Raw genomic sequence first — 57671 nt, 5'->3', positions numbered from 1 at the left:
TGCGCAATGATGAAGTTCAGCAATACGGCGCCAAGCACCGAAAACAGCAGGACCGGCCCGCTGATAAAGCTCAAGGACGCCACCAGCACGCAGATATCCACTGCCATCTGCGACCAGCCCGCCTTGAAGCCATAACGGTCCTGAATATACAGGGCAAGGATGTTAACACCACCCAGACTGGCCTTGTGCCGGAACATCATCAGGAAACCGACGCCCAGCAGCGCGTTGCCGATCAGGGCGGCATACAGCGGCTGCAACTGGTCGATATGGATGAACTGGCCATGGAAATCGGAGAAGAACGACACCAGCCCCACCGCACAAAAGGTCTTGAGCGTGAAGGCCAGACCCATGCGCCGCAGGGCCAGGTAATAGAACGGCAGGTTGAGCGCAAAGAACGCCATGCCGAACGGCACGGCGTAGCTGTAATGCAGAAACAGCGCGATGCCTGCCGTGCCGCCGGTCATCACCCCGGCCTGGCGCAGCAGCAACAAGGCGAAAGAGATCATCGCCGTGGCGATGACGATCGCGAGGATGTCTTCCTGGAGCGAGTGCCGGGTGTTCAGGCGTTTGTCAGAGGCAACGGTCGTGGTCATGGTGCAGCTCGGGAGGGATCGGGGGTCAGGAGCGTCAGCGTCTTCGATCCCTGAACAACGCTTCGCTCACACAATGAGCGCCAATATTAACCAATAAGACCGTTACCCGCGAATACATGTTTATAGACGCACGGAATAATCACCAAATAAAAACAGGGTGCATCTTTTACGCGCTCCAATAATCTTTAATGCATCAAGACAGTGCAGCCTTTGCCTCTTCGGCCACAATCACCACGCTGTTTTCTTTTAAACGTTCCAGCACCACAGCCGTCTTGATATGCGCGACGCTGTCGCTGGCGGTGATCAACTCCATAAGCCGGTTAAGGCTGTCCAGGTCCGCCACGGCGACCTTGAGTGTGTAGTCCGCATCGCCGGTGGTTTTATAGGCATCGATGATCGAATGCAGGCTCGCCACCAGCGACTGAAAGCGCTCGCGGTGCTCGGTACGGTGGCTGATCAGGCGCACCTCGATCATCGCCAGCACCTCGCGGCCCAAGGCTTGCGGGGCAATACGGGCGTGGTAACCGAGGATCAGGTGGTTGTGCTCCAGACCGATGCGGCGTCGAGAACACTGCGAAGCCGAAAGGCCGACCAGATCACTGAGTTCCTGATTTGTCAGTCGGCCATTGGCTTGCAACAGCGTCAGAATTTTCAGATCGAAGTCGTCGATTTCATTTATTTTCATTAAGACGTTCGTCCAGGCTTGATATAGATCCAGGTCGCAAAGCCTATCAGCTTAATTGAACTATCCGTGAGCCGGCGCAGGGTGCAGAATCACGCCCCTGCAAAATGGCACCTGCCTTGCTATATCCATTTCGTTACAAGAGCCCAGCCATTAACTACTGGGCCAATCCGTCATTCACTCACGGGGATTCCAATGACCCAACCTGCACAGCCTGAACCGCTAAAGCGCGGCTTGAAGAACAGGCACATTCAGTTGATTGCTCTGGGCGGCGCCATCGGCACCGGCTTGTTCCTGGGCGTCGCGCACACCGTCAGCATGGCCGGTCCTTCAGTGATCCTGGGCTATGCGGTGGCCGGCCTGATCGCGTTTTTCATCATGCGCCAGCTCGGCGAAATGGCCGTCGAAGAGCCGGTGGCCGGCACCTTCAGCCACTTCGCCAACCGCTACTGGGGCCCGAAGGCGGGCTTTATGTCGGGCTGGAACTACTGGGTGCTGTATGTACTGGTGGGCATGGCCGAACTGACCGCCGTGGGCGTGTACGTGCAGTACTGGTGGCCGGATATGCCGACCTGGGCATCGGCGGCGATCTTTTTCGTGATCATCAACCTGATCAACCTGACCAGCGTGAAGATCTTCGGCGAGATGGAGTTCTGGTTCTCGATCATCAAGGTGCTGGCCATCGTCAGCATGATCGTGTTCGGCGCCTGGCTGCTGGCCAGCGGCACCGGCGGCCCGCAGGCCTCGATTGCCAACCTGTGGCAGCACGACGGCTTCTTCCCGCACGGCGTCAAAGGCCTGCTGATGGCCATGGCCTTCATCATGTTCTCGTTCGGTGGCCTGGAGCTGATCGGCATCACCGCCGCCGAGGCCCAGGACCCGCAGCGCAGCATCCCGAAAGCCACCAACCAGGTGATCTACCGCATCCTGATTTTCTATGTGGGCGCCCTGACCGTGCTGCTGAGCCTGTACCCGTGGCAGAACGTGGTCACCGGCGGCAGCCCGTTCGTGCTGATCTTCCATGACCTGAACAGCAACTTCGTGGCCACGCTGCTTAACGTCGTGGTGCTGACCGCCGCGCTGTCGGTCTACAACAGCTGCGTGTACAGCAACAGCCGCATGATGTTCGGCCTGGCTGCCCAGGGCAACGCGCCCAAGGCCATGCTCAAGGTCAACGCCCGCGGCGTGCCGATCAATGCGCTGCTGGTCTCGGCCTTCGCCACCGGCCTGTGCGTGCTGATCAACTACGTGATGCCCGGCGAAGCCTTCAAACTGTTGATGGCGCTGGTGGTTGCCTCGCTGGTGATCAACTGGGTGCTGATCACCCTCACCCACCTGAAGTTTCGCGCGGCCAAGCGCCAGGCCGGCCAGGTCACGCGCTTTCAGAGCTGGGGTTATCCGGCCACCAACTACATCTGCCTGGCGTTCTTGCTGGGGATTCTGGTGATCATGTACCTGACGCCGGGCATCAGCAGCTCGGTGATCGCGATGCCGCTCTGGCTGGCGGTGCTGGCCGTGGCCTACCAGCTCAAGAGCAAGGCAGCCAAGGTGATCTGACCTTTGTACCGCCCATGAAAAAAGCGCCTGCGAAGGCGCTTTTTTCATTTGGCTATACCGAACCCTGTAGGACCGACTTTAGTCGGGAAGCAGACTCCGCCGACTTCCAGCATCTGCGTCATTCGCGGCTAAAGCCGCTCCTACGACGCCCCTCCAATAGCGGTGGGGCGCCCGACGGTCAGTTAAACAGCACCGCCGTCTTCTGCAAGGTCACCCACACGCCCCACGCCAGCGGGATGCCCACCGCCAGCCAGGCAGCGATCACGAACGGCGCACTGCCAGCAGCGGCTTTCCATTCCAGTACCGCAGCGGTGCCGGTGCTCTTGTCGTGGCCAATGGCGCGCTCGGCGGCCAGTTCGGCGTCGGTCATGAAGTACTTGTCGGCCACCGGACGAATCAGCAGGTTGCAGACAAAGCCCAGCACCAGCAGACCCGCGAGGATGTACAGGGTGATGTCATAGGCATCGGCCCGTGCCACGCCATGGCTCAGCTGGTATTCGCGCAGGTAGTTGACCAGCACCGGACCCAGCACGCCGGCCGCAGCCCAGGCGGTCAGCAGGCGACCGTGAATCGCACCGACCATTTGCGTACCGAACAGGTCAGCCAGGTAAGCCGGCACGGTGGCGAAACCGCCGCCGTACATCGACAGCACCACACAGAAGGCGCCCACGAACAGCGCGATGCTGCCCAGGTGACCCAGCGTCGGTACCGAGGCGTACAGCACAAAGCCCAGGGCGAAGAACACAAAGTAGGTGGCCTTGCGACCGATGTAGTCCGAGCACGAGGCCCAGAAGAAGCGTCCACCGATGTTGAACAGGCTCAACAGGCCGGTGAAGCCCGCCGCGATGGCGGCGATGGCCTTGAGCTGGTCGGCGTTCAGTTCACTGAAGGTCAGCGTGTTGCCCAGCAACTTGCCGGCAAACACTTCCTGCAGCAGCGGCGAAGCCATGCCGAGAATACCGATACCCGCCGAAACGTTCAGGCACAGCACCAGCCACACCAGACGGAACTGCGGGGTTTTCCAGGCCACGCTGACGTGCACATGGCGGTCGGTGATCATCTGGTTGTTGGCTTTCTTGGCCGGCGCCGTCCAGCCTTCAGGTTTCCAGCCGGTCGGCGGCACGCGGTAGCCCAGGGCACCGCCCATCATGAACACGAAGTAGATCAGGGCCATGACCACGAAGCTCTGCCACACACCGACGCTGTCAGCGGTCGCGAAGTGGTTCATCAGTGCAGTCGCCAGCGGCGCACCGACCATCGCACCACCCCCGAAGCCCATGATCGCCATACCGGTAGCCATGCCGCGCTTGTCCGGGAACCACTTGATCAGGGTCGACACCGGCGAGATATAGCCCAGGCCCAGGCCGATACCGCCGATCACGCCGGAGCCGAGCCACATCAGCCAGATCTGGTGGGTATGAATACCCAGCGCCGAAATCAGCAGACCGCCACACCAGCACAGTGCCGAGACGACACCGGCCTTGCGTGGGCCGGCGTGTTCCAGCCAGCCGCCCCAGATGGCTGCCGAGCAGCCCAGGAAGATGAAGAACAGCGTGTAGATCCAGCCCAGCATCGAGATCTGCCAGTCGCAGGTCGAGGCAAACATCTGGGCAAAAAAGCCCATGTCGGGGGTGCAGGCAACCGGCTTGGAAATGCCGATGGCCTTGGACAACGGCAACCAGAACACCGAAAAGCCATACGCCATGCCGATGCACAGGTGAATGGCCAGGGCGGCCGGTGGAACCAGCCAGCGGTTAAAACCGGGCTTGGCAATAATGCGCTCTTTCGACAAGAACGCAGACGGGGCGGAGTGGCCACCCAACGCTGTGCTTGTACTCATTGTTATAACCCCAATGTAAGGAATGCTCGCAAGGACGACGCCGCCGATAACCCCTGACTTTCCCTTGAACGGAAGTCCATGACGTTGTTATTCAATGGGTTACGGTGATATGGCAAAAAGCCGCATCTGGTCGGCGATGGCGCAAGATTAGCACTTACCGAGGCAATTAAAGTGTTTTGTTACATGTTTTTTATTAAGTGATCAATACGATCTATCTATCACTTAATAGATATAACCGATAAGCAGTAGTTGCCAAATGGCAAAGCGTTTTAATGCTGAAACATGGACAAAGAGCATAGAGGGCTATAGCAGTTTGCGCCTGCCCTTTTCCACCGGGCCGGCCATTCCCGCACCTGCGCCCGCCGCCGCGACGAGATCGGTATACTCTCTGACCTAATTTCAACTGATCGACCACAAGGATCCCCGCCCATGAAAGCGTTCGGCAAAATCCTGGGGCTCTTCGTCCTCGGGTTGTTGCTGATCATCGTGGCTCTCGGCTTTGCCTTGACCCATCTGTTTGATCCCAACGACTACAAAGACGAAATCCGCCAGCTGGCCCGCGACAAGGCCAATATCGAACTGACCCTCAACGGCGATATCGGCTGGAGCCTGTTTCCGTGGCTGGGCCTGGAGCTGCATGACGCACAGGTCGCGACCCTGAAAGCACCGACCCAGCCGTTTGCCGACCTGCAGATGCTCGGCCTGTCGGTGCGCGTGCTGCCGTTGCTGCGCCGTGAAGTGCAGATGAGCGATATTCGCGTCGAAGGCCTGAACCTGATTCTGCTGCGCGACAAGAACGGCCATGGCAACTGGGAAGACATCGGCAAGCCGGCCAGCAGCCCCGAGCAGGCGGCAGCACAACCCGCCGACGGCACGCCAGCGGCGCCCAGCGCGCCGGAAAAACCTTCGCGGCCGCTCAAGCTCGACATCGACAGCCTGACCGTCAACAACGCCCGCGTGCAGTACACCGACGAAGCCGCCGGCAAGACCTACAGCGCCGAGAGCATTCAGCTCAGCACCGGCTCGGTACGCGAAGGCGCGGACATCGCCCTCAAGCTCACCGCCTTCCTGAACGCCAACCAGCCCGCAGTGCGTGCGCGCACCGAACTGGTCGGCAACCTGCGCCTGGATCGCGCGCTCAAGCGTTATCAGTTCGAAGACATGCGCTTGTCGGGCGAACTGGCCGGCGAGCCGCTGCAAGGCAAGACCGTCACCTTCGTCGCCCAAGGCCAGTTACTGGCCGATCTGGCGGCCAACGTCGCCGAATGGACCAGCCTGAAGGTATCCGCCAATCAGCTGCGCGCCCTGGGCGAACTGCACGTCCGCGAGCTGGACAAGACCCCGCAGATCAGCGGCGGCCTGTCGATTGCGCAGTTTGACCTGCGCACCTTCATGGACGGCATCGGCCAGCCGCTGCCAGCCATGGGCGACGGCGCGCTGAGCAAGATCGAGATGGTCACCCGCCTGAGCGGCACACCGAACAGCCTGATTCTCGATCAGCTCAACCTCAAGCTCGACGACAGCACCTTCACCGGGCGCATCGCCGTCGAAGACTTCGCCCGCCAGGCGCTGCGCCTGCAACTGAAGGCCGACACCTTCAACGCCGACCGCTATCGCCCGGCCGAAAGCGAAACTACCAAGGGCAACAAGGCTGCGCGCCAGGCCGAAGTGCAAGGCAGCGAAGCCGCCGCCATAGCCGGTGCCGGCACCACGCCGCTGCCTGAACAGCCGAGCAAGGCCGCCTGGAGCACTGACAAGCTGCTGCCGCTGGAGCGCCTGCGCAGCCTGGACGTGGAAGCCGACCTGAGCTTCGGCAAGCTGATCGCCAACAAACTGCCGATCGACAACGCCGCGCTCAAGACCCAGGCCGCCGGCGGTTTGATCCGCATCGACAGCCTGCGCGGCGACCTCTACAACGGCAACTTCGAGGTCAAGGGCAACCTGGATGCACGTCAGGACATTCCGACCTTGAGCGTACAGACCCGCACCGCCAAAGTGCCGGTCGAGCGCGTGCTGGAAAGCCAGGGCCAGACCCCGCCGGTGCGCGGCCAGTTGACCCTCAACAGCGACCTGAGCGGCAAGGGCAACAGTCAAAAGGCCCTGATCGACAACCTCAACGGCACCGCCAGCTTCACCGTGAACAACGGTGTGCTGGTCAACGCCAACCTCGAACAGCAACTGTGCCAGGGCATCGCCTTCCTCAACCGCAAACCGCTGACCGGCGAACCGCGCGGCAAGGACACCCCGTTCCAGCAACTGGGCGGCAGCCTGGTGATCCGCAACGGCATGGCCAGCAACCCAGACCTCAAGGCGCGCATTCCCGGCCTGACCGTCAACGGCCGTGGCGACATCGACCTGCGCGTGCTGGGCATGGACTACCGCGTGGGCATCATCATCGAAGGCGACAAGAGCGAGATGCCCGACCCGGGTTGCCAGGTCAACGAGCGCTATGTCGGCCTGGAATGGCCAATGCGCTGCCGTGGCCCGCTGGAGCTGGGCGCCAAGGCCTGCCGTGTGGAGAAAGAAGGCCTGGGCCAGATCGCCGCCAAGTTGCTCGGCGACGAAGCGCGCAACAAGCTGAACGACAAGATTGACGAAAAACTGGGCGACAAGGTCAGCCCGGAACTCAAAGACGCACTCAAAGGGCTGTTCAATCGATGAATGCTGCACACGCTCTGCCACCTGAGCAGTTCTCCCAGGCGGTGCTGGACTGGTTCGATGTCCACGGCCGCCACGACCTGCCCTGGCAGCAGAACATCAACCCGTATCGGGTATGGGTCTCGGAAATCATGCTGCAACAGACCCAGGTCAGCACGGTGCTCAACTACTTCGACCGGTTCATGGCCGCCCTGCCCGACGTGCAGGCACTGGCCGAGGCACCGGAAGATGAAGTGCTGCACCTGTGGACCGGGCTGGGTTACTACACCCGCGCGCGTAACCTGCAAAAGACCGCAAAGATCGTCGTCGCCGAACACGGCGGAGAGTTTCCGCGCAGCGTCGAGCAATTGACCGAGCTGCCGGGCATCGGCCTGTCGACCGCCGGCGCCATTGCCAGCATCAGCATGGGCATCCGGGCGCCGATTCTGGACGGCAACGTAAAACGCGTTCTGGCGCGTTATGTGGCGCAAGAGGGTTATCCGGGTGAACCTGCGGTCGCACGCCAGCTGTGGGCGGTTGCAGAGCGTTTTACGCCCCATGCCCGGGCCAACCACTACACCCAGGCGATGATGGACCTGGGCGCCACGTTGTGTACCCGCAGCAAACCCAGTTGCCTGCTGTGCCCGCTGGAGCGCAGTTGCGAAGCGCACTTTCTGGGCCTGGAGACCCGCTACCCGATCCCCAAGCCGCGCAAGAGCATTCCGCAAAAACGCACGTTGATGCCGCTGCTGGCCAACGCCCAGGGCGAAATTCTGCTGTACCGCCGCCCGTCGACCGGGCTGTGGGGCGGCCTGTGGAGCCTGCCGGAACTCGACGCCTTCGACGACCTGCAACACCTGGCCGACCAGCACGCGCTGGCACTGGGCAACCACCAGCAACTGCCCGGCGTGCTGCACACCTTCAGCCACTTTCAGCTCAGCATCGAGCCGTGGCTGGTTCAGGTTCAGGCATCTGCCACCTACGTGGCCGAGGCCGACTGGCTCTGGTATAACCTCGCCACCCCGCCGCGCCTGGGCCTTGCCGCCCCGGTGAAGAAGCTGCTCAAACACGCAGCCGACGTATTGAATGCAGGAGAGTCGTCATGACCCGCACCGTAATGTGCCGCAAGTACAAACAAGAACTGCCAGGCCTTGAGCGCCCGCCCTACCCTGGCGCCAAGGGCACCGACATCTACGAGCACGTCTCGCAGCAAGCCTGGGCCGACTGGCAGAAGCACCAGACCCTGCTGATCAACGAACGCCGCCTGAACATGATGAACGCCGAGGACCGCAAATTCCTCCAGGCTGAAATGGACAAATACTTCTCCGGCGAGGAATACGCGCAGGCAGAAGGCTACGTCGCCCCCGAGAAATAAAGGGTTTTGCCGGGTGTCGGACGTAAGCGCCGGGAAAGATTCAGATTTTTTTAAAAAAAAGTTTGACGAGGTGCCGAAAAAGACGTTTAATGCGCCCCGTTGCCCAGATAGCTCAGTCGGTAGAGCAGGGGATTGAAAATCCCCGTGTCGGCGGTTCGATTCCGTCTCTGGGCACCATCATTAAGATTCAGATGGTGCATGCAGCATCTGAATAAACAGAAAACCCGCCTAGTGCGGGTTTTTTGTTGTCTGGGGTTTTTACCTGCCGCTTTGCTCCCTGACGTAAACCACGTTTTTGCCTGGAGCCAAGGCCCGTAGCAACTGTGCTCTCAAGCCAAATGCGCGTTAGCCTTCAAGGCTTCGCGCATTCGGGTCTTGATACTGGGTACGACACACATTGCGTAGGAGTGAGCGTAGAGCTCGCGAAAGGGCCAGTGAAATCAGCACATTTTCGGTGACTGCACCTTCGCCTTCGCGAGCTTGCGCTCGCTCCCACGGATTTTGAGCTGGCCTTGATATTGAGCACGACACAAATTGCGTAGGAGTGAGCGTAGAGCTCGCGAAAGGGGCCAGTGAAACCAGCACATTTTCGGTGACTGCACCTTCGCCTTCGCGAGCTCTATGCTCGCTCCTACGAGAATGCGGTGAATCAGACACCGCCAATCGCTCATGTTTGTGCATCATCACGGTTATGGTTATGGCTCGCTTGTCATCGCCAGACTGGAGAAGCATGATCAAACTTTCAGGACGGGTAATTCAGCAGGATCTGATCTGTGGGCGAACTATTCGGCGTATTAGCCGGCTTTATTTTTCAAGCGATTTGCTTCCCTGTCGGCTGGCCTCTAATGAAAGCGCTCACCTTGGGGAAATACCCTTCTAAAGGCTCCTGGCTTTCGGAAAGCCCGCCAGCCCAATGGACGTCAGCGATTGGGCTGGCCGTTTTGGTCATCGCGATGATGGCCGTGATGAAGCAGTTCGTGCTTGCTTAACCAATGGCTAAGCGGGAGTGAGCACAAGGTGACATTCCGACAATGCCAATCTCTCAGGTCGTACATCATCACGCTCACGGTTATGGCTCGCCCATCGCTGCAAATTCAGCAATCCGGAGCATTAGGAGCACAAGCTCCACCTGTCCCAGTGCGGAGTTTTTTCGCCTGCGATTTATGGTGGCGCTGTGAGAGAGGGCTTCGGCCCTTCATGTGCGAGTGAAGACGGTAGTCTCCATAGCAGAAGCAGCACTCCCAAAGAAAAATTCAACCGACGCACTGGCGCCAACAAAATCGGCTTGCCTGAAGACCTGACAAGCTGAAGAAAAAGCAGGTTCTGCAGGACTCTTAGCGCACCACTCAGCATGTCATTCTGCTATCATCCGTGTCGATTTTAGCCCCACGGATAGGGAAACCATGTGATCTCAATCAAATGCACCTGCTCTTGGTGGGGCCTAATACCCGTTTCATTCAGGCGAAATAAAACTCTTTATTCATACCCCAATGGATTTAGCGTTTTACCGCACCATCTGTTAGACCCGATAAATAATCAATACCACAGCCAACTTTAAAAAATAGTGTGACGGCCCTGCACATTATTCAATACATTGGGCACATGGAGAGACAAATGGCATACACATCAATCATTTTCAAAAACCCCAACACGGGCGCAATGAAAGAGGCCCCCGTTGGTTTTTCATGGACGACTTTTTTCTTCGGTTTCTTCCCATCACTGTTTCGCGGTGATTTGAAGTACGGCGTTATTCAATTTATCCTTGCGCTCATAACCATGGGCTTTAGTAGCATTGTGTTTGCCTTCATTTACAACAAGCTATACATCCGAGACCTGATCGGCGCAGGATTCAAAGCCCAATCCATCGCCAGCGGCGACTTGAATTTCGCATCTGCAAAAATCGGCATGCAAATTCCTACACTGCAAGCCAGTTAACTCATACCGCCCATTTTTTAGGCGCATGAGAAGCTTGAAAGAATAGCCCTCCACTGCAGTCATTGACGCGTAACGCAATGAGTCGGTGGCTCTATTAGATCCATGGCGCCATCAGATTCAGATGGCGCGTGTAGCATCTGAATGAAAAAACCCGCCTAGTGCGGGTTTTTGTTGTCTGGCGCTTTCTAACCTCCTTGCCCAATCGACTTGACTATCTCACCCGTTTTCAAAGCAACTGATCGCTCGCAAAGCTCCGTGCCCGCTCCGCACTCTCAAATCAGTCAAATTCAAGGAAAAGGCCTACAAACCCTTGCATGACGAAGGCCTGTAAGATGCACAAAAAAGACATAGGAGAGGCGCACCTTGGGACTAGTTGTCAAAGATCATCTGGTCATAGTTGATCATGCTGTCAAAGAGCATCTGATCACCACCGCTGAGGGAAATCCGAAGATCTCGACCATGGAATGCGGCCTTCAGGTATTCTCGCTATTTACGCGTATCAAGAACTCAGCCAAAGGTAGAAGGGATCGTCAACACCGACTCATAGGCGACAACTGCCCTCTCCTCTATGCGCTCAAGCAAAAGGATGGGCTGCTGACAAATTTCGCCTCTGTTCGGATGCTTTTAGAAAGTGCCCATCAAATCCTTGCACAGATCGCCGAGATCACATCTGCTAATACAATCATATATATGCCCTCAAGCTACAGCTTAAGCAAAATAGTAGCCAAGCGATGCGCAAGAGCCTTGAGCGCCGACCTGACAAACGGAGTATTTCTCAAGACGACCAAGCTTGAAGCATACGACATGCTGCGGCGCGCTGAGCAAAATGGCAACATTTCAACTACTGACAAACGAAAACTGGAATACAGACTAAAAAAATCAGCCGATTTTTCGCTAAAAGACATTCCGATCCCATTCAGACAGCATTTCACGCCACTCTGCTTAAGTCAGGCATTCAATGAAACACCTCGAGGGAAAGTGATTCTGGTTGATGACCTGCTCGCGTCAGGCCGAACACTCAGCGTTGCTGCATCACTGATCAGACCGATGGCAAACGTGAACTCAGTAGAAGCAATCTGTCTTTTCAGCAATGTGTAGAGCTATTCGTCTTTGACTCATTGCTCAAACCCGAGTAGATTTCTCCCCAGAGTGTGCATGAGCCTCCCCGCTCTTTAAATCCAGATGAGGCCCGCGTAGCACCCTCTGTGGTCAGTCCGTAAAGGGCAGAAAGCAGAATGATTAGGCAGCGGCTAATCCCTCAACCTTCTTGGTTGTTGAAGCTTTTGGAGTCCTTGTGGCTCCTCCTGACTCCAAAAAACCGAGCCTTGGCTCGGTTTTTTGCTTTGTGCATCATCATGTTGTGGACAATGCTACGAAGCTACATTTGCGCCTCAACATTGCGCCGCATCGCCCACGCCCGTCCCATCAAGCCGCCTTGCGCAATACCTGATCAGACCGGCCAGTAATCTCCGGTTGCATGCCCGCACACTCACAGTTACAGGCGAAGGACTCGCAGGTGGATACCCGGGGTCGGACGGCGGCGCAGATCCGTGAGCAACTGCAGGCCTCATCACCTGCAGCGCTGGCCCTCTACACCTTGACGACAGCCCGGCGTTTACTCAAATACAGGCCGCATGAAGCTGCGTTCATAACTCAAGATAAACTTCAGCTCATTGGCCTCATCCATCAACCGCATGCATTCAGGGTCTTGCGCCGCTTCCTGCCGATAGCGCTCGTAGTCGGCAAGGCTGGCAAAGCTGAACGAGCAATACGAAATGTTATTGGCGCCTTCGGACGGCATGAGATAGCCGTGGTGCTGGCCGCCAAAGCGCTTGACCAGGCCTATCCATTGGCGCGCGTAGCGTTCGAAGGCCGGCAACTGGTAGGGGTCGATAACGTATTTGAGGTGGCAGGTAATCACTGGATCAATCCTTTGGGTTGCGGCGTAATTTCGATGCCTTGTATACGCCGGCCGCCTCCCTTTGGACAAGTCCAGCGCTTCGTGCACTCAGCGCACCTTCAAACAACACTGGCACGATGCAGGCTGCTCATATGCCCGATGCCCGCTGCGGCCAGACGGCTCACCAGTTCCTCGCGGGCCCCTCGCCCACCTGAACGCACATACTCAAGCTCTGAGGCGGTGATCAAGACCACGGGCACCAGCCTGACCGGGGATAAAGGCATGTCATCGAGTCGGGTCGGAAAATCCGGTTCAGGGCCGCCCAGCAAGACACCGATAGCGTCGTCATCGGTCACGAAGTGTCCGGGCAGTTGATCGCTCAGGTGGTGTGACTGGCTAAAACCGGGAATCTCGAGCGATAGCGCGCCGTGCTGGTCAAGCTGGGCGGTGATGCCGCCAGCGTCTGCCACGGTCCTGGCAACGTTTTCCACCAGCTCGAAGGCCCAACTGCGCTTCAAGGGATCGACTTCGCCCACGGCGCCGCGAGCATGCTCGGGGATATCGGCGGTTTCCACGAACAGCTCCATCTCGAAACCATTGCCCATCCCTTCAGTGTCGTCGAAGGGGTCTGACAGGCCCTCGGTGGCGATGATGACGGCATCGCCACGGCGAATCACGCGGTAGGCCTGGCGGGTCGAGGGCCAGTAAGGGCCGCCCGAAAGGCTCGGGCTGATGAGGTAGGAAAGGACATCCTGCTCGACGGTGCCGATAGCGCCCCAATGACGATCCAGGCACGCGGCGCTGGCTTGTCGGGCGGCCTGGTTGGCCGCGTCAGAGTCAGTCGGGTCGCCGGGAGTCATCGGCTCTCGCCGTTCGGCGGGCGGCGGTGGGGGCTGGACGTCCTGGGTTGAAGGGCGTTTAAACGAATCGAGAAGCTTCTTGAGGAAATTCATGCGCGTTCCTTGGCGGGTTTCGGCTCGTGCTGGCCTGAATATGAAACGCAAAAGGCTGTTTCGTTCCTGTACGGCCCGTGTGCAAGAGGGGCTGGCAACGCGGCGTTGACGTCTTTGGGACGCGGACAAACAACAGCGCCCGTTGCAGGGCGCTGTCTGGCTGATCGTTCAGGTCAGAACTGGTAGCTGAGCGTTGCACTCACGTTGCGTTCTTCGCCCACATAGCAGTAGCTCAGGCTGGCGCAGGAGGCGATGTAGGATTCATTGGTGAGGTTGTTGGCATTGACCCGCACGTCCAGGCCCTTGAGTCCCACCTTGCTCAGGTCATAACCGACCGAGGCGTCGTAAAGCGTGTAGGACGGCACCTTCATCGTGTTTTCGGCATCCGCCCAGCTGTACCCCACGTAGCGCACACCCGCGCCCAGGCGCAGGCCGTCGAGTGCGCCGCTGTTGAACGTGTAGTCGCCCCAGAGTGACGCCATGTGTTTCGGCGCCTGGGTCGGTGAATTACCTTTGTTTTCGATGACATTGCCCGGCGTGCTGAATGTGCTGGGCATCGACTTCGAGTACTCGATGTCGGTCAGCGTGTAGCTGCCCAGCAATTTGAATTGCTCATTCAGTTGCAGGTGCGCCTCGAACTCCAATCCTTGCGAACGCACAGCGCCGATGGGGCGGTAGAAGTTCTCCTGAGGCAGCTTGGACGCCAGGTTTTCCTGGTCGATGCGAAACACCGATGCCGTGAACAAATCGTCGGTTCCTGGCGGCTGGTATTTGAGGCCGGCCTCCCACTGTTTGCCGTCCGTCGGCGCCAGCGGATTGCCCGCACTGTCGGAATACGAGTTCGGGTTGAAGGATTCCGAATAACTCAGGTAAGGCGCCAGGCCATTGTCGAACAGGTACAGCACGCCTGCCCGGCCCGTGGTCTTGGTGCGCTTGTCCTGGCGCTCGGTGCCTACAGGTCGCCCGGCCTCGGCCAGTCGATTTTCATCCGAGGTCTCGACCCAGTCGTGGCGTACGCCAAGCGAGATGCGCCACTGGTTCCACTCGATCAGGTCCTGGGCGTAAACGCCGGTTTGCTCCAGGCGCCGCAGATAGCGCGTAGGGTCGTAGTAACTGATCGCATCGTTGCCATACACCGGATCGAAGGCGTTGAGGGAGGCAACCGCACCGCTGGTCCAGTCCACGACAGTCTTGCGCCGCTGATAGTCCGCGCCGAACAGCAGCGTGTGCTTGGCACTGCCGGTGAAGAAATCGGCCTGCAGCATGTTGTCGATAATGAACGCATGCAAACGCTCGTCGCCGCTTGAGTAATAGCGGTTCAGCTCGTTGCTGGTGGGCGTCGTCCAGCCATAGCCGTAGACCTGATCGAGTTTGACTTTCGACGCCTGGTAGCGAAAGTTCTGCCGGGCCGTGAAGACATCGTTGAAGCGATGCTCGAACTGATAACTGAAGGCCTGCTGATCGCGACTGAAACCGTCGACACCGGGCTCGCCATCGAAGAAATGCTCGGAGATACGCCGGCCATTGCGCTGATGCAGGCTCCCATCGGCGGGAATGCCGCCGTGATAGCCACCTTCGGGATCGTGCTGCAGGTAAGCCTGGAGCGTCAGCGAGGTGTCCTCGGTGAAATCGATGCTGACGGTCGGCGCCAGCGCGTAGCGTTTCTCTTCGACGTGATCGAACTGCGTATCGGACCTGTCGACCAGGCCGGTCAGGCGGTAGGCCACACGCTTGTCGTCATCGACCGGACCGCTGAAATCGAACCCCAGGCCGCGCTGCCCTTGCGTGCCGACGGTGGCCTGGATCTGGTGATAAGGCGTGAACAGCGGCTTCTTGCTGGTCAGCGCCACCAGGCCGCCAGGCGAGCTGCGACCGTAAAGGACTGACGAGGGGCCCTTGAGGATATCGACCCGCTCAAGAAAGTAAGGGTCGACCTGCATGGTGCTGTAGGTGCCGCTGTCGCCCATGGACTTGAGGCCGTCAAGGTAGATGTTATCCACAGAGCCGTCGTTGAACCCGCGCAGCGCGACGTAATCGTAGCGGTGGGTGGCGCCATAAGGGTTGGTCAGCACGCCAGGGGTATAGCGCATGGCCTGGGCGACGGTCTGTGAGCCTTGATCGTCCATTTGCTGGCGTGTCACCACGGAAACCGACTGGGACGTTTCCAGCAGCGCGGTGCTGGTCTTGGTGGCGATCTGGCTGTGCGTGGCGCTATAGCCTTCGACGCTGCCCAGCGCGTTGCCCAGCGCAAAGCCGCGGATGTCCGTGGTGGGCAGGGCCAGAGGCTCGTTTGCCACACGGGTGGTGAGTACGTAACGGCTGCCGTCGGCAGAGACCGCTTGCAACGGGCTGCCACCCAGCAGGATCGTCAAGGCCTGCTCGACCGAATAACTGCCCTGCAACCCCGGCGATTGCAGGCCCGCCGTTTGCTGAGGAGTGGCCGAAAGGGTGATGCCCGCCTGCCGTGCGAATTGATTCAGCGCCTCGCTCAGCGGCGCAGGCGCAATGGCATAACTGCGCGCACTGGCCGCCACCGCCGGCGCATCCTGAGCCAGAACCGGCGCAGGCAGAACAGCCGCGCCCAGAGCGGTGGTCAGCGCAGCAAGGCGAATCGCACTACGCAGGCTGTTTTGGTGTGGGGCGCGCATTGGCATGGACATCAATTGCCGGATCATTGAGGGTTCCGTGAACAGGTGGGTCAAGAGGAGGTGATTTCTTTTAGCCGGCCAGGCGTGGAAAACCCGCCAAAAAAAATCGAATCAGGCCTGATGCCGCGCCTGTTTACTCAACGTGACCCACCAGGGCGTGCGGTAGCTCACCTGAACGGCCAGCGTTTGCGGCAGCACCGCCAGCAGTTTGTCCGTGTCTTCGAGACGGAATACTCCGGACAGCTGCCAATCGGCAATGTCGTCGGTACAGGCCAGATAGCCCCTGCGGTAGCGCGCCACCTCGGCCAGAAACGCCCTGAGGCGCATGCCGCGCGTGACGATCAACCCGTCGACCCAGGCCATGGCGTCCATTTCCGGCTGCTGGACAAGAGTCGCCTGCGTGGCGCTGACCGAGTAATCCTGGCCGGCCCGAACCTCGACAGGGCTGGCGCCGGGCAGCCGGATCAACACCCGGCCCGCGCTGACGCTGATTCGGGTTCTGTCGTTGTCCTGACGCACGACAAAACGTCCGCCCAGGGTTTCAAACAGCCCGTGACGGCTGCTGACGTGCAATGGCCGCTGTGCATCGACCCGCGACGGCGTGTCCATGGCCACCAGGATTTCGCCCCGAACGAGGCGGATCAGCGGCTGTTTACCGCTGAAATCCTGGTCCACCGCACTGTCGGTATTGAGCTGCAACTGTGTGCCATCGGCCAGACGAAAGCTGCCCCGTTGCCCGACCCCGGTGGCGTAATCGGCGCGCCACTGTTGCACGGGCGCCAGGTCGCGAGCCAGCCAGCCCGCCGAGCCAAGTACCGCGACGCCTGACAACAGCTTCAAGGCCCGCCGACGGCCGAGCCGTTGTGTGCTCTGCTCCAGCGCCTCAAGGGCCACACCCGACACTGGCAGCGCCTGAAACTGAGTGTTCAGCTCGCCGCTAAGGGTCAGGACACGCTGCCAGGCATGCTCATGCTCGGCATTCTGCGCCCGCCAGCGCTCGCACTGCTGGTACAGGGACACATCGGCCGGGTGTTCTTGCAGGCGCAACGACCACTGAATGGCCTGCCGTACGACCTGTCGGGAAGGCTGAGCCGGGGAAGCCGTGTGATTCAAGTGCCGTACCGCAACTGGTAGCAGTGATAAAGCGCATCGGCGACATAACGCTCCACCGAGCGCAGCGAAACACCCATCTGTGCAGCAATCTGCTGATGGGACATTCCCTCGCACTGAGCCAGCAGAAACGCTCGCCTGACCTTCGGCTTCAAGCCGTCGAGCATCTGCGCAATGCTTTCAAGCAGTTCGAACACCAGCTCACGCGATTCCGGAGACGGTGATTCGAGCTCCGGTCGCAGGGCAAGGGCTTCCAGGTAAGCGCGCTCGATTTCCTCACGGCGCCAATGGTCGACGACCAGGCCTTTTGCGACCGTCCTCAGGAAGGCGCGTGGCGCTTTCAGTTCCAGCCGCTCGGGCCGGTTGAGCAGGCGCATGAACGTGTCCTGCACCAGATCTGCCGCGTCCGCGGCATTGTCCAGCCGGCCGCGCAGCCAGGCATGCAGCCAGCGGTGATGGTCGATGTAGAGCGTGTGTACGCCCTGATGTTGAGAAGCCATGAAGCGCGCCCCGGCGGTACGCAAATGATAATAAATCGCATTGTGTTCAAGCGATGAATCAATTGCAACCGCTGAGCACAACCTTGTTCGCGGCCATCGTTTTCCCGGCTCTGCACATTCGGTGGGCGCCTGCGCAGCAGCGCGATTAATTCAAAGTTTCAGTAAACCTGTATCAATCAATTAACAGGAGGGATGAGCCGTATATCGCGATTTTGCATAAAACTGATATGAATCAATAGTTTGATTTTCAAGACTTCATACTATTGAAACAATGCCCTACCACTATGCTCCGTCGCCTCTCTCTTGCCTGCCGAAAATACCCGCAAAGCGCCGGTTTTCCAGCGCTGTGACGAAACGCTGACGCTGCCCGACAAACGGCAGCCAATGATCGGAAAGGCCTATAAAAGTTCACCTTCGGGTTCCGAACGGTTTGATGGCATAGTACTATCGCACTAATACTTTGGTTAATTGCGGTTTCCGATATGTGTGCTACACGCAGCGGCAACACTCGTGGCTTTACCCTCATTGAATTGCTGATCACCATCTCTATCGTGGGGATTCTGGCTGGCATCGCCTTTCCGTCCTACGAGAGCTATGTGACCAAGAGCAAGCTCAAGGGCGCGCAGTCGGATCTGGTGGCGCTGAGCCTGGTGCTGGAAAACTTCTACCAGAAGCAGCTGAAATACCCGACCTCGACCACCACCACGACCGCCGACACCCGCTGCGTCGCCGCCACCGGCACCACCACCTGTACCGCCACTGGCTGGCAACCGAGCCAGGGCGACTCGTTCGTCTACAAGATCGTGACCGCGTCGGCCACCACTTACAAAGTTGAAGCGCTGGGCACCAGCGGCAAGGTCAACGGTTGCAGCATCACCCTGACCCAGGACAACGTCCGGGCGATAGGCAGTTGCACCGGTTACGGCACGAGCTGGCTGTGATGAAGCGCAGCCAGGGCTTCACCCTCATCGAACTGATGATCACCATCGCCATTTTCAGCCTGATGGTGACGATGGGCGCGCAGCTGACCACCTCATGGGTCAACAGCGCGCAGCAACGCGATGCGGCCGGCTTGCTCAAGCAAGGCATCAGCCGCGCCAAGGCCACTGCGCTGCGTAATCCCGGTGGCGCCCTGAACAGCTGGCCCGCCGCCGCGCTGTGCCGTTCCGGCCAGGTATTGAAGCTGTACAGCGTGACCGATCAGGCCAGCATCAATTGCTCCTCGACCAGCAATATCCTGTGGCAGACCAACCTGCCCAGTGCGGCCACCATTCAGGCAGGCGGTACGGACATCTCTTGCGTTGCCTTCAACAGCCGGGGCCTGCCAGTGAACGGCAGCAACGCCTGTGCTACGAGCACGATCAGTGTGACGGTCGGCAGTGAGAGCGCAGTCGATGTCGAAATCATTTGAAGCAGGCCCACGTTCCCAGCGTGGCGATATATTGCTGGAATCGCTGATCGGCATTGTGCTGATGGCGATCATTGGCCTGGGCATGACCTACGCCTCGTCACGGGCGGCGGTCAGCCAGCGCGATATGAAAGTGCAGAATATTGCGGTCAGTCAGATGCGTGATCTGATTGCCCGATATGGCAAGACGCTGTGCACCACTGACTCCGCCCAGGCCAGGATCACCCTGCCCACGCAAACCACCGCGATCACGCTGGACGCCACGTGTACCGATGCCGCCAGTGTCACCATCGGCGGCGTTGCCATCAGCACACCGACCAGCACGCTGGGCAAAGTGGTGCTGACCACCCGCAGCGCTGACAGCTCATTGTTCGGCGGCGTCATCCGCGTAGGCGATGAAACGTGAAACGCGCCCAGCGCGGCTTCAACCTGATCAGCTTGATGGTCGGTATGACGCTGTCGCTGATCAGCGTGCTGGCCATGCTTTCGCTGTACAAGAACATGGTCGGCATTTCAGTGCAGTCGATTCAGGATTCCAGGCAGGACGGGCAGATTGCCGCGGCCCTGCTGACGGCTCAGCAAGAGCTGCGCAATGCGGGCTTCTGGATGACCGGCACAGCGGATACCAGCCTCAAGCTGCTGTACAACGCAACCCTGACCGGCGGCACATTGACCGGCACCGCACGCACGTTATCCGCCACTGAAGCCAGCGGCAATGCAGTGGTCTGGGTCTACAAGACCGGCAGCACTGCCACCGCGACCTGCGCCGGATTGCTGGTGCAAAGCGGCAAGCTGATGCGCCTGCAAGGCGCGAGCAGTTGCACGACGCTGTCGCAATGGAGCAGCACGACCTGGACGGCCACAACCCTGATTGAAACCAACCAGCCGGCGGATTTCTTCAAGGCGGTGCAAATCGCCTGCTGGCCATTCGGCAAGGCCGTGACGCCCTACAGCACCGTACCACTCAAAGTAATCATGACCGCCGCCACCAGCGTCCTGGATTCAACCAGCACAGCGTCCGCACCGGTGTATGTCAAAAGCAGCAGCGAAACCTGTCTGCCCAACCTTGTCACGAGCACCTAGCAGGATGACGCCATGTTCAGTTCCCGCCTGCTAAGTCACCGTGCGACACGCAACCGCCAGCGCGGCATGGCGACGACCTTGCTGATGATGCTCACCGGCGTAGCGCTGACCGCGACGACCATGGGCATGATGCATGGCATCCGCAGTGCGCAGGAACAGCAGATGGCCAGCCACGCCAGCGTGCCGGCCGAGTCGCGGGCCTGGGAAGGCGTTGAGCTGGTGCGCCAGTATCTGCAAAATGTGACTGAATCCAGCATCACGGTCGGCGCGCTGAGCTTCAGTGGCTCGGGCATCACGGCAAAGATCATCGCCAAGGAGACGGTGAACGGCGCGACACTGGTGACCGTCAATATCACCGGCAGCAGCGCCCTGGCGACCTCAACGTTGCAGGTGGTTTATACGTTGAGCAGCGTCGCCAGCGTCACCGGCACCACTCTGGGTGCTGCCCTGAGCTTCAATGGCGATCTCACCTACACCGGCGGCTCGCTGTCGATCGTCAATGGCGCGAACCTCGCTTACATCGCCGTAACCGGCATCTTGAAGATCTCCAGCGGCGCCACCGCCAGTGTGTCCGGCTGCGCCAAGGGCGGTATCGATCTGTCTGGCGGCGGCATTGCTAACAACGCCATTCTGCGCACCGAAGGCAACTTCAAGATGAGCTCAAGCTCGGCCCCCACCAACCTGACCGTGGGCGCCAAGACTGTTGATATCTCTCAAGGGGGTGGCACTTATGCCTCGGTCAAGGCCGGTGCCTTTAGCGCCAACGTGCTGTCCGGCACCACCAGGATCGGTAGCGCGCTGATTGGCGGCACGCTCAATACCGACACGGTCAAGACCATCACACCGGTCCTTGAAGGGACGTCGCTGATCACCCTGACCGACGGCACGGTCTACACCCTGGACCTGACCAAAATCACCGTCAGCAACAATGTGATCACCACCACGGCCACCGACGCCGCCAAGCGCATTTCCGGCACCGGTACCCTGCCGGCCACGATCAGCATGACCTACAACGCCGTGTACGGTGGCGATGTAACGTTCAGCACCGCTACGGTCACCACCTTCTGGGCCAACAACATCAACTTCAATGGCTGGAGTGCAACCTACTCGACGCTCAAGGCGCACGGTAACGTGTCGATCCTGACGGCCAACATCGGCCAGTTCCAGGGCGGCGGCAACCTTTCGGTTACGCAATGGAACACCCCGACGTTCAGCAGTGCCAGCCGGATCAGTGGCGTGATCCTGAATAACAGCGGCGGCAGCGTTTACACCGGCAATGCGATCAGCAACCTGACCTTCGGTGTGCCCAACTCGTCGCCTGGCCTGCCTGGCGTGCCCTATTGCGATGTGAGCGTGAAACCTGTGAATGTCACTGCATTGCAAGACCAGGCCAACTACGTGTTCTATTTCGACGGCACTACGCCGATGCTCAGGATCCAGAACGTCAAGAAGGCCAATGGCACGACAGTCGCAGCCGGGCCCTATAACCTGAAAACCACGGACATGAAGACCCTCGACGGGAGTCCCTTCATGACCTGCAACTATGGCAATAACACCTGCGGCGCGAGTGCTACACCCAGTACAGGCTGGGTACTCACCGGGGTCGGCGCCTTCCCGCCGGGAGTTGCGTGGTTTCAAGGCAATATGAGCTTCGATGGCATATCGTCGGGCCAGACTTTTCCAAGGCTCACCAACACCGTTTTAAGCACCGGCAACGTGACCCTGACCAGTAACGCCAGCGCTTTGTATGCACCGAACTTCTCCGGAGCCAGCTACACCTGTGGCGGTGCGTTTTACCCCAGCAATCTGTGCAAAAGCACCACCGCGCTTGCCACCTGGACCGATTCCAGCGGCGCTACCCGCACCGGCCTGCCGATCGGCAACATTGCCATCGCAGCCGACGCAGGGCTCATCACCGCCGGCTGGACGATCTACGGCAACGTGACCCTAGGCGGCCTGGTTAGCACCTCGGGAGCGACTACCAACATTAAGGGCGGGCTGTCGACCGGCAACAACGGGATCAGCGCCACTACCATCAGCGCAGGTGGTATCGCGGTCGATGTTTCGGCCATGACCGCCGATCAGAGCATTGTCGGCACCACCACCCCGACCACGGGCTCGAACGGCGGCTCAAGCTCAGGTTCATCCACGACCAAAGTCAGTTGGGTCCGCGCCCTCTGATCTCAACGCTTGGGTTTTTCGACACTCTGCGTTTCAATACCCGCCCCACACCCACCGTCGCCCAAGGACAGCCACCATGGCCTCGCAAGACAAGCAGCAAAAGCGCGCCCAGCGCGCAAAAATCAAGGCCAAGCAAAACCGCTCCGGTCGTAAACCCCAGACGCCGGTGCATTCGCTGTTCGCCTCGCCGCTGGTGGATAACCCGTTCGATGACGTGAAGATCGACCTCAGCACCTTCGACTTCAAGGACCTGGTCGAAAACGGTTTCGACCCGGCAGACTTCGAAGACCTGTTCGAAGCCATGCACGCCGCCGAAGCCATCAGCCAGTTGGCGCTGTGCGCGGTGTTCATTCAATACCCGGTGCTGGAGCTGGTGCTGGCCGAGGAAGACGGCGAGCAAGCCACCGATTTCATGATGGGCCTGCTGATCACCTACCGCGCCCTGTTCCACAACGAAGACGAAGACACCGCGCTGGAATGGATCGAAACCGATGCCTTCCAGAATGACTACCAGAAAGCGTCTGATCTGTTGGTGATGCGCAACGAAAGCCAGCGCCGCGGGCGCTGAGTACGTTTAAAAACGCAGAAAGGAAGTGTTGCAGGGGATGGGGTTTCGGGGCCCCTGCCCGGCCCCGCCCCCGCGAAGGGCTTACTCAGTTCAGAACCGTAGAACCTTGCTGCGCTGCCACCTTGCGGCGACGCGAGATCAGCAGGCCGGTAGCAACCACACCCAGGCTCAGCAGCGCGGTAGCGATGACTTCCATGCGGTGTTTTTCCATGAACAGCATGGTGGTCAGCACGCCGACTATGAAGATGATCACCGCCCAGGTCAGCCACGGGAACAGCCACATGCGGAAGGTCAGCGGCTCGCCTTTGGCGACCAGTTGACGACGCATGCGCAGCTGCGAGATGGCGATGACCAGGTACACCAGCAGCGCGATGGCACCGGAGCTGGCCAGCAGGAACTCGAACACCGCCTCTGGCGCTACATAGTTGGCGATCACGGTCAGGAACGCGGCAGCGGTGGACAGCATGACCGCCCAGTATGGCGTGCCGGCCTGGGTGGTGCGCTTGGCGACACCCGGCGCATCACCGCGTTTGCCCAGCGAGTAAAGCATGCGCGAGGCGGTGTACAGCGCCGAGTTCAGGCAGCTGGTCACGGCAATCAGCACCACGACATCGACGATCATCTTGGCATTCGGAATGCCCATGCGCTCCAGCACGGTCTGATAGGAACCCACGGCCGCCAGGGTCGGGTCGTTCCATGGCACCAGCGCGACGACGATGAAGATCGACACCAGGTAGAACAGGCAGATCCGCCAGATCACCGAGTTGGTGGCCTTGGTGATTTGCTTGGCCGGGTCCTTGGATTCGGCGGCGGCGATGGTGACGATTTCGGTGCCCATGAACGAGAACATGGTGGTCAGAATCGCTGCCAGCACTGCGCCCATGCCGTTGGGCATGAAGCCGCCAGTGTCGAACAGGTGGCTGACGCCGCTGACCTGGCTGGTGGGCAGAAAGCCGAAAATCGCAGCCACGCCAAGGCAGACGAAGGCGATGATCGACAGCACCTTGATCAGCGCAAACCAGAACTCGAACTCACCGTAGTTCTTGACGCTGAACAGGTTGGTCGCGGTCAGCAGCAAAGTGATGACCAGCGAGTAGACCCAGAACGAGATGTTCGGCCACCAGGCATGCAGGATCGCGGCAGCGGCGTTGGCTTCCAGTGGAATCACCAGTACCCAGAACCACCAGTACAACCAGCCAATGGTGAAACCGGCCCAACGGCCGATCGCACGGTCGGCGTAGGTCGAAAACGAACCGGTGTCAGGCGACGCCACGGCCATTTCGGCCAGCATGCGCATGACCAGCACGACCAGGGTGCCGGCAGCGGCATAGGCCAGCAACACAGCAGGACCCGCCGCGGCGATGGCATGACCGGAGCCGACGAACAGACCGGCACCAATCACGCCGGCAATCGACAGCATGGTGATGTGCCGGGGCTTCAACCCCTGATCGAGCGTAGAGAAATTTTCGGAATTGCTCATTTAAAGCACCTTTGCGAGACGAGCTATACGCACCGCCGTTCATCGTAAAAAGTATGCAACGGCTATGTTCTTTATTATTTACGCAAGATCCACGCCAAAATGTTCTGAATGCGACGTCGCTCAGAGAACGTCTGGCCTGTAAGCCGGATTTTGACTAAAAAGTGATGGGAATCTTTTACAGCGCGTGCAGGATTTGTTACCGAACACCCCAGGATTTCTTCGCACGGGCGCACCATAAAGAAACACTTGCTCACAAACGCCCCAGCACGGTGCGTGCTGAATCGTTACCGCTACCAAAAGGCGCTTCCCTGCACCCGGCAAAGCTGGCAACATCGCGCCTTTTTCGCGCACGCACTCCCCGCCGGGCATCGATTGAGCAGCCCCGGTTTTGGATGCCGCGACACGTTCCTGCATTGATGCGACACGCCGTCGCATCCTGCATTTTTGGCGCTATGCTTGGCCTCGCCAGGAAGGCCGCCAATAAGCAGGAGCACATAAATCTATGAGGACCCCACATGGCTGAGGCCACGCCCGCCCTGGAAATCCGCAACCTGCACAAGCGTTACGGCAAGCTTGATGTACTCAAAGGCATTTCCCTGACCGCCCGTGACGGCGATGTGATCTCGATCCTGGGCTCGTCCGGCTCCGGAAAATCCACCCTGCTGCGCTGCATCAACCTGCTGGAAAACCCGCATCAGGGCCAGATTCTGGTGGGCGGCGAAGAGCTGCGCCTGAAGGCCGCCAAGAATGGCGAGCTGGTGGCGGCCGACAACAAGCAGATCAACCGCATGCGCAGCGAAATCGGCTTTGTGTTCCAGAACTTCAACCTCTGGCCGCACATGAGCGTGCTCGACAACATCATCGAGGCGCCGCGCCGGGTGCTCGGCCAGAGCAAGGCCGAGGCCATCGAAGTGGCCGAAGCGCTGCTGGCCAAGGTCGGCATCGCCGACAAGCGCCACGTCTATCCCACGCAATTGTCGGGCGGCCAGCAACAGCGCGCGGCCATCGCCCGTACCCTGGCCATGCAGCCCAAGGTGATTCTGTTCGACGAGCCGACCTCGGCGCTGGACCCGGAAATGGTTCAGGAAGTGCTCAACGTCATTCGTGGCCTGGCCGAAGAGGGCCGCACCATGCTGCTGGTGACCCACGAAATGAATTTCGCCCGCCAGGTGTCCAGTGAAGTAGTCTTCCTGCACCAGGGGCAGGTCGAAGAACAGGGCACGCCACAGCAAGTGTTCGAGGCGCCCCGGTCGGTAAGGTGTCAACAATTCATGTCGAGCAATCGCTAAACGGAGCAACACCCATGCAGACGTACAAGAAGTTACTGCTGGCCGCCGCTGCCACTCTGGCAATCACCGGCAATGCGTTCGCTGAAAACCTGAAATTCGGGATCGAAGCGGCCTACCCGCCGTTCAACAACAAGGACGCCAGCGGCCAGGTCGTAGGCTTCGACTATGAAATCGCCCAGGCCCTGTGCGCCAAGCTCAAGGCCGAATGCCAGGCCGTCACCTCCGACTGGGACGGCATCATTCCGGCGCTGAACTCCAAGAAGTTCGACTTCCTGGTGTCGTCGCTGTCGATCACCGACGAGCGCAAGCAGGCCGTCGATTTCACCGACCCGTACTACTCCAACAAGCTGCAGTTCATCGCCCCGAAAGCTACCCAGATCAAGACCGACAGCGTCGACGCGCTCAAGGCTGAGCTGAAGGACAAGAGCATCGGCGCCCAGCGTTCGACCCTGGCCAGCACCTGGCTGGAAGACAACCTGGGCAGCGACGTCAAGGTCAGCCTGTACGACACTCAGGAAAACGCCTACCTCGACCTGTCCGCCGGACGCGCCGATGCCATCCTGGCCGACAAGTACGTCAGCTACGAGTGGCTCAAGAGCGAAGCGGGCAAGAACTTCGAGTTCAAGGGCAACCCGGTCGAAGAAAACGACAAGGTCGGCATCGCCGTACGCAAGGGCGACCCGCTGCGCGAGAAGCTCAACGCAGCCCTGAAAGAAATCATCGCTGACGGCACCTACAAGAAGATCAACGACAAGTACTTCCCGTTCAGCATCCTCTGATCCGCCCCCGGTGAACGCTGCGCCCTTGCTGGCGCAGCGCTCGCTGACGGGTGACTGAAAAAGCCTGCCTAATGAACTTCGAACTCCAAGGATTCGGCCCGGCCCTTGCGGCGGGTGCGTTGATGACCGTCCAGCTTGCCGCCTGCGCCCTGAGCCTGGGCCTAGTGCTGGGCCTGCTCGGCGCGCTGGCCAAAACCTCTTCCAGTCGCGCCCTGCAATGGCTGGGCGGCGCCTATTCGACGCTGGTACGCGGCATTCCCGAACTGCTCTGGGTGCTGCTGATCTACTTCGGCACCATCAACGCCATGCACGCCCTCGGCGAATGGCTGGGCATGCCGGAACTTGAACTCACCGCCTTCGCCGCCGGCGTCATCGCCCTGGGCCTGTGTTTCGGCGCGTACGCCACCGAAGTGTTTCGCGGCGCCATCCTCGCCGTGCCCAAGGGCCATCGCGAAGCTGGTCTGGCGCTGGGTCTTTCGCGCCCGCGCATCTTCATTCGCGTGGTCATGCCGCAAATGTGGCGCGTCGCCCTGCCGGGCCTGGGCAACCTGTTCATGGTCATGATGAAAGACACCGCGTTAGTCTCGGTCATCGGCCTGGAAGAAATCATGCGCCATGCGCAAATCGCCGTGACCGTCACCAAAGAGCCGTTCACCTTCTATGTGGTCGCCGCCTTCATGTACCTGGGCCTGACCGTCATTGCCATGACCGGCATCCACCTGCTGGAAAAGCGCGCCGCTCGCGGCTTTGTGAGGAGCGCGTCATGAACTGGGAAGTGATCATCAAATGGCTGCCGCGACTGGCGCAGGGCGCGACCCTGACCCTGGAGCTGGTGGCCATCGCGGTTATCGCCGGTTTGATCCTGGCCATTCCGCTGGGCATCGCCCGCACCTCGAAACACCTGCCGGTGCGCGCCCTGCCCTACGCCTACATTTTCTTCTTCCGTGGCACGCCGCTGCTGGTGCAGCTGTTTCTGGTCTACTACGGCATGGCGCAGTTCGAAGCCGTGCGCCAGAGCGTGTTGTGGCCCTACCTGCGCAACCCGTTCTGGTGCGCGGTGATCACCATGACCCTGCACACCGCCGCCTACATCGCCGAAATCCTGCGCGGCGCCATCCAGGCCGTGCCGCCCGGCGAAATCGAAGCGGCCCGCGCACTGGGCATGTCGAAGAACAAGGCGCTGTTCTACATCATCCTGCCCCGCGCCGCGCGCATCGGCCTGCCCGCCTACAGCAACGAAGTGATCCTGATGCTCAAGGCCAGCGCCCTGGCCAGCACCATTACCTTGCTGGAACTGACCGGCATGGCCCGCACGATCATCGCCCGCACGTACCTGCCGGTAGAGATCTTCTTCGCCGCCGGCATGTTTTACCTGGCCATGTCGTTCCTGCTGGTGCAGGGGTTCAAGCTGCTGGAGAAAGTGCTGCGGGTGGATATGACGCAGGGACGCTGAGCGGATTGATTCATACCTGATGACAAATAACCTGCTCAGCCGCTTCCACGCCCTGGACCGCTTTCTGGTCGAGCACCAGGCGCTGTGGCGGCCCAAACCGTTCACCGAACAGCACCTGCCTTGGGAAGCCGATCATCCCCAGCTCGCCCACTGGTTGCGCAGCCGCACGCTGGAACAGGCCGAAGCCGCGCATAACCACCCCGAGCACCTGCAGGCGCCCGCGCCATTTGCGCACTGGGCCGCCGAGGCCGTTGCGCTGGCGCATGTCGATGAACTGCCCAGCCAGCCGCTGACGCCGGTAGAACCGCGGCTGAGCGTGGATGTGCCGGGCCGTAAATGGCAACAGATCGAAGCCTTCGCCAGCCACCTGAACCTGCAACCGGCGCCCACTCACTGGCTCGACTGGTGCGCCGGCAAAGGCCACCTCGGCCGACGCCTGACCGATGCCAGCCAGCGCCTGACCTGCCTGGAATACGACCCGGCGCTGATCGAGGCCGGGCAGGCGCTGAGTCTGCGCCACCAGGTACAAGCCGAGCACTTGCAGCAAGACGTCATGGCCGACGACACCCGCCAGCGCCTGCACGCCGGGCACACGCCCGTGGCCCTGCATGCCTGCGGCGACCTGCATGTGCAACTGATGCAGCTGGCCAGCGACGCCGGCTGTCAGCAACTGGCCATTGCGCCCTGCTGCTACAACCGCACGCAACACAGCCACTATCAGGCGCTGTCCGTAGGCGGCCAGGCCTCGCTGCTGAGTTTGTCCCGCGACGATCTGGGCCTGCCGCTGAGTGAAACCGTCACCGCGCCGGCCCGCGTACGCCGCCAGCGCGACCAGTCGATGGCCCGGCGCCTGGGTTTTGACCTGCTGCAACGCCAACTGCGCGGCATCGACAGCTACTTGCAGACGCCGTCGCTGCCCGTCGCCTGGCTGGCCAACCCCTATGCCGACTACTGCCTGGAGCTGGCCGCGCTGAAAAACCTGCCCGCGCCCGGCCCACAAGACTGGGCCGCGCTGGAAGCCGCCGGCTGGCAACGCCTGCGCGAGGTGCGCAACCTGGAACTGGTGCGCAACCTGTTCCGCCGTCCGTTGGAAATGTGGCTGGTGCTCGACCGCGCCCTGTACCTGCAAGAACGCGGTTATCACGTGCAACTCGGCACGTTCTGCGCCGCCAGCCTGACCCCACGCAACCTGCTGCTGATTGCCCGACAAAAAACATCCACAGCCTGTGGATAACTCTGTTGATTAAAATCCGGAACCTGGGGAAAAACCTGTCGAAAATGCCCTGCAAGCGAGGCGGAATAATCCTGCACGCAAAGTCAAGCGCCGCGTAATCCGCAGGCTGGCGAGCAGGCGCGCTTCAGGATTTCAGCCATATGCCAGAAACCGATCTAAGGTTCGTGAACTTGTGAATAAGACTTTGCAGATAGGTGCCAATGCAGGCAGTGCTTAGAACTGATCAGCCTTAAGCCGCATCGGCGAAGCGCCACGCTCATGCAGCTTGCTTAACGTCAGTTTGTAGACGCTGGACTTGATCTGACTGCCCATCGGCGTCTCTTCCAGCAGAATGCGGCTCGACGCAAAGACACAGCCAGTGTCGAGCATCTGGTACTTGAGCAAGTAATAGCCGGCATCCATTCGCGCAAAGGTGAACTGCCCGCCTGCCGGAATGTACGCATACCGATAAGCGTTGCGCCCTACAGCGTCTGTCACCTTGGCGTACACCGCCGACTGGCCGCCGGCATTGTCGATCACAATCTGCGACCAGCCATTGTCCTTGCGCATCGGCAAGCCTTTCACATAACCCGCCTGCACAGGCCAGGCCGCCCCCAGCGGATCGGCCACCGGCACAATACACTCGGGCGCGGTGATCACCGGCGTCAGCACCGCATTGGTCAGGTCCGCACGCTCCGACGCCGGCGTGTCTCGTGGATCGACCACCGGCAACGCCTCGGTCGGCACAAACGACTGCGCCGCATTGCGCTCATAACCCATCCACGCCCCACCCGCGCAAAAGATCACGAACACCGCCGCCCAACGCAAACCGCGCCGCGATCGCACCGGCTTGTTCACCGGCGCGGCTGCGGGCCCTGGCCTGGCTGCAGAAGGCGCAGGCCGTGCAGGCTGAGCTGCCGCCGCATACATCGCCGCCCCTTGCCGAGTCCCCGCCTGCGATGCCAGCCCCCGCGCGCGCCGCTCCTCCTCTGCCAATTGCGCGTCATACAAAATGCGCTTGGCCGGATTACGCAACACCTCATGCGACGCATTGAGCTCACACATCAAATCCGACGCATTTGGCGCCGGATTACGATCAGGATGCAGCTGCTGCGCCAGCTTGCGATACGCCCGCTTGATCTGCTCAGGCGTCGCATCGCGCGCGACATTCAGGTGCTCGTAGTGGGTAAAGGTCTTCTGCATTACGCCTGCGGTCCATGGCAACATGCCAGCTCGCAACTATATCGGCCTGAAACGCCAGAGCTTCAATGAAACTGTGGATTGCGAATGGATCCCGCAATCCCCTGCCTGACGCAGGCCCTGTAGGAGCCCGCTTGCCGGCGACCGGCTGCGTCAGCAGTCGTAAAATTTCAACGATTCGCAGATTTTATAAGCGCTACATACTCAATCGCTATCAGAGCGGATCGCCATAAAGCTCGCGAAGAGGCCCGCAGAACCAACACACCTCCAGCGCTCAATCCCCCCATTGCCGCCGACTCTTACCCTCACCAGGCAACGCCGATCTGCCCCGTCCACCCATCGAGAAAATTTCTCTAGCCGAATCAGCAAGCTAGGCTTTACAAGCGCATCAGACTCTATATACTCTGGCGCCATTGCCGGTATAGCTCAGTTGGTAGAGCAACTGACTTGTAATCAGTAGGTCCCGGGTTCGACTCCTGGTGCCGGCACCATACGAAACACCAGAAAAGGCTCACCGAAAGGTGGGCCTTTTTTGTTTGTGCTGGTTTTTTGGTCTGGTGCCGGGACATTCGTGGTTTTGTTGGCTAGCGAACTGGTAGGGCGAATTCGGCTAAAGGAAGTGGGATTAGCTATGGGAGTGCAAAGCTCTCAATCTGCAGATCCAAGTTATCCATAGGCGTAGAAAAATCTTGGCAGTTCGAGGGATAAGCAGAAGTCCTCAACTGGCCAGATTAAGACGACCAGACCCAAAGGGTCTTGGGTTTTAGTGGCAGCTTATCGAAGCGCTTCCTCAATCCCACGACGCATGGCAAATTGACATCGACCTCCAAAAAGTCCGAACATGCGTCACCAGAGAAAAAGGAGTTTCTATGTCGATATTGCAGGAAATACTGAGCTGGACCCAAGGACTACCAACCTGGCAAAGCGATTGCGTTGCACGACTGTTAGCAAAACAGACTCTAACTGCAGAGGATTTGGGTGACTTATTAGCCTTGCTCAAGACTGCTCATGGCATTCCTGACCCGAAAGGCCGCACGCCAAGCCCGCTTTCATCCGATCAGATCCCCGCTCCGATAAAGCCATCAATGCATGTCGAATTGCGGGCAATTAAGAATTTACAAAATGTTAATGCCATTGCTGAAAACCAGAACCTGTCTTTCGCACCTTCCGGCTTGACCGTTATTTACGGCGGTAATGGCTCGGGCAAATCGGGCTACTCCCGTGTACTCAAGCGCGCATGCCGTGCGCGCGATCAAACTGAAGTCATTTATCCCAACGCCAACCGGCCCGTGAATAAAGCCGCTTCGGCCGAAGCGATCTTTGAAATCGGTGTTAACGGTACGGTAAAAGACGTGCGCTGGGTTAATGACGTAGCTGCACCCGTTGAGCTATCTGCTCTCTCCATTTTCGACTCACGCTGCGCCAATGCTTATCTTGTAAATGAAGACGACTTTTCGTACGTACCTCAAGGACTCGATATTTTTGAACGGCTGGCAAGGGTCCATCAGCAATTAAAGAGCGCAATTGAGGCGGAGCAGAGAGAATATGCCGTTGACCTGACTGCGTTTGTTCCGTTGCATGGTGACACGATTGTCGGAAGATTAATCACAACGCTATCTGCCAAGACTACTCCTGCCCAGATTGAAGCTCTGGCCAGGTTGTCCTCTGAAGAAATGAGCCTGCGCGCAGATTTAGGCAACAGCCTAAAAGAAAATAATCCCAAGGAAAAAGCTAACCAACTGAGGTTACTCGCACGCCGAGTTGGCGGCATTGCAACGAATGCTACCAAAAAGGCGACGTTGGTGGATCAAGAAATCGTTGCCAAGCTGCGCAGTCTGTCGAGCGCCTATCTGACCGCCAAATCAGCTGCGGAGTTGGCTGCAAATCAGTTCAAGGAACAAGAAGGTTTATTGCCAGGAACAGGAGGCGAAGCTTGGCGTGAGCTATTCGAAGCTGCGCGCAAATTTTCTTCTGAGTCCCACCCGGACGAAACCTTTCCTGCATTGGGAAGCGATGCGTCCTGCCCCCTGTGTCAGCAGCCGCTCATGGAAGGGGCTAATCGCTTGGCTCGCTTTGAAGCCTTCATTCAACAAGAGGCTGAGAAAACTTCTCAGGCTCGCCGCGCTGAATTGGTTGCCCAGTATAAACCGCTAAGTACACATGATCTGACTCTCGGTCTGGACGACGCTACACTCAGCGAAATTCAAACACTTGACTCTCAACTTGCGTTGGACTCTGCTGCCTTCGAGAAAGTTTTGACAGCTCGCCGAGAAGCCATCAAGACAGCGGTGACTACACAAATTTGGGAAGGGGCCGAGCAAGCATTGGTCAATCCAGCCCAACGGCTACAGGCTCTCGCAGACAAGCTAAATACCGAGGCTGTAAATCTGGATAAAGCATCGGATGAACATGCTCGAGCAAAATTGCAGAAGCAGTTGGATGAACTTGATGCGAGAGCAAAACTGAGCCAAGTCAAAGATGCTGTCATTACGGCTGTCTCACGGCTGAATCACCAGGTAGAACTGACAAAGTGCTTGCCTGCGCTCAGAACGAATGCAATTTCCTTGAAGTCCTCTGAGTTGGCAGAAAGCATCGTTGCAAAGGGGCTTGCGGATGCACTTAATGCTGAGTTCAAGGCGCTAGGGGTTGGAGGACTTCGTGTCGCTCTGCAAAGTCGCTCTGGGAAAGGCAAGGTATTGCATAAGCTAAAGCTGGAGTTACCGCAAAGCCGAAGCCCCCGAGACCTATTGAGCGAAGGTGAACAAAGAGCTGTTGCATTAGCTTCATTTTTAGCTGAAGTGGGGCTTAGTGATAGCACTGGCGGTATTATTTTCGACGACCCAGTATCGTCCCTAGATCACCGACGGCGTGAACGTGTTGCTGCGCGTCTCGTAGGCGAAGCCGCGCGGCGCCAAGTGATCGTGTTCACCCATGACATCTACTTTCTATGCATTTTGGCTGAGGAGGCGGAGTCCGTAGGGGTCAACGTACTCACACAAAGCTTATCCAGGCGTGTCGAAGGCTTTGGGGTTGCCCATCCAGAACTACCGTTCGAAGGGAAAAATACAACGAAACGCATCGGAGCGCTCAAGGCTCAGCAGCAAACCATCGCAAGACTGTATAAAGACGGCGAGGAAGATGCGCACCGTAAACAGACCGGTGAAGCGTATTTTTTCCTGCGGATGGCTTGGGAGCGCGCGGTTGAGGAAGTACTGCTACGCCGAGTAGTTCTACGCTTTCGTAAAGGCATCGAAACCCAGCGATTGTCAGAAGTCATTGTTGATGATAACGACTATGCACAAGTAAATTCTGGGATGAGCAAATGCTCAAATTACGCACACGATAAGGCCATAGTAGGAGGAGTCGCTGTGCCAGAGCCCGATGAATTGCTGGCTGACATCATGGCTCTTGAAACATGGCGCGACCAAATTGAACGCCGCAGCAAGAGTACGAGCCAAAGCCGTAAATCAGGGTCGCCTACATCTACCCTCCCCACGCCTACCGCAACCGCTCCGTAGACATGGAAAAAGCTCGTCAACATAAGGTGGCGGGCTTTAGGACACAAGATGTGTTATGCGCTAACTATGGAGGCGGCGAATCAAGCGCCTCCACGACATGGCGTTTGGACCGAAGCAAGCCTGATGCATGTAACTTTTTTCAATTCGCTTTTCGCTAGAGAGCAGCGCACCACATGGTTGAAGTATTTTTAACTCTTTGCACGGCCGCCATCATTGCCAGTTTGTCCGCATGGCTGGGTAGCTTTTTCAGTTCGAGAGATAACACGCGTACCGAAACTTTTATAGAGCAGCTCAAAGCCGGACACTCTCGCCTGACACAGAACCTTGAGCATGCATTACAAATCTAACGTCATGCGGTTCAACTGGAGCATGCTACCTCTGATAGGCTTCCCGACAAAGTCTATAGAGAATGTAAGCTCGAACGAAAGGCCGCCTAGATTAGCTGGAGAAGGGTTCCTTGTTAAAAATTAATAGATCAAGTGTTAGCTATCCTGAATGGCTTCGCAGCCCTCAAGCAGCAAATGCTCAAAGTTTTTTGGCAAAGTTCTATAGCTCCGATCCGGAGTATCGAGCGACTAGACGTGCACCGTTTGAGGAACTTCCTAGGCCTCAAGTGAAAGAGGCACTTGAAAAGCTTTTCCGTGGAAAGTGTGCTTACTGCGAGTCGGACATCCGCGGCTCGGGAAGTGAAATAGATCACTTTAGGCCGAAAGCTGCGGCAAGTAATTTAAAGGGCGACAAGCAAAATGCAGATCACTATGGCTGGTTTCTTTATGAGTGGAACAACCATTTTCTTTCATGCCTCTCCTGTAATCGGGCTAAGCGAAATCTTTTCCCTGTAGATGGCCCTCGCGCTCCCGTTCTTTCGTCTTGGATCGAGGCTTGTCGGAGTGAAACGGCACTGCTGCTAGACCCTTGCTTGGATACGCCGGAACGTCATCTTCGTTTTGACCTGAAAGGGGTAGCCTTCGGCAGGACTAAGCGGGGAAAAGCGACTATCGATGTTCTGAACCTGAACCGAGAAAATCTCGTCGCAGCAAGAAGAGAAAAATTTGAGCACTGCGCGGAACTTTTGGAGGTATTGCGGCAGGATGGAAGTTACATAGCAGATACTCTGATGAAAGAGCTTGATGACGCCTCGGTTTACTCGGGAGCGGCACGGATTTTCTTGTATCAAAACTACAGTAAATATATGCGAGCAGAAGGGCGTCGATCACCAGCCTTTAATAGTTTCTTAGCTCAGGAACTGTGGCGAGACACGCGGTTGTTTGGAGAAACTAGAGTTGTAGATGCTCTGGAAGAAAGGGGCATTTCAGCTACAGAAATAGTGCAGGTTATACACGACAGAGAGGAGCCTGTACTGCCCTCTTTAAAGACGGCGGGCGCATTCAAAGATATTCGCGGATCTAGTGCTATCTCAATGATCTGCAGAGTGGAAATCTCGGACTTTAAAGATATTCAGAGACTGGATCTCACGCTTCAGATTTCTGAGGGCGAAAAAGGTCAAGGATGCGCAATGCTAATCGGAGAAAACTCCGTAGGAAAAAGCAGCGTGCTGCAGGCAATCGCACTATGTCTTATGGGTAAAGAACTCAGAGATATGCTGAAGATCAACGCTGAAGACTTCATAGCACGGGAAATAGAAGGCTGGAAGCACACGCGAACGAAAGATGCGGTCGTCAAAGTCGAGTTCACCTCAGGCGATATTGTGAAGCTAGTAATCCCTTGCGCCGGTCCTTGGTTCGATGGCAGTGACGAACCGTCAGGTGTGGTTCTAGGTTATGGTGCAAGGCGTTACTTCGATGATAAAAGAAAGCAGTCGGCAACTCATTTTGGTCTGCGTACTCTGTTCGAGCCCTCCGCCACAATTTCCCACCCTGAGCGGTGGCTGCAAAGGCAGGATGAGAAAACCTTCAACTCAGTCGCGAGAGCTATGAGGGATATACTGTTGCTTCAGCCTGATGACGAAATTCATCGGGACGAAGAGGGACGTATATATGTGACCGCTCATCAACGCATGACTCCAATTGATCGGCTGAGTGATGGGTATAAGTCGTTGTTCGCCATGGCCGTCGATATAATGCGTGAGATGGTGAGCGTTTGGGGAAATCTTGAGTTCGCTCGAGGCGTAGTTCTTATTGATGAAGTTGAGACACATCTTCATCCTCGATGGAAGATGCAGGTGATCAATGCATTACGCAGTGCAATGCCGCAAGTTCAGTTTATAGCGACCACTCATGATCCCCTATGTCTTCGAGGTATGCGTGATGGCGAAGTAAAGGTATTGTTTCGCGATGAAGACAAGGTGATTCAGACTCTTGAGGGGTTGCCCAAGCTGTCGTCGCTACGCGCCGAGCAATTGCTTACTTCGGACTATTTCGGACTTGTCAGCACATCGGATCCTGTCGTTGAGGCGGAGTTAGAGGAATATGCTTTGCTTTCGTCTGGAGCAACTCTAACGCCTGACAGGCAGGCACGATTGGACGAACTATCAATATCTACAGCAACCCTTACGGTTATCGGCGATACGCCTGGACAGCAGATTGTTTCCGAAGCTTATCGAGAATATTTAATCGAGCGCGGAACCGTGGATGCAGCAAAACGTAGTGAATTGCGTCGCGATGCGGTGGAAGACGTACTTAGGGCTCTTCGTGCAAGGAAGACCAATGCGCAAGGTTGACAGAACGACCGTAACAGCCCCTACTTCATTGACATCGGCTAGAGGTGCAGGAGCTAATGAGCGTCCGCTAGCATTAACCTACTTTAGTGCTCCGCCTTTAGCTAACGGCGAAAAGCCGAGAAAAAAGTTTAAGTTCACTGCATACAAGAACGACGATGTTGTGGATGCATTAAAGGAGCTTTTTCATGAAAAGTGCGCCTATTGTGAATCAGAATTTATTGCCACCGGCCCAGCTGATATTGAACACTACCGTCCTAAAGGGGGAGTCCAGGAAGATCCGACCCATGTTGGCTACTGGTGGTTAGCGAGCGAGTGGACCAACCTTCTATATAGTTGCATTGACTGTAACCGAAGACGACGTCATAAACTCTTTGTACCAGGCATGGCACTGAAAGCAATCAATGCCATAAAAAACAAGTCAATTGGCAAGAAAAACTCATTCGCTATCAATAAGGTTCGAGCAGTTAAGCTCGGTGACTGCCTTAATGCTGAGGATGCTCTGCTAATAGACCCTACTCGACGTGATCCAACTCAGCACTTGCAATGGCTCTTTGACTTTTCTGTCACTCCAGATCAATGCCCTGCCCTAGTTTTACCGACCAACAATAACAATACAGCGGATGTGTACGGCGCTGAGACCATCGTGGCCCTCGCCCTAAACCGACAGGGACTGGTGCAGCAGCGAACAAAGCACTTGCTAAACCTCAGGGTAATGCTTCGATATATTCAGGATGATATTGAAGCAGCGATGTCAGAGACAGGCGCAGACAGGTCTCGCAGCATTCAGAGAGCGATAGGAAAATTGAGTGATTTAGAAGGCAAGAGTGCTGCGACTGAATGCTATTCAGAGATGACCAAGGCTTGGTTCGAAGAGGCTGCGCGTTGGCTGGAGGATCACTACCAGCAGCGTCTAGAGGAAATCCTTGTTGAGGAGCAGCCCTAGATTAAATTGTTCGTCTCACCAGTTTGAATCCCAGCTGGTGTCATAGACACGTCTGAATGACTTACGTGCAGGTCGACAACGTGCTGATACCTTATAAATCCCAGATTCTATTCCACAGAAAGCCATAGCTAGCTGATTTATTTATAGTTACCGGTTGGGGTACGGCAAATTTTCCAGCGAATTCCAGACCCGCAAAAAACCTAGCCCCGCCGACCACTACCGTTCGTCTAGTGCCGCACCATACGGAACACCAGAAAACGCCCACCGAAAGGTAGGCCTTTTTTGTTTGTGCTGGTTTTGATCTACCGCCAGAACATCCGTGGCTTCATACCTTGTCGAAAGCATCCACTACACCAAGCTACCTTGGTTTCAAGCGTGACTCCGAAGGCAAATAGCGAAAACTCGATCCGCAAACCCGAATCACTCACAGCCCCAGAAACGATCAGACAACGCGCTGTCGCTTAACCAACCGCAAGCAGAAAAGTGCAAGGCTGATGCAGCCGCTTCACAACGGCCTACGCGCCTAGCACTGAGCCAAGCGCTTAGAGTGAGGCGGCGCACTTGCGGCTCCGCCATGAAGCTTCAGCCTTTGTTGGCGTTGAGCTTACGCAGCTCTTCGTAAGTCGCCGACTGAACGAACCAGAAGCCGGAAACGATGCACCAAACCAGGGTGCCAACCACGAAGATCCCCAAGGCTGGCAGGAAGCCGCTGGTGAACAGGGCAATGAAAGCGAACAGCCAGATTACGGCCAGGGAAACGTAGAGAACGATGTTGTTGACGCTGATGACGAAGTCTTTCACGGGCGTATTCCTTGCGAGATGTCAAAAGTTACCCTTCCGGGGCGCGCGAACAATATCACATTGCCTCTACTGATTAGAGGGCAAGCTGATCGGATCAGCGTTTTTTAACACTCAACACTTACTATGATGAACCCGCCCTCCAGCACCCTCCGCCCCCTGAAACAAGGACGTCCCATGCTGCGATTCTCCTTGCTGGCACTGACTCTCACGCTCAGCACCACCCTCCTCCCCGCCCAAGCCGCCGACAAAACTGAGCGGCGCTGCGGCTGGTTCGAAAACCCTACCCCGGCAAACGCCACCCTCACCGACCGTGACGGCACGTGGGAAATCGCTTCGCAGGGTGGCTATCAGGCCGAGGGCGACTGGCCGCAGTTCAATGACAAGCAGTGGGTGCGCACCAACGGGCATTACGGTTATGGCTGTGGCTGCACGACGGCCAGCGTCGATGTCGAGAATCACCGGCTGAACAACCTCACCAAGGCCACCGCCCGCCCGCTGGCTGCCTGTCGCACGGATGCCACGCTGCGCGAGCCGGAGAACCCGCTGGCTGCAGCGCCGCCTTCGGTCAAGGCCATGAAAACCTGGCAGGCCGAAGGCTTCAGTTTCCGCTACCCGCAGGGCTGGAAGGTCACCAGGGAGCAGCAGTGCCTGAAACTCGATGAGCCCGGCAAAACCCGCAACGAGGAATACACCGTCAGCCTGTGCGTGCAGCACGGTACGCTGGAGCAGGCCGCCGACAGCATGATCTTTTCACTGGAAGACGGCGTCTGGATGCGCAGCGCGGGCATGGACTCGCCCAGCCCTGTGGACATCATTCAAGGTGCTGGCTGGAAAGGCATGCAGACGACGCAGACCTGCGGCGTCGGCGATGCCCAGACAGGCTTTCATGCCGCCGGCGGCACTTGCCTGATGGCCATCGTCTACACCGACAAGACGCAGTTGCTGTTTGACACCGTGGGGTACTACCAGCACTTCGATACGGTCGACGCAATCATTCGCTCGGTGCGGTTTGACGCCGGGCAGTAGTGCCTTTGCAGGTCAATCCGGCACGGCACTACGCCCCCGCTTGCGCATCAGAAGTCATACGCCAGCTTCGTATACCAATACCCGCCACCCGGATGAAACGGCGGGCTGCCGTAGTTATATTTATAAGCCGCCTGAGTAATCCCGTTGTTATCCGGCCGCACATTAAAGATATTCGTGCCGCCGACACTCACCGTCAGGCTGTCGAACAACAGATACGACAGATCCAGATCGGTGATCCATTTCGCCTCAAACGAGCGATCCTGCGCCGCATTCTGCTGCCAGGTTTCTACCTTGCCATAGCGGGTGGTCTGCAAGTTGGCGGCGAAATCCCCAAGGCTCCAGTTCGCACCCAGTACCCATTTGGTCCGCGGCGTCGCCGCCACGACCAGGCCTTCAGACGCATGCCCTGCGACCTCGATACCGGCGCTCTGTAGAAACGACGGGCTGCCGCGTTTATCGCGCACGGTGGTCTTGTTGTAGTTGAAGGCGGCGCTCCAGCGCACCTCGCCCCAGGCGCCGAATTCGCTGCGGTGATCGGCGACCAGATCGATGCCTCGGGTACGCGTATCGAAGGCGTTGGTGTAATAGCTGACCCAGGTATTACGCGCCACGCCGGCGGACTGGAGAATGTCGCCGATGGCACCGGTGCCGCCGCCGGGCGCGGCGATGTTGTCGCTGAGCACAATGCGGTCGTCGATATCGATCAGGTAGGCATCCGCCGTGAGGCTGGTGCGCGGGGCTGGCTGCCAGGTCACGCCGAGGCCGAGGTTGCGCGATTTTTCCGGCTTCAGATCGGATGCCCCCAACGCCTGGGCCAGCGCGCTGTCGGGTGCTGCGGTGTAGCGCAGCGCCGGTACTGCGTTGCCGTTGGCATCGGCTGCGGTGCGGTTATCGGAAACGGTGTAGCCCAGTTGAGTCAGCGAGGGCGCGCGGAAGCCTGAGCCGACCGTGCCACGTATCGCCACCTGGTCAGTCAGTTCGTAGCGCGAATTGAGCTTGAAGCTGAAGGTGTTTTCCTGGATGTCGTCGTAGTGCTCCAGTCGGCCGGCAAGGCCCACGTACCAGCGATCGCTGAGGTCGAAGCCGAAATCCAGATAGCCCGCCAGGTTATTGCGTTTGACATAGGCTTCGTCCTCCGGCCGGATGGCCACGACGGCCTGGGCGCCCACCGAGGGTTGCGCGCCGTTGGCCAGGTTCAGCTGGCTGCCGGTCGGAAAGGTATAAGGTCCGACGCTCCACGCACGAGGGTCGCTGCCGGCAAACGTACGGAAGCGTTCCCAGCGATGTTCCAGGCCCACGGATACCTGGGTGGGCAACGACAGGCCGAATAGCCCATCGAAGCCGCGGGTGACATCCAGATTGTTGACCCACTGCTCGAACTGCAGAGTGGCCAGGTCATCCCATGAGGTCGGCGATGCCGCGCCATAAGTGGGGTTGATGGTCAGGTCGCTGGAATGCTCGATCTTGTTGCGCCCGTAGGTGCTCGACAGGTCCCAGTCCCAGCCCGCCACGCTGCCTTTGCCACCCAGCAAAAACTGGTAATCCGTGTCCTTGAGGTTGTTCAGCGGGTAGTAGCCGTCAGGGAACAGCGCAGGGATCGAAGCCGCGCCTCTGGCGGTGCGCAGCTGGTTCAGCGCCTCGGTCTTGCGCTCGCCATAGGTCGCATAGGAATAGAGCTTGAGGTCGTCGGACACCGGCAGTTCGGCGTTGTACGCCAGGTTGAACGCTTTGAGATCGGGGTCGCCATTCTTGGTGGTCACGCGATCCCAGGCCGCCTGACGATCAGGCTCGAAATAAGCCTGTACGGTTTCAGGCGACTTGCCGACCCAGGTGGCCGTGCCGCGCTTGCGGGCGTCGGCGGAGAGGTGCAGAAAACCACCGTCATTGCCCAGGGCAAAGCCGTGGTCGGCGGCGGTTTTAATGGTTTCACCCTCGCCCGAGAACAACTGCCCATAACTGGTTTCGACATGGCCGCCATGGGTATCGCTTTTGAGGATGATGTTGATCACCCCCGCGACGGCGTCCGAACCGTACTGGGCCGCGGCGCTGTCCTTGAGCACTTCGATGCGCGAGACGGCGCTGATCGGAATAAGGTCGATATCGACGGCGTTGGCACCGCTATTGTCGATGCTGCCATTGGCCGGTGCGGCGCCGTTGTGGCGGCGTTTTCCGTTGACCAGAACCAGGGTGTAGGCCGGGCCCAGCCCGCGATTGCTCAGTGGACGAATCTGGGAGTTGACGCCGGCAATGTTGGTGCCGAAGTTGAAGGACGGCAACAGCTTGGAAATGGCCTCGGAGAGCTCCGCGCGTCCGGTCTTGAGCAGTTGCTCGCTGTTGATGATATCGATCGGCGTCGGGCTGTCGGCCACGGTGCGTTGCTGCCCGCGAATGCCGGTGGAAATCACGTTGACCGTTTCCAGGCGCGTTTCATTGGTTTGCGCCTGCGCGTCGGGTGTCAGCAGGCAGGCCAGTGAAAGGACCGAAAAGGCCAAACCGCTGCGCACCGGTGCACTGCCTGGAGAGTCCTGCTTTATTACGGTCGATACTCGTTTGCCCATCGCATGATTCTCTATACGGGAGGTTGGGTATGGAGAGCGATAGGGCGGTGGTAGGGTCGCTCGACGTGTTGCGGGATCTGTCTGGGAGGTGCCCAGTTGATGGCGGCATGGGGCTGCCGGGTTCAGACCGTATTCTTATAGCTTGTCGCTGTAAAAGTCTTTTTTGGTCTAAGCTAATTATCAGTTTTTCTGATTTAACATTTTTTTGTTATGCGAATATGGAATTTTATGGACGCCTCGACCACGCAAACCATCAAGCTCGCCATCGTCTCCGCCACCGGCCTTTCCAAGGATGCCTTGCACATCTATGTCGGCATGGCGGTCTACCTGACCCTGATTGTCCTCGTCCGGCGCTTCAGACCCTGGATCGCCTTGCTGGCCGTCCTGCTCATTGCCTGCGCAGGCGAGTGGGTCGACCGCCGCGACGACATCGCCAGCCTCGGCTACTGGCGCTGGCAGGCCAGCGTTCACGACATTCTCAATACGTTGTTCTGGCCGACGGCAATCACGCTGCTCTGGGCGTTGAAGTGCCGCAAAAAGCCTGGAGTGCGCCTGTAACGCATTTATGCGGCACGGCATCGAAACTGAGGTCAATCGTCCCCGCCGGTCTTCCCCCTTGCGGTTAAAAAACAGAGTTTTTCATCTTCTGCCTTGCCGATTTCGATTCTCGTCCGTCAATGACACAAGCCGCGATCACAGCGACTTTCTGCCATCCCACAACGCGAGGATCATCCAGTGCCCCAGCTTCCCCTCCATGCTCCGACATCCATGACGGCACGCGCGGTTCGCCTGGCCCTGTTGGGGCTGACCCTGTCGAGCCTGAGTGGCCTGGCGCTGATGCCCGCTCAGGCACTGGCGCAAAGCCAGACGCTTTACCAGATCGACGCCGGCCCACTGGGCAGTGCCCTGACCCGGTTTGCGCTGCAGACCGGAATCACCCTGTCGTTCGACACCGAACAGACCCGTCGCCTGACCACTCAGGGACTCAAAGGCGCGTATGGCACCGACGAGGGATTGCTGCGCTTGCTTGAAGGCAGCGGTTTGCAGGCGCAACGCCAGGGCAACGGCGGGTATGTGCTGGTCGCGATCAGCCCTGACGCGCCGCTGGAGCTGGGCGCCACCGATGTCATCGCCAACCAGCTGGGCACCGTCACTGAAGGCAGCGGTTCCTACACGCCGGGCACCATCGCCACGGCTACGCGCCTGGTGCTGACCCCACGGGAAACGCCGCAGTCGATCTCGGTGGTGACCCGCCAGGTCATGGATGATTTCGGCCTCACGGCCATCGATGATGTGATGCGCCACACGCCGGGTATCACCGTTTCGACCTACGACACCGAGCGCACCAACTACTATTCGCGCGGCTTTTCTATCGTGAATTTTCAATACGATGGTATTCCGACGCTGCGCGATGCTCAGTATTCCGCCGGGCAGACGCTGACCGACATGGCGCTGTACGACCGCGTTGAGGTGCTCAAGGGCGCCACCGGCCTGCTCACCGGTGCGGGCGGCCCGGGCGGCACCATCAACCTGATTCGCAAAAAGCCCACCGCCGGATTTCAGGGCAATATCGAAGCCGGCGCCGGCTCCTGGGATAACTACCGCACGCAAGTCGATGTCAGCGGCCCGTTGACCGACAGCGGCAATGTGCGTGGCCGGGCCGTGGCGGCCTATCAGGATAAGAAATCGTTCCTGGATCACTACTCACGCAAAACCAGCGTCTACTACGGCATCCTTGAGGCCGACCTGACGCCGGACACGTTGTTGACCATCGGTGCCGATTATCAGGACAGCAATCCGAAGGGCTCAAGCTGGACCGGCACGCGGACCATTTTCGATGCCGTGGGCAATCAGCTGGACCTGCCCCGCTCGTTCAACAATGGCCCGAAATGGGGCGCGTGGGAGCAATACACGCGCACGGTGTTTGCGACCCTGGAGCACAACTTCGCCAACGGCTGGGTCGCCAAGGGGCAATACAACCATCAGATCAACGGCTACAACGCGCCGCTGGGTTATATCTCGCAGGACAGCGCGACAGACAGCTCGATCTTCGCCCGCAAATACACCGGCGAAACCACCAGCGACAGCGTGGATGTGTACGCTTCGGGGCCTTTCGAACTGTTCGGCCGCGAGCATCAGTTGGTGATTGGCCAGTCATTGTCCATTTCCGAATGGAAGGGCAAGGACTATGGCAGCGCGACTTACTTCGACAACGCCTACGACTTCTACCAATGGCACGGCCAGGCCATCAAGCCGCTGTGGAACCAGCCGACCAAAATCAACGACGAAACCACTCGCCAGACCGGCAGCTACATTACCGGCCGTTTCAGCCTGACCGACGACCTGTCGCTGCTGCTGGGCACCCGGCTTGCCAACTACCAGGTCTCCGGCACCAGTGACTCCAGAGAAAGCGGCAAGGTCGTGCCCTACGCCGGTCTCGTGTATGACCTCAGCGATAACGTCTCTGCCTACGCCAGCTACACCGAGATCTTCCAGCCGCAAACCCAATACCGCGACCGCACGCGCAAAATGCTTGATCCCAATGAAGGGCGTAACTACGAGTTCGGTCTCAAGGGCGAGTTTCTCGGTGGCCGCCTGAATTCAAGCCTGGCCTGGTTCGAGGTACACGAAGAAAACCGTCCGATTGCCGACACCGTCTACAACTCCCAGCCAGGCGTCGACTACTCCTACGTGGGGACAAAAACCAGAACGCGTGGTTTTGAGGCGGAAGTCTCCGGCGAACTCAGCCCTGGCTGGCAGTTGCAAGCGGGCTACACCCACAAAGTGGCGCGCAACGACGACGGCGACAAGGTCGCGACCTGGGAGCCGCAAGACCATCTCAGTTTCTATACCCGTTACAAGCTAAAGGGCAGCCTCGACAAGCTCACCGTCGGTGGCGGCGCGCGCTGGCAGAGTGCGGGCTGGCAGACGGTTTACAACTGGGGCTACGACAATCGCGCAGGCCGCTATGAGAAGTTCACCCAGGATCCGTACTGGCTGGTGGACCTGATGGCGCGTTACCAGATCACCGACAACCTGTCGGCGACCGTCAACGTCAACAACCTGTTCGACAAAGCCTACTACACCAACATCGGTTTTTATGACTCGGCCTACTACGGCGACCCGCGCAACGTGATGGTGACCACGCGCTGGGACTTCTGATCACATCAGCTGATTACGCCTGGCTGTCCGGCTGATCGCGCTTCAGCAGTTTGAAGCGCAACTGCGCCTCTTGCGACGAGGCGCGGTCCAGGTGCCCGACGCGCTCCCACCAGTACGAAAGCATCGCTTCGTCCGGGCAGAAATAACCGATTTCCTTGGGCCCGATCTTGCGCAGCGTGTTGTTGGCCTGTGCATCAAACCCCGCCGCCTCATGGGTATTGGCGGGCAAGGTGCGCGCCTCTTCAAGCAGCAGGTCAAAGTGAAACAGCACCTGGTTGATGTGCGCCTGCACGCTGCGATCACTGCGGGCGAAGATCTGAAACTGGTCATGCGACTGTATGAAGCCCTCGGCCACTTCGGCTTGTTCGGCCTCGCGGATCAGCCCGAGCATGATGCCCAGCTTCATCATCTGGTTGAGCCAGCGCTCGATGAATTGCAGGAGAAAGCCGCCCAGGTCGCCGCGCTTGATGTCGGTAAAGACCATGGCATAGCGCGTGGTCATGTGCATGGCCAGCAGCACCGGCTTGCGCTTGCGGGTGACGCAATGCACTTGCCATTGATCGAGCGACAAAGGGCGAGCATCTGCATCGTTGAAGACGTCGGACTGCCATTGCTTGGAGGGCGCAGGCTGCACAGGCGTGACGGTCGAACCCTTGACCTTGCGGGTGAAAAAATCACAGGCAGCCTGTGTGCAGTTGAATACGAGCATAGCGTCCTGGCGCTCCACGGTGTAAGTGACCGGCTCAGGATGCCTGAAAACGCCAGATACGGGTAGAAGGCAGCGCCTTGTTGATGGCACAACGCTGCCACAGCGCAAAAACAGAACCTGTGGAAGGCAGCCCTGCTGGCGATTGCTGCGGTACAGGCGCCAGATTCATCATGGCCACACTAATGTCATCGCGAGCAGAGCTTGCTCCCACAAAAGCTCTGCAAATCATCCAGTCATGTTTTTTGATGAACGCGTGTTATTGAGCCGCCCGCGCTGTCGCTATGCCTTGCTGTGACGCCCAGAGCCCGATGTCTTCCTTGCGGATCGCTGCCGCCATCAACGCCGGGAACTGGTCCGGGCTGCAGGCGAACGACGGCACGCCGAGGGCTGCCAGTTTGGCCGCCAGTTCGGCATCGTAGAATGGCCGGCCTTCGTCGCTCAGCGCCAGCAAGGTGATCACCTGTACGCCGGAGGCCACCAGTTCGGCGGCGCGTTGCAGCAGGTTCTTTTCCACGCCGCCTTCATAGAGGTCGGAGATCAGCACCATGATGGTGTTGCGCGGCTCGCGGATCAGGCTCTGGCAATAGCCGACGGCGCGGTTGATGTCGGTGCCGCCGCCCAGTTGCACACCGAACAGCAGGTCGACCGGATCATCCAGTTGCTCGGTCATGTCGACCACGGCGGTGTCGAACACCACCAGGTGCGTGGTGACCGCCGGCAGCGAGGCCATGACCGCGCCGAAGATGCTGGAATACACCACCGAGGCGGCCATCGAGCCGCTCTGGTCGATGCACAGAATGATGTCGCGCTGGCTGCGCTGGGCCTTGCGACCGTAGCCGATCAAAGTCTGCGGGACGATGGTCTTGTAGTCCTCCTGCCAGTGCCGCAGGTTGGCGCGGATGGTGCGGTTCCAGTCGATTTCGGAATGGCGCGGGCGGGTGTTGCGCACCGCACGGTTGAGGGCGCCGCTGACCGCGCTGCGCATCGGTTCTTCGAGGCGCTTGGTCAGTTCGTCGACGACCTTGCGCACCACCATGCGCGCGGTCTCTTTGGTTTCTGCCGGAATCACGCCGGACAGCGACACCAGCGAGGCGACCAGATGCACATCGGGCTGCACCGATTCGAGCATCTCCGGTTGCAGCAGCATGCTCTTGAGGTTCAGGCGCTCCAGGGCGTCCTTTTGCATCACCTGCACGACCTGGGTCGGGAAGTATTTGCGAATGTCGCCCAGCCAGCGCGCGACTTTTGGCGCGGATTTTCCGCTGCCGCCACGGCGCAGGCCGCCGACGCCGTCAGGGTCATAAAGCGCGGTCAGCGCAGCGTCGATGTTCATCTGCGCGCTGTCCAGGCCGCAATCGCCCAGGCTCGGAGCGGCGGCTTCGCCGAGTACCAGGCGCCAGCGTTGCAGGCGCGCTTGCTCCTCGCCGGGCGAGAGTGAGTGGTCGTCGTTCACGAAGGCGCTCCGTCGTTAGTCAGGCCCAGCAGCCGGCCGAGCAGCGGCACAGGCCGTGCGGCGCGGGCTGCATCGATGCGTGCCGCCACCGGCGCAGGCGCGGCAGCCTGGACGGGCCGCCGGGCGCGCTCGCCCAGTTCGCGGCGTTCGGCTGAAGAGAAGGTGCTGAAGGTGCGGCGCAGCAGCGCCACGATGCGTTCGAAGTGATCGGGGCTGAGTGATGCCAGCCAGCCGTCGACCATGGTCCACAGACGCGGGTCGTGCATCAGGATCAGCGCGCTCTGGTCGAGAAAGCCTTCCAGCCAGCCGGCCGCATCGGACGGTTCGACGCTGCGTGACAAGGCCAGGGTCATGCGTGATGCGCTGGCGTCGACGTCATCGACACCCGCATCGAACAACAAGCGTGCCGCTTGCCCGCCGAGCAGACCGGGGCTGGCGCCGAACACCGCCAGACGCCCCAGCGCCTGTTGCCATTCCTGGCTGCGCGCCGGGTCGTCGAGCAAACGAATGGCCGCATCGGTCTTGCCGATGCGTTCGCGCATGGCAGCAGCGGCGTCATCGTCCAGCGACGTACACGCCGCCGACAGGCCGATGGCGGCGCGGGTGATCAAGCCGTCGAGCACATGGCGGACCATGCCGGTGTCGGTCTGGCGCACGTTGCCATAGCGGGCAATGCGCGTCAGCGCCGGCACCGCGTCGAGCAACTGGGCGACGTCGGTGGCCACCGAGGCGAGGTCTTCCAGCGCGTGGGTGACCGGCTCGACCGCTTGCGGCAGGTTGGCCAGCAGCACGGTGTCGACCAGCGTCGACAGTTCCGGCAGCGATTGGGCGTCTTTGGCCTTGGCAATCGCCCGGGCACTGGCAGCGTCTTCGACGGTGCTGCCCCACTGGCTGGCTTCGATCATGGCCACGGCCAGTTCGGGCTGCCATTGCAGGCTCCAGATTTCGTGGAAGGTGCCTTTGGCCGACACGCCGTTGCGCGCCAGCTCGCCCCAGCCGATGTTCAACACCGCCAGGCGATGCAGCAAGTGACTGCGCGCCAGATCACCGGTTTCACGCAGGTCCAGATCAAGGGTTTTCTGAGCGGCCTGCGGCTTCATGCGCAGGCTTTTTTGCAATTGTTCCAGGTCACGCTGCAACGGCACCGCCGGCACCTCGGCCGGCACGCTGCCGAGCCGGTCGCCGACGATCAGCCGGTCCTGAATCAGCTTCATCGGCGCGGCGTCGCCCATGCACACGGTGGTTTGCAGCGCCTCAAAGAGTTCATCGAGACCGGCAGCGGGACGCTCGCGCAATGCCGCCAGGCTCTCGGCCAGGCGCGTGGCTTCGATGATGTGCGCCGACGAACAATCCAGCCCGTCTTCGCGAAACAGCCGGGCGGCGCGGGCCAGCCAGGTCACCGCGCGCTGGCTGCTGTCGCCTTCGCGCCACAGGTGCGCGTACCAGGCCGGCGCGTCGATGCCGGCGCCATAACCGCTGGCGCTGCTGAGGTTGCGGTAGGTCCACGGCGCCCAGGTAGCCGCGACCTTGATCTTGGGCAGGCCCTTGAGCAGGTCGTTGTCGAATTTGGCCGCCGGCATCGTCGCCAGCGCCGGCACGTGCCAGGCACCGCAGACCACGGCGATGCGCTCATAGCCGTCCTTGACGGCCTGGCGCAGGCACTTGCGCATGTGCGCTTCACGCAGCGCTTCGCGGCGCACGTAGTACGGCGAACGCTCGGCCGGTGCCTGTTCGCGCAGAGCGTGCATGGCCTCGGCGATGGCGGCGAACAGTTGCTCGCCGTCGCAGCGCTCTTCGACCATGTGGTTCCACCAGCTTTCGCCGTCGGCATAACCGGCAGCGCGGCCCAGCCAGCCCAACGGGTCGTGGGTCAGTTCGTCTTCGCCGGCCTCGACGGTTTCATCGTCTGCCAGCGGCGCATCGGGCTGTTCGCTGCGCTCTTCATTGGCTTGCGCCTCACGCTCTTCGCGCCAGACTTTTTCCAGCGCAAATTGATGCGTGGCCGGCAGGTCGATAAAGCGTGTGGGAATGCCCTGACCCAAGGTGTAGCGCAGCGCCTGCCATTCTGGAGAAAACTCGGCGAACGGGTAGAACGCCGACTGGCGCGGGTCGCCTTCGGCGTGCACCAGCAGCGCCACGGGCGGCTGCATGGCTTCGCTGAGCACGAACGGCAGCACCGCCTCGGCGTCGGGCGGGCCTTCGATCAGCAGACAATCGGGTTGCAGGCTTTGCAGGGCCTGCAACAGGCTGCGCGCACAACCGGGGCCGTGATGGCGGATACCGAACAGGTGGATCGCGTCGGACATGGCGCGATCACTCGATCTCGCGGCAAGCGCGGTACAGGTCTTTCCAGTCACTGCGTTCCTTGACCACGGTCTCCAGGTACTCGCGCCATACCACGGCGTCTTGTACCGGGTCCTTGATCACTGCGCCCACCAGGCTGGCCGCCACGTCGTTGGCGTGCAAGGTGCCGTCGCCGAAATACGCCGACAGCGCCATACCGTTGTTGATCACCGAAATCGCCTCGGCTGTCGACAGCGTACCGCTCGGCGACTTGAGCTTGGCCTTGCCGTCTTCGGTCAGGCCGTTGCGCAGCTCGCGGAAGATCTGCACCACGCGGCGCACCTCGGCCAGTGCCGGCGGCTGTGCGGGCAGTTCCAGCGAACGGCCCATTTCTGCCACACGCTTGGTAACGATGGAGACCTCTTCGGCCTCGCTGGACGGCACCGGCAGAATCACCGTGTTGAAGCGGCGCTTGAGCGCCGAAGACAGCTCGTTGACGCCCTTGTCGCGGTTGTTGGCGGTGGCAATGACGTTGAAGCCGCGCACGGCCTGCACCTCGCTGTTCAGCTCCGGAATCGGCAGGCTTTTTTCCGACAAAAGCGTAATCAGCGTGTCCTGCACATCGGCCGGAATACGGGTCAGCTCTTCGATGCGCGCGGTCTTGCCACTCTCCATCGCGCGCACCAGCGGGCTTTCGACCAGCGCCTCGCGGGACGGCCCCTTGGCCAGCAATTGCGCGTAGTTCCAGCCGTAGCGCATCTGCTCTTCGCTGGTGCCGGCGGTGCCCTGCACGATCAGCGTCGAGTCGTTGCTGATCGCCGCTGCCAGGTGCTCGGACACCCACGATTTGGCGGTGCCGGGCACGCCGTACAGCAACAAGGCGCGGTCGGTGGCCAGCGTGGCGACGGCAGTTTCCATCAGCCGGCGGCTGCCGATGTACTTGGCGCTGACTTCAAAACCGTTGTCCAGCTTGCCGCCCAGCAGGTAGGTGATCACCGCCCAGGGCGACATTTCCCAATTGGTCGGGCGTTGGCGGGTGTCCTGTTTGCGCAGTTCGTGAAGTTCTTCGGCGAATTGCTCTTCGGCGTGCTGGCGCAGTACTGGGCTGTTCATGATCAGGTCCGTTTCCGTCGATGTTTCAGTCGATAAGGGTCTGCAGGTGTTCGCGCAGAGTCAGGGTGTTTCGCCAGTCGGTGAGGGCCTCGACCTGATGACGATGATGCAAGGTCTCTTCCTCAGGCCAGCCCTGGCGCGCTTGCGCAAAAGTCTCGGGCGGCAGCAACGTGGCGAAATCGCGCAGGGTCGGGCGCAGGTTGTAGTCGTAGGCGCTGCGCGCATTGCCGATGCCGTTACGCAGGTGCGGCAGCAACTGCTGGCAGAATTCGGTGCTGGGACGGCTCTGCGCCGGAATCGCCGCCAGAATCTGGCCGAGCAGTTCAGACAGGCTCAGCGAGCTGCGGTCGTTGATGTTGGCGGCGAGGTGCAGCCAGTAGCGTTCGCGTTCAGCCACCGGCAGCAGCGCAATCAGCGGCTCGCTGTCGAGGTAGGCGCGCGCCAGATGCGTGCCGCTGGCGGAGACGCGCTCCAGCAAGGCGGCAGCCCACTCGGCGTCGCCTTCGCGCAGCGTGGCTTGATACCAGCCGCGCACCAGCGCTTCGTCCCAGTCGGTTTGCTTCGCGACGGCCATCCACTCGGTCGGGGTCAGGCCGTCGTGTTCGCGCCAAAACTGCAACGGTGCCGCGGCGACCACTTGATACAGCCACCAGGCGCGCTGACCGAGGCCTTCGCCGCTGGGCACGGCCTCTTCGAGCTGATCGTCCTTGGCGTTTTCAAAAAAAACCTGCGGTGGCTCGATCTGCACGCTGGGCGCACTGGAGGCCGAATGGGTCAGGCGCTTGAACAAGCCTTTCAAACCGCCAGGCTCAGCGGCGGCAGGCGTCACGGTGACGCACTGCGACAGGCGCTCGACCATGCGTTGCCGATAACCGGAGGCCGGCAACAGCACCAGCAGCTCGACCGCCGCACGCCGTACGTCCTTGCTGCGGTCGCGGCACAGTTCGTCCAGCAGCGGTTCGTCGTCGGCACTCAGGCCGGTGCCCAAGGCGCGTACAAAAGCGGCGCGCTCGCGGGCATCGAAGTTTTTTCGCCCTGCTATCAGCCGCTCACGGGCACCGGCCGGATCATGCTCGCGCAACGTACGCAGGTACGCTTCGCGCTGCTCCAGGCTACCGATGTCCCAGATTTCGTCGTTGAGTGCCACGCGGGTATCGACCGCCTGCACTTGCCACGCCGGGTTGCGCTCGGCCAGCCAGCGGCCGCGCTCACCCAGCACCGGCGCCAGCAGACCGCGCAAGGTGTCATCGCGACGGGCCTTTTCCAGCAGGTCGGCCAGCAGCGGCGGCGGCAAGCGCAGTTGCCGCTGCGCCAGGTGCAACAACGTGATCTGGCCCAGGCGTTCGTGGCCTTCGGTAAAAATCCGGGTCAGCAACGCCAGACTCTGTTCCGGCGGCAGCGCCAGGGTGTCTTGCGGCGCAGGCGCAACGGCCGGTGCCGTCGCATCAGGGGCAACCCAGCCGGCGTGCTGACACAGGTCGAGCACGGCGGCGGTGCGCAGTAATTTCGTTTCAGTGCTGGCCGTGTCGCGAACGATGGCATCAAGCAAGACGCCGATCGGGCCTTCTACAGTCAGCGGTGCAGGCGTCTGTTTGCGCGTGCCAAGCAAGGCGCTGACCGCCAGGGGATCAAGCAAGCTCATCAAATCGTCTCCCGTGAACACCAGACCAGCGTCTCACCTTGCCAGGCGCTCAGTGGCTGCAAATAGCAACCGTCGATGCCCTGACGCCACTCACTGAACAGGCGCAGCGGGTAGCCGCCGGCCACCGCGCACAGGTCCCAGCCGTCACGTTTATCCAGGTACAGCGGCACGCGGCTATCGGTGTCGGCGCCAGCAATGCGCAGCACCCAGCCCGACTGCGCATCGAACTCGGGTACGCCGTCGTCGATGCACATCGGTTGTGGGCTTTGCCAGGGATTGGCGGCCACCGCCGAGGCCAGACTGTCGAACGCGGCCTGAGCCGCAAAGCGTGGAGACTCAGTGGTGTGATCCAGCAAGGTCGGTGCCGCATTGAGCACCGCGCGCAACGGATGGGCGCCGGGGTAGAACGTCAGCTCGGCGCGGATCACCGAGCCACTCAGGAAAATCTGCTCGAACTGCCGCGAGCCATGCGCATAGTCCTGCAACAGCGCCACCCGGCCGCTGGTCAGACCCCGCAGCCAGACACGGCGCATCAGCAAGCGGTCTTCTTCCTCGACGTATTGCCCTTGCACGTGCCATTCGTCACTGCACGCCTCGCCCAACGCCTGCACGTCTTCCTTGCTCAGCGGCAAGCCAAGCGCTTGCGACACGTCGGCACGCTCAGTGGCCGGCAGGCTGTCGAGACGGCGAAAGCCGTCGATCAACAGTTGCAGACGGCCAAACGCGCCGAGCAGCCGCAGCGGCCAGTCGACGCCATCGATCACGCCGCTGCCCGGCACACCGGCCAACGGCCGCAAGCGATAGGCGACCCCGGGCAACTGCGCATCGACCATGCGTGCGGCCAGTTGCTCGAACGCACCTTCGTTACCGATCAGCGTAGCCAGGCCTTGAGCGACCTGATCCTGCAGCCAGCGCTCCAGCTCATCGAGGCCGGCGCCCATGCGTTGCAGGCGCTTGGCAGACACCGCGGCATCGTCGCCGGTGCGTTTGGCCGCCGGCGCTTCGGTCTTTTTCTGTTCCTGCTTTTCAGCGCGCTGCTGACGGCCTTGCAGCCACTCGCCGACCCAGGCCGGCAGCTCGGTGTCAGTGAACGCCGCGCTCTGTTCGGCACGGATCAACGCCAGCGCCAGACCATGTTTGCAGGGGAATTTACGGCTGGGGCAACTGCACTTGAAGGCCAGCGCTTCGAGGTCGATCTGCACCTGATACGGCTTGCTGCCGCTGCCTTTGCACTCGCCCCAGACGGCGCGCTCGTTGACGCCAAGGCTCTGCCATTTGCCGACATTGAGCAGTCCCTGCGCCGCCTTGGCGGACGCTGCATCGGGGGCCTGCTGAAGAATGAGTTCGCGAGAAAACTGCATGGAAGGCTTACTTGAGTCCGTTCGGGTAAGAGCGCCGATAGTGGCACAAACCTGTATTGAAGAACCCCTTGGATGTCAGGAATGCGGATTTGTTCGCAAACAGCGCGCACAAAAAAGGCACCTGCGCAGGTGCCTTTTTTGAAGACGGTATTTACCGCGCAGGTTCTGCCGCCATCTCTTCCAGATGCTCACGCTCCAGCGTGGCCTGCACCAGTTCATCGGTCACGCGGATCTCGGCGCCCACCGGCGACATCTGCGTAGCGGCCTCAAACGGCGCGGTCGGGGTCGAGGCCGGGTGGACTTTGCGGCGCCAGAGGAAGAACACCGCCATGCCGATATTCAGCACCACGAATGACCAGAAAAAGCCGCTGTCGCCAACATGCTTCATGGTCGGCGAGATGATCAGCGGGCTGATCGCCGAGCCGACCGAGTTGATCAGCAGCATGCCCTGGATCACCCGTACCAGCTCACCGGCAGCGACGTTGTCGGTCGCGTGGCTGACCGCGACCGGGTAGAGCGCAAAGACCCCGCCACCGAGCAGAAACAGCAGCACGGCCAACAGCAGCATCGAGTCCGGCAACACCAGGATCAGCAGCGACAACACAGCGCAGAACACACTCAGGCCGATCAACACCACTTGCCGGTCCTGACGGTCAGACCAGCGCCCCACCGGGTATTGCAGCAGCATCGCGCCGAGGATCACGCAGGCCATCAGGTAACCGACCTGAGTGATGTTCATCCCCACCCGCTGCAGATAAATCGGCAGCAGCGCGTACATGCCGGCAATGGCGATGCCCGAACCGAAGGTGCCGAGCACACCGGTCGGCGTGATGCGCAGCAGGTCTTGCGGCAGCAGCGGTTCGATGTCGCCGACCTCGGGCGACACGCGCGGCAGGATCACCATCGGCAGCACCGACAACGAGGCCAGCATGCCGGCAATCATGAACGGCGCCGTCTCGCCCCAGGCATTGATCACGCCCAGTTGCAGCTGGCCGAGCATGCCCGCGCCGTACAGCGCGATCATGTAGATCGCCAGCAGGCGGCCACGCATTTTCGGGTCGCCGGAGAGCAGCAACCAGCTCTCCACCACCAGAAAAATGCCGACAATGGCCAGGCCGTTGATCAGGCGAAAGAAGAACCATGCCCACGGATCGAAGATCAGCCCTTGCAGCAAAAACGTTACCGCCGTCAGCGACGCAAAGCTGCTATAGGCGCGAATATGGCCGATGCTCTTGATCAGCCGGTCACCAAACATCGCGCCCAGCGCCAGGCCGACAAAGTAGGACGAGGACACCAGACCAATCATCGTGTCCGACACCCCGGCGGTGTCGAGCCGCAACGAGGTCAAAGAAGAAATGAATCCATTACCCAGGCTGACAATGAACAGCCCGATCAACGGCCCCAACACCAACGCCAACAGTTTTCGCGACACGACACCCTCGGTTTTCAAACAGCATAAATCGATGCATGCAATTGTTTGATAGAGGCAGTCGGAGGGAGGTCTTTCTGTCGACGATCTGGCAATTTCGCACCTGGAAATCGGGCGCGGATTCTACGGCGCAGAGGGGTTAAAAGAAATCTGAAAACGACCTGAAAAGCGGGCATTTTGTCGCGGGCAGATAAACGGTCGTGGCAACGCATCCCCTCAAGCATGCGCAGCATTGATCCGCACCCAATAATCGCTCAAGCGCATGATTTCCACCGGCAGGCTGTTGCCGAGCATTTCCAGGGACACCTCGATGTCGTCAAGCGGAAATAGCCCGTTGACCCTCAGCCGGGCCGCGCGGTCGTCGAGCATGACGATACCCGGCAAATAGGGCCGCAAGGCGGCGGCGACCCAGCTCAGAGGCTTGTCGTGCACCTCCAGCCAGCCGCTCGCCCAGGAGTCCTCGCCGGCTTGTAACGGCTCGCGGGTCTTGATACCCGATGCATCGAACAACAGCGATTGTGCACCGGGCACAGCCAGCGTAGCGCCACCCGGCAGGTGCAGCAGCGCTTCGCCTTGCAGGGTCAGCAGGCGGATCGCGTCCCCCTCTTCGCCTACTTGCACGCGCCCGGCCTGACTGTATACGCGGCCTGCTGCGGTAGTGATCTCAAAGGGCAAGGGCCGGGCTGCGACGTCCAGCAGCAGCGTACCCTTGCGCAACGCCAGTGCCCGGTGCTGCTCGATCAGACGCGGCAGCGCCCGGCTGCGCGCATTGAGTTGCAGACGGCTGCCGTCGTCGAGTTGCCAGTGACGCCGCTCCCCGGTGGCCGTGGCCAGCTCACCGGGCAGGCTCATGCCCGATTGCACCCAGCGCCCTAACAGGCCGGCACCGACAACCACACCGAGCAGCGCCAGGCTGTTACCGATAAAGCGCCGGCGTCCGCACGGCTGTTGCATGGCGTGCAACAGCGGCCCGGTAGCCCGCCCGCGCCAGGGCGAGGCCTGCACACTGGCCAGCCCGCCCAGCAGGCGGTCGAAGACCCGGGCATGTTCCGCAGAGCGGTTACGCCACTGTTCCAGAGCTTGCTGTTGCTGATCATCGAAGGTGCCGGACTGAACCTGCGCCATCCATTCGATGGCCTCCTCCAGCACGTCAGCGTCAACATCGGGCTGGCTCATTCCTGAAGCCCCCGGTAGCAACAGCGCAGTGCATCTTTCATCAACTGGTGGATACGCGCGATCGACAGCCCGACCCGCTCGCTGATCTGCACATAGGTCAGGCCCTCCAGTTGGCTGAGTACGAACACCGTCTTGGCCTGGCTCGGCAAACCGTCGAGCAGGTGGTCGATGGCTTGCAGGCTTTCGATCAACATCCACTGTTCATGCGGCGAAGGGTGAACCTGCTCCGGGGTTTCGGCGAGCAACTGCAGGTAGGCGCGCTCCAGGTCCTTGCGCCGCCAGCTTTCGTACATCAGGCGCTGGGCGATGGTCGCCAGCAACGCCCGGGGCGAGCGTATGGCGCCAGGGTCGGGCAGCATCCAGACCTGCAAAAACGCTTCGGCAGCCAGGTCTTCGGCGCTGTGGTTGCAACCGGTGTGCTGTGACAGTCGCTTGCACAACCAGCCGTAGTTCTGGCGAAACAACTGGGCGATCAGCGTGTTCTTGAAGGTGCTATCCATGGTCGTTCTTCGATGACGGACACCCACGCCAACCGTTCAGGTAGTGAGCTTGCCAGGTTATGAATATCTCGACGATCAGTCGTGGTCCTTGTCATATGCCAGTCTTGCCGACAGCCAGCCGCAGGCAGCGCCGCCCACCACCAGCAGCCCGGCCAGCCACGGCAGCGCCTGTACGTTGTCGTGGTCGACCAACAGCCCGCCGAGCAACGCGCCCAAGGCAACACCCAGCTGAATGGCGCTGGTGTTGAGGCTGATCTGTACCGCCGCATCGTCGGGGCGCAATTCCACCAGATACTTCTGAATCGCCGGCCCCGGCGCCATATTGAAAATACACCACAGCACCACCGCCGCCAGCAAGGTCAGTACGCTGGCAGTCGCAAAAGGCAGCAGACTCATGGCGACAGCATGCAGCCCCAGACACACCACAAAGGTTGCAGGCCCCGGCCATCGATCGGCAAGCCGGCCGCCCAGCACCGCGCCGATAATGCCGCCGATGCCATAGACCAGCAGCACCAGGCTAATCACGGTTTTCGACAAGGCCATGCTCGCGACCAGAAAAGGCACGATGTAGGTGTACAGGGTGAACTGCCCGGTCATTTGCAGCAGCGAAGCCAGATGCGCCAGCAGCACCTTGCCTTGCAACAGCGCAGCCAGTTGCCGCGACGGCGCAATGCCCGGCGCGCCGGGCAGGTCTGGCAGCCAGCGTGGCAACAACGGCACGCAAAGCAGCGCCAGCACCGCTAGCAGCACAAACACACTGCGCCAGCCCCAGTGCTCACCGACCAGCGTGCCCAGCGGCACGCCCAGCACCAGTGAAGCAACGATGCCGGCGAACACCAGGCCGATGGCCTGCCCGCTGCGCCCGGCAGGCACCATTGCCACTGCCACGGTAATCGCCACCACCACGGTGACCGACGCACTGGCCGCCACCAG

The 57671-nt window shown here is 59.8% G+C and carries 46 protein-coding genes and 2 tRNA genes (2 of these 48 cut by a window edge); 26 read left to right on the top strand and 22 right to left on the bottom strand.

Annotation, left to right across the window (positions count from 1 at the left end; translation table 11 throughout):
• Together ACYAS9_RS06785 and ACYAS9_RS06780 are read right to left on the bottom strand one after the other, a co-directional pair.
• Window positions 1–593: the 5' portion of a YitT family protein gene (locus tag ACYAS9_RS06785; RefSeq protein ID WP_463567553.1), read on the bottom strand. The gene continues 31 nt to the left of window position 1, outside the view; the window shows 593 of its 624 coding nt (coding positions 1–593); its start codon is at window positions 591–593; its stop codon lies off the left edge, out of view.
• A gap of 193 nt (window positions 594–786) precedes the next feature.
• A complete protein-coding gene (locus ACYAS9_RS06780; RefSeq protein ID WP_459747762.1) occupies window positions 787–1278 on the bottom strand; it encodes an Lrp/AsnC family transcriptional regulator in 492 nt (163 codons plus the stop codon).
• A 192-nt stretch (window positions 1279–1470) separates the two neighbouring features.
• Between ACYAS9_RS06780 and ACYAS9_RS06775 the strand changes: the two genes are divergently transcribed.
• Window positions 1471–2832, top strand: a complete 1362-nt coding sequence (locus tag ACYAS9_RS06775) for an amino acid permease (protein WP_463567552.1) — start codon at window positions 1471–1473, stop codon at window positions 2830–2832.
• A 178-nt stretch (window positions 2833–3010) separates the two neighbouring features.
• Here ACYAS9_RS06775 and ACYAS9_RS06770 read toward each other — a convergent pair whose 3' ends face one another.
• Window positions 3011–4672: an OFA family MFS transporter gene (locus ACYAS9_RS06770; protein WP_463567551.1), complete on the bottom strand. Its 1662-nt coding sequence runs from the start codon at window positions 4670–4672 to the stop codon at window positions 3011–3013.
• A gap of 429 nt (window positions 4673–5101) precedes the next feature.
• Between ACYAS9_RS06770 and ACYAS9_RS06765 the strand changes: the two genes are divergently transcribed.
• From ACYAS9_RS06765 to ACYAS9_RS06735, 7 genes are all read left to right on the top strand, one after another.
• Entirely contained in the window at window positions 5102–7333 is a 2232-nt protein-coding gene (locus ACYAS9_RS06765; protein WP_463567550.1) for an AsmA family protein, read from the top strand.
• Between the two features lie 14 nt (window positions 7334–7347).
• Window positions 7348–8415, top strand: a complete 1068-nt coding sequence (gene mutY / locus ACYAS9_RS06760; protein WP_463567586.1) for an A/G-specific adenine glycosylase — start codon at window positions 7348–7350, stop codon at window positions 8413–8415.
• Window positions 8412–8684 carry an oxidative damage protection protein gene (locus ACYAS9_RS06755; RefSeq protein WP_463567549.1) on the top strand — a complete coding sequence of 91 codons (273 nt, stop codon included), beginning with the start codon at window positions 8412–8414 and terminating at the stop codon, window positions 8682–8684. The genes mutY and ACYAS9_RS06755 overlap by 4 nt, the downstream gene beginning before the upstream one ends.
• A 101-nt stretch (window positions 8685–8785) precedes the next feature.
• Window positions 8786–8861 (top strand) — tRNA-Phe (locus ACYAS9_RS06750).
• A gap of 596 nt (window positions 8862–9457) precedes the next feature.
• Complete coding sequence (locus tag ACYAS9_RS06745) at window positions 9458–9673, top strand: hypothetical protein (RefSeq protein ID WP_463567548.1); 216 nt, start codon at window positions 9458–9460, stop codon at window positions 9671–9673.
• A 625-nt stretch (window positions 9674–10298) separates the two neighbouring features.
• Window positions 10299–10619, top strand: coding sequence for a hypothetical protein (locus ACYAS9_RS06740; RefSeq protein WP_463567547.1), 321 nt, complete (start codon window positions 10299–10301; stop codon window positions 10617–10619).
• A 363-nt stretch (window positions 10620–10982) separates the two neighbouring features.
• Window positions 10983–11717 carry a phosphoribosyltransferase gene (locus ACYAS9_RS06735; RefSeq protein ID WP_463567546.1) on the top strand — a complete coding sequence of 245 codons (735 nt, stop codon included), beginning with the start codon at window positions 10983–10985 and terminating at the stop codon, window positions 11715–11717.
• A 517-nt stretch (window positions 11718–12234) separates the two neighbouring features.
• Here the strand turns inward: ACYAS9_RS06735 and ACYAS9_RS06730 are convergent.
• The 5 genes from ACYAS9_RS06730 to ACYAS9_RS06710 form a co-directional block, all read right to left on the bottom strand.
• Window positions 12235–12540 (bottom strand): NIPSNAP family protein, encoded by a 306-nt coding sequence (locus ACYAS9_RS06730; RefSeq protein WP_463567545.1) that lies wholly within the window; start codon window positions 12538–12540, stop codon window positions 12235–12237.
• Window positions 12541–12638: 98 nt separating this feature from the next.
• Window positions 12639–13472, bottom strand: a complete 834-nt coding sequence (locus ACYAS9_RS06725) for a suppressor of fused domain protein (protein WP_463567544.1) — start codon at window positions 13470–13472, stop codon at window positions 12639–12641.
• 173 nt (window positions 13473–13645) lie between these two features.
• A complete protein-coding gene (locus ACYAS9_RS06720) occupies window positions 13646–16126 on the bottom strand; it encodes a TonB-dependent siderophore receptor (protein ID WP_463567585.1) in 2481 nt (826 codons plus the stop codon).
• Between the two features lie 105 nt (window positions 16127–16231).
• A complete protein-coding gene (locus ACYAS9_RS06715) occupies window positions 16232–17233 on the bottom strand; it encodes a FecR domain-containing protein (protein WP_463567543.1) in 1002 nt (333 codons plus the stop codon).
• On the bottom strand, window positions 17230–17730 hold the full coding sequence (locus ACYAS9_RS06710) for a sigma-70 family RNA polymerase sigma factor (protein WP_463567542.1): 501 nt from the start codon (window positions 17728–17730) through the stop codon (window positions 17230–17232). Before ACYAS9_RS06710 ends, ACYAS9_RS06715 begins: the two co-directional genes overlap by 4 nt.
• 482 nt (window positions 17731–18212) lie before the next feature.
• Here ACYAS9_RS06710 and ACYAS9_RS06705 point away from each other — a divergent pair, with 482 nt between their 5' ends.
• The 6 genes from ACYAS9_RS06705 to ACYAS9_RS06680 all read left to right on the top strand — a co-directional run bounded on the left by ACYAS9_RS06705 (window position 18213) and on the right by ACYAS9_RS06680 (window position 22970).
• On the top strand, window positions 18213–18671 hold the full coding sequence (locus ACYAS9_RS06705) for a type IV pilin protein (protein ID WP_463567541.1): 459 nt from the start codon (window positions 18213–18215) through the stop codon (window positions 18669–18671).
• Window positions 18671–19141 (top strand): prepilin-type N-terminal cleavage/methylation domain-containing protein, encoded by a 471-nt coding sequence (locus ACYAS9_RS06700; protein WP_463567540.1) that lies wholly within the window; start codon window positions 18671–18673, stop codon window positions 19139–19141. The genes ACYAS9_RS06705 and ACYAS9_RS06700 overlap by 1 nt, the downstream gene beginning before the upstream one ends.
• Window positions 19125–19544, top strand: coding sequence for a type IV pilus modification PilV family protein (locus ACYAS9_RS06695; RefSeq protein ID WP_463567539.1), 420 nt, complete (start codon window positions 19125–19127; stop codon window positions 19542–19544). The genes ACYAS9_RS06700 and ACYAS9_RS06695 overlap by 17 nt, the downstream gene beginning before the upstream one ends.
• On the top strand, window positions 19541–20221 hold the full coding sequence (locus ACYAS9_RS06690) for a PilW family protein (RefSeq protein WP_463567538.1): 681 nt from the start codon (window positions 19541–19543) through the stop codon (window positions 20219–20221). Before ACYAS9_RS06695 ends, ACYAS9_RS06690 begins: the two co-directional genes overlap by 4 nt.
• A 12-nt stretch (window positions 20222–20233) precedes the next feature.
• Entirely contained in the window at window positions 20234–22402 is a 2169-nt protein-coding gene (locus tag ACYAS9_RS06685) for a beta strand repeat-containing protein (RefSeq protein WP_463567537.1), read from the top strand.
• A 76-nt stretch (window positions 22403–22478) separates the two neighbouring features.
• A complete protein-coding gene (locus tag ACYAS9_RS06680; RefSeq protein WP_459747742.1) occupies window positions 22479–22970 on the top strand; it encodes a hypothetical protein in 492 nt (163 codons plus the stop codon).
• Between the two features lie 85 nt (window positions 22971–23055).
• Here ACYAS9_RS06680 and gabP read toward each other — a convergent pair whose 3' ends face one another.
• Window positions 23056–24450: a GABA permease gene (gabP, locus tag ACYAS9_RS06675; protein ID WP_463567536.1), complete on the bottom strand. Its 1395-nt coding sequence runs from the start codon at window positions 24448–24450 to the stop codon at window positions 23056–23058.
• 515 nt (window positions 24451–24965) lie between these two features.
• Here gabP and ACYAS9_RS06670 point away from each other — a divergent pair.
• The 5 genes from ACYAS9_RS06670 to ACYAS9_RS06650 all read left to right on the top strand — a co-directional run bounded on the left by ACYAS9_RS06670 (window position 24966) and on the right by ACYAS9_RS06650 (window position 29205).
• Window positions 24966–25739: an ABC transporter ATP-binding protein gene (locus tag ACYAS9_RS06670; RefSeq protein ID WP_463567535.1), complete on the top strand. Its 774-nt coding sequence runs from the start codon at window positions 24966–24968 to the stop codon at window positions 25737–25739.
• A gap of 14 nt (window positions 25740–25753) precedes the next feature.
• Window positions 25754–26518, top strand: coding sequence for an ABC transporter substrate-binding protein (locus ACYAS9_RS06665; protein WP_463567534.1), 765 nt, complete (start codon window positions 25754–25756; stop codon window positions 26516–26518).
• Window positions 26519–26589: 71 nt separating this feature from the next.
• On the top strand, window positions 26590–27285 hold the full coding sequence (locus tag ACYAS9_RS06660) for an ABC transporter permease (protein WP_463567533.1): 696 nt from the start codon (window positions 26590–26592) through the stop codon (window positions 27283–27285).
• A complete protein-coding gene (locus ACYAS9_RS06655; protein WP_459747735.1) occupies window positions 27282–27971 on the top strand; it encodes an ABC transporter permease in 690 nt (229 codons plus the stop codon). Before ACYAS9_RS06660 ends, ACYAS9_RS06655 begins: the two co-directional genes overlap by 4 nt.
• Window positions 27972–27990: 19 nt before the next feature.
• Window positions 27991–29205, top strand: coding sequence for a methyltransferase (locus tag ACYAS9_RS06650; RefSeq protein WP_463567532.1), 1215 nt, complete (start codon window positions 27991–27993; stop codon window positions 29203–29205).
• A gap of 213 nt (window positions 29206–29418) precedes the next feature.
• Here ACYAS9_RS06650 and ACYAS9_RS06645 read toward each other — a convergent pair whose 3' ends face one another.
• Entirely contained in the window at window positions 29419–30387 is a 969-nt protein-coding gene (locus ACYAS9_RS06645) for a J domain-containing protein (RefSeq protein WP_463567531.1), read from the bottom strand.
• A 412-nt stretch (window positions 30388–30799) separates the two neighbouring features.
• On the opposite strand from ACYAS9_RS06645, the gene ACYAS9_RS06640 reads away from it, so the two are divergent.
• The 4 genes from ACYAS9_RS06640 (at window position 30800) to ACYAS9_RS06625 (ending at window position 37525) form a co-directional block, all read left to right on the top strand.
• Window positions 30800–30875 (top strand) — tRNA-Thr (locus tag ACYAS9_RS06640).
• A gap of 378 nt (window positions 30876–31253) precedes the next feature.
• On the top strand, window positions 31254–33902 hold the full coding sequence (locus tag ACYAS9_RS06635; protein ID WP_463567530.1) for an AAA family ATPase: 2649 nt from the start codon (window positions 31254–31256) through the stop codon (window positions 33900–33902).
• A gap of 457 nt (window positions 33903–34359) precedes the next feature.
• A complete protein-coding gene (locus ACYAS9_RS06630; RefSeq protein ID WP_463567529.1) occupies window positions 34360–36582 on the top strand; it encodes an AAA family ATPase in 2223 nt (740 codons plus the stop codon).
• Window positions 36569–37525, top strand: coding sequence for an HNH endonuclease family protein (locus ACYAS9_RS06625; protein ID WP_463567528.1), 957 nt, complete (start codon window positions 36569–36571; stop codon window positions 37523–37525). The genes ACYAS9_RS06630 and ACYAS9_RS06625 overlap by 14 nt, the downstream gene beginning before the upstream one ends.
• Before the next feature lie 582 nt (window positions 37526–38107).
• Here the strand turns inward: ACYAS9_RS06625 and ACYAS9_RS06620 are convergent.
• Entirely contained in the window at window positions 38108–38326 is a 219-nt protein-coding gene (locus ACYAS9_RS06620) for a hypothetical protein (RefSeq protein WP_463567527.1), read from the bottom strand.
• A 174-nt stretch (window positions 38327–38500) separates the two neighbouring features.
• On the opposite strand from ACYAS9_RS06620, the gene ACYAS9_RS06615 reads away from it, so the two are divergent.
• Window positions 38501–39352 carry a DUF4087 domain-containing protein gene (locus tag ACYAS9_RS06615; protein ID WP_463567526.1) on the top strand — a complete coding sequence of 284 codons (852 nt, stop codon included), beginning with the start codon at window positions 38501–38503 and terminating at the stop codon, window positions 39350–39352.
• 47 nt (window positions 39353–39399) lie between these two features.
• Here ACYAS9_RS06615 and ACYAS9_RS06610 read toward each other — a convergent pair whose 3' ends face one another.
• Window positions 39400–41910, bottom strand: coding sequence for a TonB-dependent receptor plug domain-containing protein (locus ACYAS9_RS06610; protein WP_463567525.1), 2511 nt, complete (start codon window positions 41908–41910; stop codon window positions 39400–39402).
• Between the two features lie 228 nt (window positions 41911–42138).
• On the opposite strand from ACYAS9_RS06610, the gene ACYAS9_RS06605 reads away from it, so the two are divergent.
• The gene (locus ACYAS9_RS06605; RefSeq protein ID WP_463567524.1) at window positions 42139–42468 is read left to right on the top strand and encodes a hypothetical protein; all 330 of its coding nucleotides are present in this window, start codon (window positions 42139–42141) and stop codon (window positions 42466–42468) included.
• Between the two features lie 210 nt (window positions 42469–42678).
• Window positions 42679–45072: a TonB-dependent siderophore receptor gene (locus tag ACYAS9_RS06600; RefSeq protein ID WP_463567523.1), complete on the top strand. Its 2394-nt coding sequence runs from the start codon at window positions 42679–42681 to the stop codon at window positions 45070–45072.
• A 13-nt stretch (window positions 45073–45085) separates the two neighbouring features.
• Here the strand turns inward: ACYAS9_RS06600 and ACYAS9_RS06595 are convergent, their stop codons facing one another.
• From ACYAS9_RS06595 to ACYAS9_RS06550, 10 genes are all read right to left on the bottom strand, one after another.
• A complete protein-coding gene (locus ACYAS9_RS06595; protein WP_463567522.1) occupies window positions 45086–45781 on the bottom strand; it encodes a DUF6933 domain-containing protein in 696 nt (231 codons plus the stop codon).
• Between the two features lie 256 nt (window positions 45782–46037).
• Entirely contained in the window at window positions 46038–47234 is a 1197-nt protein-coding gene (locus ACYAS9_RS06590) for a VWA domain-containing protein (protein WP_463567521.1), read from the bottom strand.
• Entirely contained in the window at window positions 47231–49540 is a 2310-nt protein-coding gene (locus ACYAS9_RS06585; protein WP_463567520.1) for a DUF5682 family protein, read from the bottom strand. The genes ACYAS9_RS06590 and ACYAS9_RS06585 overlap by 4 nt, the downstream gene beginning before the upstream one ends.
• Window positions 49541–49547: 7 nt before the next feature.
• Window positions 49548–50630, bottom strand: a complete 1083-nt coding sequence (locus ACYAS9_RS06580; RefSeq protein WP_463567519.1) for an ATP-binding protein — start codon at window positions 50628–50630, stop codon at window positions 49548–49550.
• Between the two features lie 25 nt (window positions 50631–50655).
• The gene (locus tag ACYAS9_RS06575; protein WP_463567518.1) at window positions 50656–52272 is read right to left on the bottom strand and encodes a DUF5691 domain-containing protein; all 1617 of its coding nucleotides are present in this window, start codon (window positions 52270–52272) and stop codon (window positions 50656–50658) included.
• Entirely contained in the window at window positions 52272–53633 is a 1362-nt protein-coding gene (locus ACYAS9_RS06570) for an SWIM zinc finger family protein (protein WP_463567517.1), read from the bottom strand. Before ACYAS9_RS06570 ends, ACYAS9_RS06575 begins: the two co-directional genes overlap by 1 nt.
• 151 nt (window positions 53634–53784) lie before the next feature.
• On the bottom strand, window positions 53785–55065 hold the full coding sequence (locus ACYAS9_RS06565; RefSeq protein ID WP_463567516.1) for an MFS transporter: 1281 nt from the start codon (window positions 55063–55065) through the stop codon (window positions 53785–53787).
• 213 nt (window positions 55066–55278) lie between these two features.
• Complete coding sequence (locus tag ACYAS9_RS06560) at window positions 55279–56238, bottom strand: FecR family protein (RefSeq protein WP_463567515.1); 960 nt, start codon at window positions 56236–56238, stop codon at window positions 55279–55281.
• Window positions 56235–56738, bottom strand: coding sequence for a sigma-70 family RNA polymerase sigma factor (locus tag ACYAS9_RS06555; RefSeq protein ID WP_463567514.1), 504 nt, complete (start codon window positions 56736–56738; stop codon window positions 56235–56237). The genes ACYAS9_RS06560 and ACYAS9_RS06555 overlap by 4 nt, the downstream gene beginning before the upstream one ends.
• 75 nt (window positions 56739–56813) lie before the next feature.
• A protein-coding gene (locus tag ACYAS9_RS06550; protein WP_463567513.1) for an MFS transporter crosses the window boundary here: on the bottom strand, window positions 56814–57671 show its 3' portion. 336 nt of this gene lie beyond the right edge of the window; 858 of the gene's 1194 nt are visible here — the last part of the coding sequence; the start codon falls outside the window, past its right edge — the gene reads right to left on this strand; it ends in the stop codon at window positions 56814–56816.

The sequence above is a fragment of the Pseudomonas sp. HP_08 genome, from assembly GCF_055284095.1.
This window is presented reverse-complemented; position numbering and strand designations above follow the sequence as displayed.

Excerpts from the sequence above, each read along its gene's own strand:
- ACYAS9_RS06780 (WP_459747762.1), bottom strand. The coding sequence starts at position 1,278 with ATGAAAATAAATGAAATCGACGACTTCGATCTGAAAATTCTGACGCTG.
- ACYAS9_RS06775 (WP_463567552.1), top strand. The coding sequence starts at position 1,471 with ATGACCCAACCTGCACAGCCTGAACCGCTAAAGCGCGGCTTGAAGAAC.
- ACYAS9_RS06770 (WP_463567551.1), bottom strand. The coding sequence starts at position 4,672 with ATGAGTACAAGCACAGCGTTGGGTGGCCACTCCGCCCCGTCTGCGTTC.
- ACYAS9_RS06765 (WP_463567550.1), top strand. The coding sequence starts at position 5,102 with ATGAAAGCGTTCGGCAAAATCCTGGGGCTCTTCGTCCTCGGGTTGTTG.
- ACYAS9_RS06755 (WP_463567549.1), top strand. The coding sequence starts at position 8,412 with ATGACCCGCACCGTAATGTGCCGCAAGTACAAACAAGAACTGCCAGGC.
- ACYAS9_RS06740 (WP_463567547.1), top strand. The coding sequence starts at position 10,299 with ATGGCATACACATCAATCATTTTCAAAAACCCCAACACGGGCGCAATG.
- ACYAS9_RS06725 (WP_463567544.1), bottom strand. The coding sequence starts at position 13,472 with ATGAATTTCCTCAAGAAGCTTCTCGATTCGTTTAAACGCCCTTCAACC.
- ACYAS9_RS06720 (WP_463567585.1), bottom strand. The coding sequence starts at position 16,126 with ATGCCAATGCGCGCCCCACACCAAAACAGCCTGCGTAGTGCGATTCGC.
- ACYAS9_RS06710 (WP_463567542.1), bottom strand. The coding sequence starts at position 17,730 with ATGGCTTCTCAACATCAGGGCGTACACACGCTCTACATCGACCATCAC.
- ACYAS9_RS06705 (WP_463567541.1), top strand. The coding sequence starts at position 18,213 with ATGTGTGCTACACGCAGCGGCAACACTCGTGGCTTTACCCTCATTGAA.
- ACYAS9_RS06700 (WP_463567540.1), top strand. The coding sequence starts at position 18,671 with ATGAAGCGCAGCCAGGGCTTCACCCTCATCGAACTGATGATCACCATC.
- ACYAS9_RS06695 (WP_463567539.1), top strand. The coding sequence starts at position 19,125 with ATGTCGAAATCATTTGAAGCAGGCCCACGTTCCCAGCGTGGCGATATA.
- ACYAS9_RS06685 (WP_463567537.1), top strand. The coding sequence starts at position 20,234 with ATGTTCAGTTCCCGCCTGCTAAGTCACCGTGCGACACGCAACCGCCAG.
- ACYAS9_RS06680 (WP_459747742.1), top strand. The coding sequence starts at position 22,479 with ATGGCCTCGCAAGACAAGCAGCAAAAGCGCGCCCAGCGCGCAAAAATC.
- gabP (WP_463567536.1), bottom strand. The coding sequence starts at position 24,450 with ATGAGCAATTCCGAAAATTTCTCTACGCTCGATCAGGGGTTGAAGCCC.
- ACYAS9_RS06670 (WP_463567535.1), top strand. The coding sequence starts at position 24,966 with ATGGCTGAGGCCACGCCCGCCCTGGAAATCCGCAACCTGCACAAGCGT.
- ACYAS9_RS06665 (WP_463567534.1), top strand. The coding sequence starts at position 25,754 with ATGCAGACGTACAAGAAGTTACTGCTGGCCGCCGCTGCCACTCTGGCA.
- ACYAS9_RS06660 (WP_463567533.1), top strand. The coding sequence starts at position 26,590 with ATGAACTTCGAACTCCAAGGATTCGGCCCGGCCCTTGCGGCGGGTGCG.
- ACYAS9_RS06655 (WP_459747735.1), top strand. The coding sequence starts at position 27,282 with ATGAACTGGGAAGTGATCATCAAATGGCTGCCGCGACTGGCGCAGGGC.
- ACYAS9_RS06650 (WP_463567532.1), top strand. The coding sequence starts at position 27,991 with ATGACAAATAACCTGCTCAGCCGCTTCCACGCCCTGGACCGCTTTCTG.
- ACYAS9_RS06645 (WP_463567531.1), bottom strand. The coding sequence starts at position 30,387 with ATGCAGAAGACCTTTACCCACTACGAGCACCTGAATGTCGCGCGCGAT.
- ACYAS9_RS06635 (WP_463567530.1), top strand. The coding sequence starts at position 31,254 with ATGTCGATATTGCAGGAAATACTGAGCTGGACCCAAGGACTACCAACC.
- ACYAS9_RS06625 (WP_463567528.1), top strand. The coding sequence starts at position 36,569 with ATGCGCAAGGTTGACAGAACGACCGTAACAGCCCCTACTTCATTGACA.
- ACYAS9_RS06615 (WP_463567526.1), top strand. The coding sequence starts at position 38,501 with ATGCTGCGATTCTCCTTGCTGGCACTGACTCTCACGCTCAGCACCACC.
- ACYAS9_RS06610 (WP_463567525.1), bottom strand. The coding sequence starts at position 41,910 with ATGGGCAAACGAGTATCGACCGTAATAAAGCAGGACTCTCCAGGCAGT.
- ACYAS9_RS06605 (WP_463567524.1), top strand. The coding sequence starts at position 42,139 with ATGGACGCCTCGACCACGCAAACCATCAAGCTCGCCATCGTCTCCGCC.
- ACYAS9_RS06600 (WP_463567523.1), top strand. The coding sequence starts at position 42,679 with ATGACGGCACGCGCGGTTCGCCTGGCCCTGTTGGGGCTGACCCTGTCG.
- ACYAS9_RS06595 (WP_463567522.1), bottom strand. The coding sequence starts at position 45,781 with ATGCTCGTATTCAACTGCACACAGGCTGCCTGTGATTTTTTCACCCGC.
- ACYAS9_RS06585 (WP_463567520.1), bottom strand. The coding sequence starts at position 49,540 with ATGTCCGACGCGATCCACCTGTTCGGTATCCGCCATCACGGCCCCGGT.
- ACYAS9_RS06580 (WP_463567519.1), bottom strand. The coding sequence starts at position 50,630 with ATGAACAGCCCAGTACTGCGCCAGCACGCCGAAGAGCAATTCGCCGAA.
- ACYAS9_RS06575 (WP_463567518.1), bottom strand. The coding sequence starts at position 52,272 with ATGAGCTTGCTTGATCCCCTGGCGGTCAGCGCCTTGCTTGGCACGCGC.
- ACYAS9_RS06570 (WP_463567517.1), bottom strand. The coding sequence starts at position 53,633 with ATGCAGTTTTCTCGCGAACTCATTCTTCAGCAGGCCCCCGATGCAGCG.
- ACYAS9_RS06560 (WP_463567515.1), bottom strand. The coding sequence starts at position 56,238 with ATGAGCCAGCCCGATGTTGACGCTGACGTGCTGGAGGAGGCCATCGAA.
- ACYAS9_RS06555 (WP_463567514.1), bottom strand. The coding sequence starts at position 56,738 with ATGGATAGCACCTTCAAGAACACGCTGATCGCCCAGTTGTTTCGCCAG.